Genomic DNA, 57,671 nt, shown 5'->3' with positions numbered 1-57,671 from the left:
ACAAGTACCTTGTATTGAACGTAATGCTATGGGCTCGGTAAAAGCGATTAACGCTTCACGTTTAGCCTTACGCGGTACAGGTACACAAAAAGTTTCTTTAGATAAAGTAATCAAAACCATGTGGGAAACCGGTAATGATATGAAGACTAAATACAAAGAAACTTCACGTGGCGGTTTAGCGGTAAATATCATTGAGTGTTAGCCATTCCCTGCTAAAAATTGCATTAATTTGAAACATTCATTTAACGCATCAAAAAGCCCGAGCAAGTTATACTTGCTCGGGCTTTTGCATTTAGCGCTTTTACTTTATACCATTAATGACTAAAAGTTATACTGGTAACCAACAGAAACCATCATTGGTTTACCTACCATTACTGAGCCATGCATACGGGTAGATATGTAAGTTTCATCAAGTAAGTTATCCACGCTGAAACGTACTTGTTGATTGTCAGCAACATCATAACTTGCAACAAAATCAACTACGGTATGAGCGTCAATATTCTCTGCACTTGCGCCAACACCTGCTTCACTGCGCATTTCACCGGTATAACGAACCAGTAAGTTGGTGCGCCATTTATCGCCTTCTAGGCCAACAACAAATTGCAGTTGGTTTTCGGGTACGTAAGGGAATTCATCACCGGCGTTAACATCACCCCAAAAGTCTGATTCAAAGCTATTTAGAAACTCTGTTTGGGTATGGGTATAAGTTAAATCAATTGGCATGGAAATATCGCCAAGGTCAAATTCATAACCAGCTTTAAACTCGATACCGGTGATTTTTACCGCACCAGCATTATATTGCTCACCAATATTATCATCTTCACAATTTTGACTAGCGGTACAGTTGCCATGCATATTGTCATAATCAGAGTAGAAAACTAGCGCTTCGCCATTGAAAGCACCTTTAGCGTATCTTGCGCCTAGCTCATAGTTAATACTTTCTTCATTTGTAGCGTCTTCATTGCCTGGTGATGGTGGCGCAAAGCCTTTTTGTACACCACCTAATAACACTAAGTCATCAGTTAAATGATAAGTAAGCGCTAATGATGGCAATACAACATCGACTTCATTTTTCTTATATTTTGCTATACCTGAACGCTGTGGATCATCTTTACCCCAATCTTGACGTTCGATAACCATGTCTTCATAACGAAGACCGGCATTTACAATAAACTTGCCGACAGTCCATTCATCATGAACAAATAAAGCTAAGGCGCTGGCACTGTCAATTCGGTTTGAATCGGTACCTGGCTCACCCGAATTTGTTAGTGTCATGTTATAATCAGCATCTAACGAATACTCATCAACCCATTGATATCTGTCCATTTCATCTTTATGGTAACGAATACCAAACTTGACTTGATGACTGTTAAAGTCCGCATTCAATACCGTTTGAATGCCTTGTGATAAATAATCACGGTTATTGGCTTTAACATCTACATCAATTGACCCCGCCGCCATGTTGTCATGCTCTGCGGCGATTTCAATACCACCATCTCCTAGGCTTTTACCATCAACTTTACTGGTTTTATACCAATTACGGCTAAAGTCATTGTGGTAAACAGTAGTGCCTAAGTTAAAGCGATTTGATAAATCAATGACATGGCTTAACTGTAATTGCAGATGCTCGTTAGTCATCTTATCTTTTTGTGATGCTGAATAGCGGCTATAAGGATCTGAGTTAAAGTCAGCTTCCGTTAAACCCATATAAGTATCATTAGACTCTTCATCAGAGTACTTAATTTTAAATTCAATCTCTTGATAAAAAGTGGCATTATCATCGGTGTTATAACGAACCTTTGCCAAAATATCATTTTTAACAAAACCTGTGTCTTGGTCACTGTGGTTAATGTCTTTATAGCCATCGGCTTGGTAACGAAACACTTCAAATACCGAACTCAGGTTTTCACCTTTGCCGCCAATAACGCCATGTATTTTAGCAAAGCCATCTTGCCCCGCTTGTACATTAAGCTGGCCAGCTAATTCTTCTTCAGGAATTTGACGCGATACCATATTAATTACGCCACCTGTGGTGCGTGGACCATACATAGCACTTGAAGTACCTTTAAGTACTTCTACTTTCTGCATACGGCCGGCAGTAGGAAAATAATAAGCTGCCGGAGAAGCATATGGTGCGGGTGCCGCCAATACGCCATCTTCCATAATGGTTACTTTTTCACTACGATTTTGGCCAGTACCACGCATACCAATGTTGGCGCGCAAGCCATAACCGTCTTCTTCTAAAACATATACCCCTGGAATTGAAGTCAAGGTACGCATAATGTCGGTGTAATCGAACTTTTCTAAATCAGCTTGCGATAATTGATGAGCACTGCCGGGAATATTATTCACCGCGGTACTGTTGCCAAAAATAGTAAACTGCTCATCTACTGAAGTGTCCTTAACAGCATCGTCGGCGAAAGCTGTAGTAGATAAGGCACTGGCAATAACCAAGCTTAATAGCGTTGGTTTGAAAGATTTAATTGACACTTTTTGACTCCAAATATTTGTTGAATATCGTCTTAAATATGGTGTTATGAATTTATATTGCGCGCATTTAATCACGAGGAATAATACGAATCAATACCATTTAGAAGCCTATTAACAATCTATTACAACTGATGCCAATCAATTTGATTTAGCTCAATAAAAAGCCCCAACAATTTTTATTATTGGGGCTTTTTATTAATCTAACTTAATTACTCATCGTATTACACTGCTTGGTACACTCCTTGTTACTAAGATGTAATGTTCTTCATTTCGCCGAATAATAAATAGTTATGCAGCTTTATCAAGCTCAATACTTTTCTTTTCTGAACTTGTTGGATAAGTAAATAATACTCGCAGCTTGGCTTTGAACCCTTGAGCCTTACCTGCCGTTTTAAACATATAAAGCCATTGATGGAAGCTAATGAAGAATGGATTATTTGATTGAATTTGACCAATGATACCGTAACGACAAAGGCCATTTTTTTCCGAGTTTTCTTCCACGTAAGTGCCAAAGAGCTTATCCCAAATAATCAATACGCCGGCAAAGTTTTTATCTAAATAGGCTTTGTTAATTGAGTGGTGAACTCTGTGATGTGAAGGGGTATTAAATACTTTTTCAAACCAGCCCAGTTTATCAACAATTTCAGTATGAACAAAAAACTGAAATGCCAAGTTAAGTGCCACTACGGTAAACACAGTATTGGGATCAAAACCAATAATTATCATTGGTAGCCAAAAAATCCACATCCCTGCTAATGGATACATTAAAGATTGCCGAAAGGCGGTGGAGAAATTCATTTTAGTCGAACTGTGATGCACCACGTGTGCCGCCCACAACCAATGGATATGATGTGACGCTTTATGAAACCAATAATAGAGAAAGTCTTGTAATAAAAATGCGATAAAAACCGTGGTAATACTCAGTGTAATATCAAAGACGGCAAACTGATGTAACCAATAAAAAAACGGCATCAACAATAATAAAGCGATGGCATCTGAGCCTTGATGCATAAGTGCTAGGGCGGTATTGGTCAAACTATCTTTAATGTCATAACGATTACGATGTTTAACAAACTCATAAATAATAAAGGCTACAAATATTGGACTTAATGCCAACAAAATTATTTCAATGCTCATGCAGACTCCCCTGTTGAAGATCCTACCTTTAAAGCGCCTGCCGTTGCAGAATTCTCGACGGAAAAGTGCAGGGCTAATTTTTTCATGGCATTAACAATATCGCGCTCAACAAAAAACTTTAATAAAAAGTCTGGTAACCACTTAGGACTATTAAAGCTAATAACATAATCAAGTTGGGTAGTTTCGATATCAACACCTGGTGATGTAACTTGAGGCTTAACTTGAGGGGCTATATAGGAAGTCAGGCGAATATCGCCTTGATGATCTGATACTGGCCAGTTACCGATGATGCGATAACAAATATGGTCCTTAGTTGCGCTAATAATACGCTCTTCGAATACTATTTTACCGATAGAGATTTGACGAACAGCGCCCTTCCCACCCACTAATTCACCGTTATTTTCGTCTTTGACCTGTTTTATTTTGGCATTAAAAAAACGGTCTAACTTTGAATGTTCTAATAACGCTTGGTTTACTAGCGCTACCGGGGCTAAAACTTGTTGTGTCACATTAATGGTTATCATAATTCTCATCAAATAATTCGAACAGGCGTTTAATTTATTCAACCAGAGTTACACTTAAACAACAAGTGTTTATTTTTTATGCTGGGATAGCAGAACAATTTCTCAGCGCTGTATCCCCGATCAGATACCTCGGGAATGACAGTAACAAGTACTGTAGCGCCAGTCGTCATCTTCGAAGTGTCTAGTCGAAGATCCAGTTATTAGATACTTGGATTCCCGACAATAAACTTCGGAAATGACAACAAAAAACCCCAATAAGTAAACTTATTGGGGTTTTAGTATTTTCCGCAGCTTTAAATCAATAAAGCTGCAGTTTAACCTGTGCGATAGTTAGCTATTACGCGGCTTTATCTAACACCTGCTTAGCACCATCAGTATTTGGCTTAAGCCAAACTACCTTTTTAGTCGGTTTAGCGAAGTGACTAACCAAGCCAATAAAGAAAATAGCGAGTAACCAATAAAGTGTACTGTAATCGGTTTCTACCGGCTCAGCTTTAGCCTGCTCTTCCAGCTTTTGACCAGAAACTTGTTCAGTTGGTTGGCTTGCTGCTTCTGCTGGTGGCGGAACTTGTGGCTGCGCTAATGCTTGAGCCAGCGCTTCTGATAGTGGCATCATGCCAAAACCAACCGCTGCAGTATCCATATACTCATTGAATTTTACATTGTCAGTAACAACATCAAATTGCGTGGCAAGTTCAGAATAAGTTTCTACCATTTTCTTGATAGTAGCTTCATCTGCATCCCAGTAACCTTTACGAACTGCTTCAAGCATACGTTCAATGATTTGCGCTAAGCTTTCAGCGTTGTGCTCTTCAAAGAATTCACGCATATCCATTTGGTATTTATCTTCAACATATACTTCGAAGAACTCTTGCCATTGATCATCACGTATCGCTTCAGGCGTCATCACTTCCCAGCCCCACATGTTGTTCATGCGATCTAAGATAACCGTTGCGCCGGCATAACCAGAGTCTTGCATGGCTTTAATCCAACGTGGATGGAAATAACGACTACGCATTTCTTGGTTAACAAACTCCGCTAAGGTTTGTACTTTTAACTGATCTTTTTTACGTAAGTTTGATACGTACATTTCCGGCGTTTTACCATCTAAATGGCGTACTGCTAGCCCGATACCACCAAAATATTGGAACGGGTCATCGTTAGTCATTAAGGCATAAAGGTTGGTTGAACGTGAGAAAATAACAGCCTCAGTACCTGAAAGTACTTTTGAATATAAGCCCTGACCTTCACCTAAAGCATCACCAACATTTTCACTCCAACGCTTTTCATCTGAGCCATAAGCAAAACCCATTCGGTCAAGGTAAAGGTTTGCTAATTTATCATCAGTTTCCCAAGTATCCGAAGCTAACGAGCTGCCCGCTAAGCCAGTACCATAGTTGCCGGTTTCATTAGAGAAAATACGGATAGAAGATAAGTAATCAGCATCTTCTTCTGACTTGCCTTTTTCAAGTAGTTCTGCTTTTAAAGCTGTTGCGTGGCGATAAACAAAATTATTGTCTTCTTTCATCTTAGCCACTTTATCAATGGCTTTTGCTATCCATAACATCACATTAGGAAAAGCATCACGATATAAACCTGTGGTTGAGATAACCACATCGATACGTGGACGTTTAAGTTCGCTATAAGGAATGACTTCCGTACCAACAACATGGCCCTGATGGTTCCACTTAGGTTTTAAACCAAGAGCATGGAGGATTTGTGCTTCTAAAGCTCCTTGATGACGCATAGTTTCTAATGACCACAAGGAAAAGGCTAACTTTTGCGGAAACTTACCATGCTTTTCAACATAAGCATCAATGGTTTGGTTCATTAAGATAACACCAGCATCGTAAGCTTCTTTTGAAGGTACTTTTGCTGGGTTAAAACCAATAAGGTTACGACCGGTTGGCGCAGCTTCTGGGTTACGAATTGGGTCACCACCGTAACTGGTAGGAATATAGTTAGCATCGAGGGCAAACAATAAGTTTTGTGTTTCAGCTATGGCTTGGAAGTTATGCCAATAGGTTTTCGCTATCGCTAGATCAGCAACTAATTGTTCACCTAGATCAGTTACAGTCTCAGGGTGCTCTATATAGGCTTTTAATAATTGAAAACCTTCAAGAGCCGGTAGCTTTTTAACATTACGCTTATCAAACTGCTCAGTCGCAGGCACTGTCATGTTATTGGCTTGCTCATACTTTGCAGCACGGGCAGTAAAGTCATCACCCAACATTTGCAACATGGTAGTAAATAAGTGCGCGTCTTTTGGCAAATCACCAAAAACATGCACACCTAAAGGTTGGCTCATTTGTGCCAAGGCATTTAAGTGATCTTGTAATTTAGCAATATACTTATCAAAATCAGCTGCCATGGTCTCTGGCTCAATAGCTAAATCTTTTAACATATTTAGCTCTTGTGCCATAACTATTATGCCATCTTGAGTATTCGCTTTAGTTTTACCTTCAGATAACATTAAGTAATTGTTAATTTTTTCACTTAAGGTTGCTACTTCAGTGTATAAACCTGCCTTAGCAAACCCTGGCGTTAAGTGACTTATCATAGTCGCTCGACCACGACGTTTAGCCTGCATCGCTTCACCAACGTTATCAATAATATAAGGATAAAATACCGGTAAGTTACCTAGGGCTAAACTTGGCGCATCATACACTGATAAACCACGTTCTTTACCCGTTAACCATTCTTGACTGCCATGAGTTCCCAAATGAATATACGCATCTGCGCCGAAGGTTTCACGGGCAAATAAGTAGATAGCTAGGTAGCTGTGATTAATAGGTGTTTTAGTGCTGTGGTATAAGTTTGCATGTTCTTTGGCATCTTCACCACGTACACCTTGTGGCATAATAATCATATTACCAAGGTTCATTCTTGGGATAACAAATGACGGGATTGTTTCGCCGTTAATTTTAGCTTGTCGTAACATGCCGCTTTCTTCTGGCTTGCCCCACCTTGCAACAATAGGTTTAGTGACATTTTCAGGTAACGCATTGAACCAATTAAGGTAAGTGGTTAATGGCATATATTCAGCTAAGTCGAGGGCAATTAACTGCTCAGCATCTTCACCACGGTAATATGGACGTAATAACTTACCTGCTGATTCAATGATTTCTTTATGGCCTTTAACATCAACGTTATAGCCTTTTTCTTTCATTGCTTTAGCTATATTTTCAATTGACGTTGGTACATCTAAAAAGGCAGCACCAACATTTTTCTCACCTGGAGGGTAATTCCAAATAAAGGTCGCTATTTTTTTCTCGCTGTTTTTTATGTGAGCAAGATTGGCGTGATTATAGGCACGCTCAACTAAGGCATTTAATTGGTAATCAATAACCTTTTTCTCGCCATTATTATCAGCGGCGATAATTGTTGGATCGGCACTACCGGTATCTTCTGGCATGACTAAGAAAAATGGCGTTAATGACGGAGAAATACCGGCATTATCCGCTTCAAAGCTAGCTTGGTCACCTTCGGTGTAATTAAGAGCATGTAAAACAGGTACACCGAGCTTTTCAAATTCGCCACGACGTTTAGCAACAAAATGCAATGAACGGTAGTTGATCAATAAATCAACACGGTTTTTCGTCTTTTCCCCAGTAATGGTATTTGCAACACTGCCAGAGCTTTCAACAGTCAATAAATCAATAAAGTCCATTGGCTGGTCTTCACCTTCAAAGAAATACGCTAGCGCTTTAGCGCCCTTGGCTTCAAGGCCTTTGATCAGCGCATCAACAATTTGTTGTTGTTCATAGTCAACGACACTACGGTGAATACCAATGGCAATCACCGGTTGATTATCGCTAATATTTAAATGTTCAAAAAAGGCTTCTTCATCACTCGTTACCAGACCGGGGAAATCATAATGGTATAAACCGACATTTGGCACAATAATGGGCGCTTTGGCGCTAACGGTCGATAGCTTTAAAAAGTCATTGGCAAGGTAAATCATCAAATTACCATAATTATCACGACCAGCATTATTGTAGTAACTGCCAATATTTTTGGCTTGTGCACTAGATAGCCCTTGGTTCATGGTAGCGTTTGCTAAATCACCCATAGAGATAACCGGCACTGACGAAAATTCAGCGGGATAACCTTGGTATTTACCAAACATATATTTAGACAAAGCAGGATTAATGCCATCAAGCATAATTAAGCTGGCTTTCGACCAAGCCGCTTTAATTTCTTCGTCCGATTTACCCTTGGTTGAAAAGTTAACTAACTCAAATGGCTGATCTTTGGCTAATAATTGTAATAAGTCACCTTTAGGCTTTGACGCGTGAGATGACATCATCAGTAATACTTGCGGCTTACTTTTGGTATTTGTTGGCTGTTTATCTAGCTTGGTAGCTTCTGCAGCAATACTGACATTGGCCAAGCACATCAGTGCAAAAGCCGTTAGTATCGGTAGTTGTTTTAGTATTTTTTTTATCATTATTTTTTTGAACCTATTTAGGCGTCGTTATTGTTAGGTCTAGTTTTTGTTAGGCTTAGTATCTTTTTGAGCTGTACCATTTTCTGGAACATAAACAAAACTGCCATCGGCCATGGTATAAGCAACACCAGCACGCATTCCTTCACCTGAGCCTACTTCGCCAGTTGATTTGTATTTTTTAATTTCTTTGCCTTTTTTAACAATGATTTCCATATTGGGTTTACCGGGATTTTTAATCACCGTGACATCTTCACTGGAAAAGGTGCTCAAAGGATTTTGCGCCAAAGCGATTAACAAGGCGGCAATGATCACCAAGAAAACATCAACCAAGTTAACCGCACTAAGAATAGGATTTAGCTCTTCATCTTCATCAAGAAAGCGCATTATGCGTTGCCTTTAATTTTTCGAATGTTAATTAATTCAACGGCACACCAGCGTTTTTTCACCGATGCAGGCCAAAACGTTAGCGATGAAATAACCATGCCCCAAATAACGGCAGCAAAGGCAATAATCAAACTTTCACTAATACCTTGGATATTACCATCGGCTAATGCCTGCAGTGCTGGTCCCATCGGGATCATGGTGGCAATCAAACCTAGCATGGGTGCAATTCGCGTCACTATGCGCAAATTTTCTAATTGCTTTAGCGCCACCACTTCTAATTCATCTTCACTGGCTTGGGGATTATTAATAAAGTAGTTATGGATAGGGTAACCATTATGTGTGGTCACCTTCGGCAAGTCTGCTTGGGAAATCTGGCGAACATAAGCCAACTTATTTTGCTTTCTAACTAAATACTGTGAGAAAAATCTTCCCAGGGCATAAATGGCATAAACCACTAACGAACAAATTAAAATAATAACTGGCGTCATCAAAAATTCTGATGTTTGCGCCATGGTAACTTCTAAAGATTGAATATTCACTGTGCTAAGTCTCTCCTAAAATTTAAGCTAAACAATTGTACAACTCCTGCAACCTTAATTCAAATAGTAATTATTCCCATTTAGATTTACATTTACGTTTATGATCTGTATGGTACTCGCCATAAATTAATAACAACCCCATTGATTACCAAACTGTTGTAGCAAGTAACAATTTTCTATTAGTTAACATGCACTAACACACTTGGTAAGCATACTTATTAGGAATACACCATGTTTATGCCCAAGCGCGCCCTGCTAGCCACCGCCATTTCAACAGCCATTTTTTTTGCACCATCAAGTTATGCTGAAGGTAATATCTATGACACTGTTCATAGTGACTTTGAAAGAATTGTTATTAGTGGAACTAAAACAGAAAAGCCGCTAAAGGATGTTGCTGGTAGTATCTCGGTAATTACTGAGCAAGACATTGAAAGACAACTGGTTACTGATATGAACCAGTTATTTAAATATGATCCAAGTGTGCAAGTAACTGGCAGTACAGGTGGCGCGCAAAATATTATCGTCCGTGGTATGGGCGGCGATCGTGTCTTGATGATCAAAGACGGCATGCGCATGAACGAAGGTTATGGCGCTAATGGTTTAAATGACATTGTTGGCCGTGGCTTCATTGAAACCGAGACTTTAAAGCAAGTAGAAGTCGCTAAAGGTGCATCATCTTCACTTTACGGCTCTGATGCCTTAGGTGGTATTGTGGTTTTCACCACTAAAGATGCTAGTGATTACCTTGAAGAGGGTGAAACCTTTGCTGGTAATGTTAAGGCAGGTTATACCGATGACGGTAAACAAAGCCACATTGGTACCACTTTTGCCCTAGCAACCGATGATTTCGAGCAAGTACTTAACTTGAACTATCGCAGTGGTGAAGAGACACAAAACTATGCAGGTACTAAACCTTCATTAGACATTGAATCAACGAGTATTTTCTACAAAGCAAAATACAACTTCAATGAAGACACTTACCTTAGCTTTACTGCTGATATTTGGAATCAAGACGTTGCTGGTGATGTTGCTTACGGTCTATTAGGTTACTTTAGAAACCTTGACGGTTATAACATTGTTGATGAAAACAGTGAAAGTGAAAAAGATAACCAGTCCTTTCAATTGCGCTTTCATAGTGAGTCAGCAACTGCCGTTTATGACATGCTCAATGTCTCGCTATATGTAAATAGCAGTGAGCAAGAAGATGTTGAATATGGTCAGATAGATATTGCTGCCAACCCGCACTCGCCAGCAGAACTTCGCGATATGTGGAAAACCTCGGTTTATAAACAAGAGACTGTCGGCTTCTTATCAAATGCAAGTTTAGCACTTAATGAAACTCACACTATTGGTTATGGTTTAGATGTTGAACAATCAACTTCTAGTCGTACAGAAGTGAAACTGTACTCAGTAGAAGGTACACCTAAGCCAGGTTACCCAAAAGAAACTGATAAATTCCCAGAAACTGATGTTTTTCGCGCTGGTTTTTTCTTAAATGACGAAATTTCTTTGTTAGATGGCAGCCTTTTAATTACCCCAGGAGCTCGTTTTGATATGTATGAAATGGATGCTAATGGTGCTCTAAAAGAAGATGGTACGACTTTTACTGATTTTGATGAAAACCATGTGTCATTAAGCATTGGCGGCTTGTATAAATTTACCGATACCATTGCCGGTTTTGCCCAATATGGCCAAGGTTTTAAAGTTCCCGCTTATGACTTAGCTTACATTGAACATGATAACTCAATGTATGGTTATAAAATTGTCCCTAGTGATGATTTAGCACCAGAAGAAAGTGATAACTTTGAAATTGGTTTACGTGGCCATACCGGTGATTTCTTCTTTTCAACGGCAATTTATTACAGTAAGTATGATAACTTCTTATCTACGGAGTTAATTGATATTGAAACCAGTATTAATCCATACACTGGCCAAGAAGCACAAGTACTTGTTTATCAATACCAAAATATTGACTCCGTGACGCTTAAAGGTATTGAAGCATCGGTACGTTATCACTTAAATGATAGCTTCTCAGTATTTGCCAATGCCGCTTATCAGGACGGTAAAGATGATGAAACCGGTGATTACCTAACTAGTATCTCGCCACTTTCAGGCATTACCGGAGTTAGTTATGAAGTTGATGATTTATTTGCTGAATTAATTGTTAACTGGGCGACTCGTATGGAAAAAGTGAATGAAGGTAATGCAGAAGTTGCTGGTTATGGCACGGTTGATTTCTTAACTAGCTACCAAGTAAGCGATGAATTTAGAGTTAACTTAGCGATAACTAACATTACCGATAAAGAATACGTAAGATATCTAAACGGCGCTGGCCACAAAGATATTTCGACTTTATCCGATGTTACTGAAGCGGGTCGTGGCTTCTCTGTTTCAATGCGTTACGATTTCTAGGCTTTTGAGTTAATCCAGTTGAGTTAATTCCAGCTTAGTTATGCTCCGTAAAGTTGGTTACGCTATGAATAGTGAATAATTAAGAGTGAATTTCTCAATACTGATGAATAGAAAAAGCCAGCATAAGCTGGCTTTTTTATAGCTTAACAATTGCTATATGTGATGATCAGCTTTCGATGCTTTTACTGTACTAGCTCTTCCCTAAAGGTATAGCTCTAGTGGTATAGCTGAGCATCTACTTCTTGTCCTTTTTCAGGGCGCGGTACAATTTCAAAGATTTCATCAAATTCAACCAAGGCACTGAGTAATTTGTTTAACACGTCTTGCTGACCTTCTAGGCCTGCTTTTTTACTGGAAAAAAGCGCTTTTAATGTCGTTTGTTTTAAGATGGTTTTAGTGACATCGCTACGGTTAATATACAAGGTTGCATCCGCTACTAACGTTTTATCTACCTTGATGTTACTTAAGTTACCGTTAGACATTTCAACAAAAAACACTTCTTTCGTATCAGGTAACACAACATTTAAGGTAAACGGTGTGTGTTGTGCTTTTACCGAATCGACTCGTACTGCCATAAAATCCAATAAATTTTCAATGGTCATTTCAGCTAATACATCTGCTGAGGCTGTTTTTGGATTACCCGGTAAAGTACCAACACGTAACTCTTGCGCACCGGTAAGGTAAGTATTTCTCCAGCCAGCACTTTCAGCTTGATAACCAAGTTGCTCATAAGAGTCTGCTAATAATTTACGTGCTGCAGCATTATTTGGCTCAACTTGAATAACTTTGTTTAACGCTGTTGCGACAAAACGGTATTCACCTTTAGCATAATCAGCGTGTGCTTTTTCTAGTACCAACTTGCTACCGCCCATATATTCAACAAATTTTGCTGACTCTGCTTTTATTGGTAGCGGGTTTAAATTAGCTGGATTCATATCAAAGTAACCTAGGTACATATTGTAAACTGCACGAGAGTTATGTGAATATGAGCCGTGATAACCATTGGTATGCCAGCTTTGCTGAATACTTGTCGGCATTACTTCGTAGATTTTGTCACCCAAATCTTGCATAACATAACCATTGTTGGCTAAACGTAGTGTTTGGTTATGGGTGAAACCATAAGCATCACGTTGCATTTTTAAGTAAGCGCCTATTTCTTCAGTTCCCCAAATAGGTGCTGAATGCGAGGCAAACAATACCTCTGTTTTCGCCCCCCAAGTCACTAACATTTCGTTAATTTTTTTAGACCATTTTAAAGAGTCACGTACTTTAGCGCCACGTAAGGTATAAACATTATGCATACCTTGATAGGTTAGCTCACCTGCCCACAGTGCATTAAGACTTGGAATATAGGTAACCATTTCAGACTCAGCTTCGGTACCAGATGCATCCATAAACTTCATTTCTAAACCATCAAGAACCAATGTTTCAATCTCTTCCTTATGATTTAATTCATAATCAGGTTGAACATAGGTAATTTCACCTTTCGATAAACCTTTTGAAAGCGCAGCATCAACAATACCGTGTTCATGGCGATTTAACGTTGCGCCATATTGATATGCTGCACGACGTGACATAGCGTTACCCGCTAAAACATTTTCATCAACAATCTCTTTAGTGATATTTTTTGAGCCGTATACTTTCACATTCGGGAAAGCATCTTTAATAGCGCGAGAGCCGCCAAAGTGATCTGCATGAGAATGAGAATAAATCATTGCGACAATGGGTAACTTACCTGCTTCTGGTACATTTTCTTGGAAGAACTTCAGCGATTGTGCTGCCGCCTCTTTGGTAAGTAGCACATCATAAACAATCCAACCATTATCACTACGGATAAATGAGATTGACGCTAAGTCCGCACCACGTACTTGGTAAACTTTTCCCGGTACCACTTCGTACAAACCAGTTGCGGCTTGGTTTAACACCGCTTGACGCCATAATGAAGGGTTGACTGAATCAGGGGCATTGTCTGCATTCGCTACATCGGCATTAATAAAATTAAAGCTATTGCGAATAATGTCACCTGTTGCTTGGTCAAATTCAGCAATTAAACCACGATTATTATTTTCAAAGGCACGTACATCTTTAAAGTTCAGGGTTTTAGCAAATTCATTATTGTATTCGATAGTTGCATTAGTGGCATTTTTACCACCGTTATCTCCAATCTTACTTAAATGTGCATGGTTATGATCGGCTGAAAACGCCGAAATTGAGAAGGCTGCGATAATTAATGCTAATGCTGTTTTTTTCATAATGTTAACCTTTATCGTTAAAATAGAATAAGTTGTGATGAGGGTTACAACACCTCGTTTGAATCTGTAATCAGTTTAATCAACTTGTATCTATCAACAAATAGCGGATAATAGGCTTGTACTATTTACAATGTGAATGAATAGAGTCAAATGAATGGAGTATGGCTATGGCGCACAGTAAACATTTTGATTTAAACTTATTACGTATTTTTATGGCTGTTTGTCGAACAGAGTCATTCACTAAGGCCGCTGAAGAGCTTGACCTTACTCAATCATCAGTCAGTAATGCGGTTAATCGTCTTAAGGGTAATATTGCCGAAGAGCTATTTGTAAGAGCGGGTAGAGGAATAAAGCTAACCGCCTTTAGCCAACAACTCTATCAACAATTAACGCCGCATCTTACTGCTGTAGAACAACTAGTGTCAGGCTTTGATGAATTTTCAGCACAAACAAGTCAGCGAAAATTTTACGTTTACGCCAATGACCTTTTCAACCTTACGCTACAACCAGCAATATCGACATTAACTCAAGATACTCAACCGCAAATTATATTTCGAGAACCGCCTAACAACGAAGAAACATTACTTGATGAATTTATGCTTGGTCAAGTTGATTTGGCAATCGACATTTATCCGCCAAGTAGTCAGTCCTTGAACTATCAAAAGATCTTAACAGATGAAGTGTGCTGTATCGCTAGACGTGGTCATCCAAGGGTAAATAGCAACATTACCCTTGAGCAGTATTTTAATGAGAAACACGCTTTTCTAAAAATGCGCCGCAGTAATTTATCTATGGTAGATACCTTGAGTATTGAGCGCTTAGCACAGCCGCGAAAGATGCATAGTGAATATGAATCATTAACCAGCATGATGATGGTGGTTGAACAAAGCGATGTTTTAGCTATTGCTCCGCGTAAGTTAATTCAACAATATGTTGATAAATTTAACCTGCAAGTACTTGAGCCACCTTTTGCGACCAAAGCGGTAGATTTTTACTTAGTTTGGCCCAAAAAAGCAGACCAAAACATGGCACATCGATGGTTAAAAGGCATAGTGGAACAGGCGATAGTGGATACGTTTAAGGTTTAAAACTTGAGGTTTAAAGTAGAAATTTGGCGTTACCCTTCCCCTTTTAGCATGCTCTACCTGGATTTAACTCAACATCAACCATATTAAAATTCAAACAGTCAGAGCAGTTAACCTCAATGTGTTTTTTTCTGACAAGATAAATTATCACTAGCAAAGTCATGAACGTTCGGCTAGCACGACTTAGTTAAGTCTTAGCCCAATGCACCGACAACACGATTAACTATTATCCTCGCCCTGTTCTTGTCAGTATTCTTGTAGCTGTATCCATATATTTCAACTTGGACAAGTGGAATATATGGATAAAGCTAACCTATTGTTATCTGTGTTTCGGGATATCTTAAGCGCTTAATTCTAGGACTTGCTAAAAAGTAAGCTAATGTTAACGGGCCTAACCTGCCAATAAACATAAGCGTGATAATAATAAATTCACCAGGCCCGGATAAAGAAGACGTTAAACCTCGAGAAAGGCCAACGGTACCCAGTGCAGAAATAGCTTCAAAGACAATATCAATAAATGGCGCATCCTCAGTTAATAACAGAAAAAATATAGCAATACAGGTTGCGGCAATAGAGATCATAGTTAAGGCAAGTGCCTTGGTAACCGTTTCTCGGGATACTTCTCGCTTATATATAGTTATGGTTTTATCTCTTCTTAAATAACTATACGTTGCTAAAATCAGTACAATGAAAGTTACCACTTTAATGCCACTAGCGGTACTTAAAGAGCCTCCGCCAATAAACATGAGTAGTAACATTAGCGCAGTGCTAGCATCCTCTAGCTGCTCTATTGGTAAAGTATTAAAGCCCGCCGTTCTTGTAGTTACCGCTTGAAACCAAGAGGCTAATAACTTACCTGATTCTGAAAGAGGTTGTAGCGTGTTAGGGTTATTATATTCGATACAATAAATAACGATAAAGGCAACTAAATTAATGACAATGGTAGCTAATATCATGGTCTTACTATAAGGGCTTAGTTTATCCCACGATTTTGACTTTATAGCTTCTCTCCAGACTGTGAAACCCAAGCCTCCTGAAATAAGTAGCGCACTAATGGTAAAATTCACCACGGGATCACTAACGTATTTGGACAGGCTTTGCGGTGATAAAGCAAAGCCTGCATTGTTAAATGCGCTAACGGTATAAAAAAAACCATGAAAAAGACTATCAGCCCAGCCAAGTTCATTACTCCAATAGATGGATAAAATCACAAAACCTATCATTTCTATTATCAGTGAAAACAACAGAACTGATTTAGCAACGCTCAGTATTGTTGAGGCATCGGTTTGATTAAAAGCTTCTTTGGCTACAACCTGCTGTAAAAAACCTATTTTCCCGCCAAGCGCAATAAGGGTAACAACAGCAAAGGTCATCAGCCCTATACCTCCACACTGTATAAGTATGGCAATAATAGTTTGTCCAAATAGAGTAAACGAGGTGCCCGTATCAATAATAACTAAACCGGTAACAGTAACTGCTGATGTAGCGGTAAACAGACTTTGTTCCCAAGTGATTGGCAAGTTTGTCGAAATTGGCAACATTAAAAGCAGCGTGCCAATAAAAATTAAGCATATAAAGCTTCCGGCCAGAATAAGTGGCGGAGCAGCATTAACTTTTTGATGTACCTTGTTATTTCTTACAATCAAGGTTTTTGAGGGGTGCCATTTCATCATATCGATTAAATTAACCGCGGGGCTATATTTTCTAGTGTTGAACGTTTACCACATAAAATGAGTTTATCTTTAACTTTAAGCTGAAATTCCATATCGACTTGGCTAATGACCTGCCCTTCTCGTTTTACCAGTAACGGATTAATCTTGTCTTTTTCTGCAGCTAAAAGTTTGCCCAAATAAAAATCATGCAAGTTTTCTTTAATATCTATTTCAACAATATAAAGATCATTTCCTAATGAAATATAATCATTAACCATAGGATAATTTAGCGCTTGAGCTACACGTATACCCATTTCTTCTTCAGGGTGGATAATACGAGAAACGCCGAGTTTAGAAATAATAGTATGATGAGGGATTGAGCTTGCCTTTACCCATATTTCTTTAACACCTATATTTTTTAAACACAGTGTGCAAAGTATGCTTGATTGCATATCTTTACCAATTGCTACTAACACAGTATCGCTATTGGTAAGGCCTATTTCCCTAAGCACTTTTTCATCGGTACAATCACAAATAATTATTTGAGTGAGTTTATCTACATATTTATCGGCAACCTTGGGGTTACTATCAATACCGGTAACAGTGTGTCCTAGGTGAATTAGCTCTAAGCAAGCAGATAAACCAAATACGCCTAAGCCTATTACTGTGAAATGGGCCATAACTAGTCTCCAAAATGGGATAATAAAAAATTTAACATTAACAAATAAAACGGTAACCTATGCCTGGCTCTGTTTTAATGTAGATAGGATCTTCGGCATCATCTTTAAGCTTTTTTCTTAAATGCGTAATTAAAACCCGTAAATAGTGACTATCGCCACTGTGGAATTCTCCCCAAATAGCAACCAGTATTTTCTTTTGAGAAATTAATACCCCGGGATTAATTGCCAGCAACAGCAATAATTGATGCTCTTTTTTTGTTAAGTGTATTGAAGTGTTTTTAATAAAAACCATTGGTTCAAAGGTTCTAATGATTAAGTTTTCAAAGTGCAATTCTGCCGGGATAGGCTCATATTGAATGTCTCTTAATAAAACTTTTATTCTGGCAATTAACTCTTTTATTTCAAAAGGTTTACTTAAGTAATCATTTGCCCCCGCATTGAGCAGTTTTACTTTTTCTGCTGATTGCTCTCTAGCTGTTAACACTAAAATAGGTATATTGCCTATTTTTCTTATCATTGCTAACACCGCGCTACCATCAATATCCGGTAAACCTAAGTCCAATATAATGAGGTTGGGTTTATCATTCTGAAAACATTCCAGGCCGGAACTCGCATCTCTGCAACCTAAATATTCAAACCCTTCAGCTGTTAAAGATATAGAAATAAATTGATGAATTTTCTCTTCATCATCAATAAGTAAAATTCTAGGCTTGTTCATTGCTATATTCCCATGGTAATGCAAGTTCAATGGTACAACCTTGCTGACAATCTATTACAGCGACCTTACCTTTGTGGGCATCAACAATGCCTTTAACAACGGTTAAACCAATCCCTCCCCCGCCTTTTCCTGAGTCGCCAATACGACTGGAATAAAAAAGGTCGAATATTTGGAGACGATTTTTTTTAGAGACACCTAAGCCACTATCTTTAATACGCACATAAAGCCATTGCTCATCACTCTCAACTTCAACGATCACTTGCTTTTCCTTAGGAGAATATTTAAGTGCGTTATCGACAATATTGTAAATTGCTTGCTCAATTAATGACTCTTGTATATTCAACTGTTTTAGACTGTTAATTTTCAGGATAATTAACCGTTTATCCGAAAAGCGAGCCTCAATTTTTTTAATTACCGGCCAGATTGACTGATAGACAAAAAGCCCATTACATTGTTTGCTTTTTAATCTTGTTAATTGCAATAGGTTCTCAACATAATCATGAAGCCTATGGCTCTCATCCAAGGCACTATTAATTAACTGCTGCTGATCTTGCTCTTTGATTTGTGCTTTATATTCTTTAAAGGTACTTAAAGAACCAATGATTCCTGCTAGAGGTGTTCTCAAATCATGAGAAACCGAAAGTAAAATATTTGAACGAATTTCAGCTTGTTTTAGTGCTTCACTTTTATCTCTATACCGTATTGAAAGCTCGCTCATCAATATAGCGACAATGATAAAGACAATACTATTAATAATGTCTTCAGCATTTATCATGTGAAAGGAATAAAGAGGCTTAGTAAAAAAGTAGTTAAATATCAGCGCACAACAAACACCAGCCAAGGTTGTGATGGTTTTGTTCGAAAAGAGAGAAACAACGACAACCGCTAATTGTAATAAAAGTAACACGCCACTTTTAGGAAGGATAATAAGTGACAGCAGATAGGCTAACACTGAAAATAATGCCACTGTTGCGATAGAAAAAAAATAAACATACTTTTTATTTTCCGTAACACGACTCATAAACGCCATGTTTTACTCCTCTAGTGAATTAAATTTCTATTCTAATAAAGTTTTCACGCTTTCATCGCTAAATTTACGTTAAATTTACGTTTAATTCAGTGTTAATTTCTCTTTCTATCATGCGATATAGTCGGAGGGTACAATTTATTTGGAAAGCTTAACTAGGCATTCACTAGAAAAAGATCGATAAATAATCTGACACTTAAACACCCCCCTACGGACAATTATGCGCTTTTGCTTTAGGATGACAGTTAACCTAAGCCAAAGACGTCCTGAAAGTAAGTGGTTCTAATGAGTGATAGCAATGATTAATACCAATAAGAAGGCTAATGAAGATAAGCAAGCGCACTGGGATGATATTTTTTCAGCTAAAGAAGATGCGGAGCTAGGCTGGTCTGAAGATGATTGTTCACAAACGCTGAGTTTTCTAGAGCATACCGCTATATCTGCAAATTCAACATTATTCTTAGCGGGTGCCGGCACTTCCAAGCTAGTGGATGAACTGATAAAAACTGATGCTAATTTGATAGTAAATGATATTAGCGCCAAAGCACTTGAAACACTATCCCAAAGACTTAACACTACTCAATGCCAATATTTACAGCATGATTTAGGACTGCCTTTTAATAACAATGTTAATAAGAGTATTGATGAGAACTTTGCTGTTGATGTCTGGATTGACCGTGCGGTTTTGCATTTTCTATTGACTGAAGAGCAAATCAACAACTACTTTGACAACCTGAAAAGCACCGTTAAATGTGGCAGCTATGTGCTTTTGGCTGAATTCTCCAACACGGGAGCTACACATTGCGCGGGATTAGCTGTGCATCAATACTCAGTGGATGAAATGCAAACAAGACTCGGTGATAAATTTGAGCTTATCGACAGCAAGGAATATATTTTCGTCAATCCATTCAAGCAAGAAAGGCCTTATATATACGCACTATTTCAACGAATTAGTTAAACGTATTGGCTAGACCTATTTACTAAACATAAAAGTTAAGCGCATTACTATACGTACGAACTAAATGCCCTCACTAAAAGTACACAATAAAAAAGGCCAGCTGTTATCAGCTGGCCTTTGTCGTTTTACTCTGTACTTAGTTCTGTACTTAATTCTTTATTCAGTTCTGTCTTAAGCTATTTCTTGAGTTTCGACTCACAGCTCAATGAATATTTTTTAACAGCTAAACTGCAAATGGATACTTAATCGCCTCGTGGCATTCATACCCTTCTACCTTAAAATCATCCATAGTTACCCAAGTCTCTAAATCTTCTAACGATTTGATATCAGGGTTGATAATAAGTTTTGGCAACGCCATCGGTTCACGTTTTAACTGCACATCTTGCATTAACGATAACTGGTCTTCATAAATATGAGCGTTAACAATTTTGTGATAGGCCATGCCGGCTTTTTTACCAGTAATTTGCGCCATTAACGCTAAAAAGGTAAACACTTGTACTTGGTTAAAGTTAAGGCCTAGCGGTACATCACACGAACGCTGAAAGCTGGTAAGGTGCAAGGTATCACCAAGTAAAGAGAAGTTATGGGTATGCATACAAGGTCTTAAACAACCTAAGTCAAATTCACCGGGGTTGTAAAAAGTCATGATTTCAGCACGATCATCGATACCATTTTTTAGGTTATCAACAATTTTTTTCAGTTGATCGATACTGCCGCCATCTGGCTTTGCCCAGGCACGCGCTTGAATACCATAAACTCGGCCCATATCATCTTCACCTTTACGGTGTGAGTTATTAAGCCAAGCTTCATTTAAATTGGCATTGGCATCCCAAGTTTTAGTGCCAAGTTTTCGAAAATCACTGGCATTATCATAGCCACGAATATAACCAATAAATTCCGCAATAGCCGACTTAAAAAAGCTTTTACGGGTGGTAATTAATGGGAACTGGTTATCACCAACGTTATATTCCAAATCGGCATTTATAACGGTTAAACAGCGCTTACCCGTGCGCTCATTTTCAACCCAAGTACCCTGCTCTATAATTCTTTGACATAGATCTAAATATGCGCGCATTAGCTATTTCCTTTCGCTGATTTACTGACCGATTCCTGACTAGTTTTAGTCATTTTTTTACTCGCATTAATGGCCGACTTTTGCTGCTGGTTGTAACCCCAATAGATAATAAACAGTCCAATAAGTATCATCGGAATACTCAAAATTTGCCCTTTTGATATAAAGGAGAAATATAAGCCTAGATGCGCATCAGGCTCACGGAAGAATTCGACAATACTTCTAAATATGCCATAGCCAATTAAGAAGGTGCCCGAAGCTAAACCTAAACTACGCGGCTTACGGGTAACAACATACAAAATAATAAACAGTACTACGCCTTCTAAAAAGAATTCATAAAGCTGTGAGGGATGGCGTGGAACTTGTAATGCATCGGTTGGGAAAACCATAGCCCATGGCACATCAGTTTGACGTCCCCAAAGTTCGGCATTAATAAAATTACCTAATCGCCCCATGCCTAAGCCAATAGGCACTAATGGCACAATGAAATCGCCAACCGTTAAAAAGGATTTATTGGTCTTACGGGCAAAAATTAATACCGCTAAAGTCACCCCGAGTAAACCGCCGTGAAAAGACATGCCGCCTTGCCATATTTCCAGTAAATATAATGGATCGGACAGGAAGTATTCGAACTGATAAAACAATACATAGCCAACTCGACCACCTAGAATGACCCCTAAGAAACCATAAAATAATAAGTCACTGACTTGCTCGCGTGTCCATAAGCCGTTACTTCTATCGGCGGCTTTGTTTGCCATAAACATAGCTGCAAGGAAGCCAATTAAGTACATGGTGCCATACCAGCGTAATGATACTGGGCCAATGCTAAATATGATCGGGTCTATTACCGGAAATTGTAAAAACTTATCTGTCATTGCTTGTCCGTTTTCTCAAAGTAGAAAGTTAAAAGGTAGAGGTTAAATATTCGAAAGTTAAAACTATTTATTCATTGGCCGAGATTATACCCTGTTATGACTAAAAGGTTATTTATTAAAGTACTTCACTGAAAATGACTCTAGTAAAACAATGTCAACTCAAACAAGTTAACCAAGCATCATTTTAATAGCGACGCAAATAAGAAAAACGGCAAAGAATTTCTTCAAGGTTTTCACCGGTAATTTACTGGCATATTTAACCCCTATTGGTGCAAATATCGCCGAGCTCATCACAATACCTAATAATGCCGGCAAATAAATATAACCTAAGCTCCACGTCGGAAGATTTGGCACACTAAAACCGGTAATAATATAACCAAGGGAGCCAAATAGTGCCACCATTACTCCGCAAGCCGTTGCTAAGCCTATACTATGCCGTACAGATACGCCGAAAAAACTCAACATAGGCACTAAAATAGCGCCGCCAGCTATGCCCATTAAACTAGCAATAATCCCCGTTATAAAACTAATGGCTTGCAACACGTAAGTGGCTGGCAATGACCTCTTTTTTGAGGCATTAATCGAAAGCAACATGTAAACAGCCAATAAAACCACGACAATAGAGAAAAAGCCAGTTAACGCCTCACTCGAAAGAGAGTCAGCAATAAAAGCACCTAATAATGCCCCGACAGCGACTAAGAGCATTAAGGGTTTTGCTAATGACCAAGGTATATTTTTCTTACTATGATGCGCAAATGCAGCACTGGCCGAGGTGATAACAATCGCCCCTAAAGAAGTGGCTAGTGCCATTGGCATCACTATTTCGCTACTAACGCCAACCATGGGCAGTAAATATACCAGTGCTGGCACAATAATAAGACCACCACCTATGCCTAACAAGCCCGCTAAAAAACCAACGACACTACCTAAAGCAACACAAGAAATTAATACTGTTAAAATCATTCTACTTAGCGGAAAACCCGCCCCTAAATATTATTACACTGAAAAGACTAGGGAATAGCGAACAGACCACTAGCTTGATACTCATTATTTACTGTTGGTAAACTAACCACCTGCGCGAATAAAGCCGCCTAACCCTAAAGCTTCAAGCTGCTCATTTAGATAACTATGTACTTGTTTGGCCGTTGTTAAGGTTAAAACTTTAGCTAAAATTGTTTGCGCTTGTGCAAAAGAAATATGACGAATAACCCATTTAATTCGTGGTACGTTGTGTCCATTCATACTAACTTTGTCATAGCCCATGGCCAATAATAAAATCGCCCCCGCTGGCTGTGCCGCCAACTCACCACATAAGCTGATGGGAGTTAAATACTGCGCCGATTGCTGAGCTAGACTGTTTAAAGCACTTAACACCGCAGGGTGAAAGGCATCATATAAATTAGCCACTTGACTATTATTTCGATCGACCGCTAATAAATACTGAGTTAAGTCGTTACTACCGACAGAGAAAAAATCAACACGTTTAGCTAGGGCTTCCATTTGGAATATAACCGAAGGCACCTCCAACATAATACCTATTTTAGGTCGTACTAATTGCGCAGAAACCGCTTTGGCTTTTATTTGTGCTTGCTGGAGACTTAAGTGACCATCAGCATTGCTTGCTGACATTAGTTCAGTGGTTATTTCTGTGGTCAACTCTGTTTTCAGCTCAGATTTTAACTCAAAGAAGGCCTGATTGATTAACCGAATGGCTTCATCAACTTCTTCAACACCTGAAATCATCGGCAACATGATTTCTAAATTATTTAAGCCTTGATTAGCCCGTAACATAGCACGCACTTGCACCAGGAATATTTCCGGATGATCTAGGGTAATGCGAATGCCACGCCAGCCAAGGAAAGGGTTTTCTTCATTAATGGGAAAATAAGGTAGTGACTTATCGCCACCAACATCAAGTGTTCGCATGGTGACACCATGCTTAGGAAATACCTCTAATACCTTGCGGTATAACTGAGTTTGCTCTTGCTCTGATGGAAAACAGTGTCGGTTCATAAAGGGTATTTCGGTGCGATACAAACCAATACCTAGCGCGCCTAGTTGTGCATTATGTTCAAATCCGGCCGATAAACCGGCATTAAGTAACACTTCAATGGCTCTACCATCTTGGGTAATACAAGGCAGGTGTGCCACTGCCATAACTTTATCAGTCAGGGCTTTTTCTTGGCTTAGTAAATATTGATACTCTTGTATTAAGCTTTCATCAGGGTTGATAAATAGCTCACCACTAAAACCATCAAGTATTGCCTGTTGCTGATGCAATTGACTGAGCACTATGGCATTAACGCCCATGATAGCTGGCAAACCTAATGATCGCGCTAAAATGGCCGCGTGTGAATTATTAGAGCCAGATAAAGAAATAACACCTAACAGCCCCTGATGCTGATATTGCGCCACCATGGAGGCGCTGACATCATGCGCCAGCAAAATAAATTGCTCGGGTAAAAGTAATTCTTCTTTCGCTTGTTGCTGAATATTCACTAATAAACGTGTGCCTAAGTCACGAATATCACTGGCTCGCTCACGAAAATAGCTATCTTCAATGGCTTCAAATTGACTAATATAATGTTCAATTACTAACTTTAAGGCACTGTCTGCTCGCCAGCCTAGTGATATTTTTGCTGCAACTTCTTGGCCTAAATTAGCGTGGTCGAGTAATTGTTTGTAGACATCAAAAATAGCCAAGCTGTCATCATCAATAACTTCACTCAACTTACTGCTTAAGACATTAAATTCTGTACGGGTTTTTTCAACCGCTTGTTCAAAGCGTAATAACTGCTTTTGGCTATCAGGGGATTTTTTTAATGAAACCGCAGCAAGATCCGCTTGCGGTTGGCAGACAATAATTTCACCTAAGGCTATTCCTGGCGCGCCAGCAATACCATGTAATTGTTTAACACCTTGATTCTGTTCTTCTTGCTGACTGAGTAAACTTTTAATTTCGGCATTAGCCAAAGCACTGGCTAATTGCGCCGACAGTGTCACTAAAAAGGCTTCATCATTTTCGGTAAAATGACGCGACTCTTTTTGCTGAATAGCTAAAATACCCAACACTTTACGTTGATGAATAATAGGCGTACCCAAAAAGGCATTAAAGTCGTCTTCTTCAACTTCTGGCGCGTGAATAAAGTCTTGATGCAGCTGGGCATCAGCAATATTAAGTGGCTCTTCTCGTTGACCAACAAGGCCAACTAAGCCCTCAGAAAAACCAATGCAAGTTTGTCCCTGTGACGTTTTAGCTAAGCCATCAGAAGCCATTAATAAAAAATGTTGCTGATGATAATCAGCTAAATAAATTGAGCAACAATCTGTTTTCATCGCTTTTTTTACGCGATATACCATACGTTCAAGCGCATTTTGTAGTTCAGCTTCTTGGCTAAATTCCAATACTATTCGACGTAAGGTAGTTAACATTTAATTCCTCAAAGATTGATTACAAAATGATGCACACCATTTATTACACATATCAGAGTGCAAATGAAAATGTAGAAAAAAATAGCCCACAATAAAGTGGGCTATTAGGATTCTTAACGCGAATCGAATACCAAGTCCATTAATATATTTGCCACTCAGCGAGGGTTAAAAGGTTTACTAGGCAAGGCATTGATTGCAGAGAATGGTTATTCCATTGTCAAAATCAATAACGCTGCATATAAACCTTTTGAACTCGCCCTTTGGGAGCTCGGTAGGAAAATGATAACAGCACAAATTTGTTTGATTTAGAATGACTAAACCAGCACAAATTTTATTTGTTCTAACTTCCCTAGCGTAGCTCTGAGTTAGTAATATATTTAATGGTATTGGTATAAATCATAGTAATAATTAAGCTTTTTTTATAGACACTAAGCACGACGTTTACGCCGCTCTGGTCGTCGTTCATAGGTTAGCGGTAAAGCAAAACTGGCAAACTCTTTCATGACCTTGCGATAAACATCACGTTTAAAAGACACTACCTGCCTAACTGGATACCAGTAACTTACCCAGCGCCAATCATCAAACTCAGGATGTGGGCTATGTAGTAAATCGACTGAAGATTCAGCGGCCGTTAGTTTTAATAAAAACCATTTTTGCTTTTGACCAATACAAACGGGTTTAGAGTCATGCCTAATGTAGCGCTTTGGTAATCTATATTTTAGCCAGTGCTTAGTTGAAGCAACAATTTTCACGTCTTCGGGTTTTAAGCCAACTTCTTCATGTAACTCTCGAAACATGGTTTCTTCAGCCGACTCACCTTCATCAACACCACCTTGTGGATATTGCCATGAATGTTGCCCAAACCTTCTTGCCCAAAATACTTGTCCCCTGTCGTTAATTATTACTATGCCGACGTTGGCGCGATAGCCTTCGGCATCGATCACAGGAACTCCTGACAATATATAAAATTCTTGCATCAATTCAACCATATTAACGGCAGTGGAGCAAATGATTACTTTGATTTTTTTAGCAATTAATTAATAATAGCCATCAAGTTTATTTCATGGTTAATCTGTTTCCTTTATGAACATACCTTCCTCTGAACAAGCACTGATGGCAAGTGCACAAAATTTAGCCGGCTTAACCTTAGGTGAAATAGCCGAGCAAGCAGGTATTGCCGTTCCTAAGGATTTAACCCGCAACAAGGGGTGGATAGGTTTATTATTTGAGCATGTTCTCGGTGCTAGTGCTGGCTCTCGGCCTGAGCCTGATTTCCCTCACTTAGGCATCGAATTAAAGTCATTACCCATTAATGAACAAGCTAAACCCTTGGAAACAACCTTTGTCAGTGTTGCGCCGTTAACAGGCCTGGTTGGAGTCACTTGGCATAATTGTTATGTGCGTAAAAAACTCGCGCGAGTACTCTGGGTGCCAGTAATCACCCCTAAAGATGTGCCGCTAAGTGAGCGTTTAGTGGGGATGCCTTTTATATGGTCACCCAATGCTGAAGAAGAAGCGCTATTAGCGCAAGACTGGCAAGAGCTTACTGATATGATAGTACTGGGTGAAGTAGAGAATATTCATGGCAAACACGGGCAAGTGATGCAGTTAAGACCCAAAGCAGCTAATAGCAAAGTAAAAACCCAAGCCTTTGATCGTAACGGTAAACCTTTTATGACTTTACCACGGGGTTTTTACCTGAAGATAAATTTTACTCAAGCCTTATTACACCGCTATTTAAGAATTAACTAAGTTATCAAAGAAGTTAAAGCTGAACAGGAAAGGAATGAACGTTTAATTAGAGCTTAGTAACTGTTATTTCTTGGGAAATTGTTACAGTCTCTCCTGCTCTTAATTCTTGCCAACGAGTATTTGCCGCTTCTAAACATACGTATTCTTGCTCACCATCAGGGTGAATATCCGCCATAGTATTCGCTAACTCAACACCTGGATTCCATAACACCCATTGCTGGCAATTACTGCTAACGATGTCAATTTTACGTTGCCATTTACTATCAACAATTGTCACTTTTTCAGAGCTATGATATTCACGGTCAATTTCACCGATACAACTGACGCTTTGTTGCTGAATACTTGCTCTCGCGGTTAATTTGTCATGGTAATTAAGTCCAGTTAACGCATTTATAATGACGTTGCTTGGATTACTAACGGTAAAGTAGCTATGCAAGGCTGCAGAGTATTGGGCATCTTGTGACGAGATATTGCTCATGGCTAATGTCTGTTTAAAGCTTTTACCAAAGAACAGTGTTTGTTTTAATTTATAGGCATTAGGCCAAAGTGGATGTTGATTCTCTCCCGCTAAAATTAAAACTAGAGTAACGCCACTTTCATCGGCGGCAATGCTGTCAACTTGCCATGGCAGTTGCCGAGCAAAACCATGATTAACTGATTTTAGTTGCTTTGATTGAGCGCTAGTTTGTTTATCATTAGCGCCAAACCAAGGCCAACACAGCGGAATACCACCGCGAATGGCTTTACCCGTTTGATAATAAGCTTTTTTACTTAACCATAAAACATCTTTATGACCTGTGGGTTTAAAGCTTAATACTTGCCCGCCATACAAACTTACCAGAGCCTGACAGTGTGGATGGCTAATACTCAAACCTTCAAGAGCGTCGCCGTCAAGAAGCTCTGTGTTCCCATCGTTAGCAACATTATCCTGACTTAGGCTAATAGGAGTAACTTGAGCAAAATCATTATCTAGTGGTATTTTTGTCATGGGGTAAACTAATCTGCTTAGGTTATGAATTAAAAAGCTCGATGTTCCCGCTTTAAACTCAAAAAGAATAAACTTTCTTACGCAGGAAAATCTTATAGTAGCCAAATTCTATAAGAAGCAAAGACTGTTTGATAGCATAAAAGTTTACCTAGCAGGCTTTGCCTAACTTTATTTGTACTAGCAGATTTGTATTACCAGTTTTTACCTATGGATAGAAACAATGAATATTCACCACCGGTAGCAAAACCTACGCCGAATACTGCCGGACCAAAACTGGTATCGGTACCTAAATAAATACTGCCTGAATGAATTAAATCACTGTATTTAACGGTTTCATTTACTCCCCAGACATTACCAGCCTCAATACTGGTACCTAGATAAATAGGTAAGCCTGAGCCACCGGGTACATCACGGCCTAAATCATATTGATAAACAACCGCTGCAAAGGCTTTATGTACACCTATGAGTGCATCCTCTTGGTAACCCGACAGGTTTAAAAATCCACCTAGCTCGGTAACATGCACACTAAAGTCGGTGTCATTATCTATGCTAGCAAAAGAGGTAATACCAACAAAAGTATGACCACCAAGACCAATAGCACCGCGCCAATCTAAGGTAAAGGTAAGTGCTTTATCGTCTTCACTGGCATTGAGATGTGGCGAGTATTTATCATTTAACCACTGCATCTCAATGACTAACTTATTACCTTGGGTAGGAAAATTAATACTGTTTAAAGTATCATAACCAAACTTAATAAAACTGCCATAACTCTCATAATCAAACTCATCACTCGCCGGAGCATCCTTAGAAAGATCTCCCGTTTCAGCCATAAAACCAACTTCAATAATACCGTCAAATGAATAGTTATATCCTAAGGCTATGGTGGCTAAATAATGGTCTTTGCTCAACTCCTCACGAGCACTGGTTTTTTCCCACTTATCTTGTGCATAAGCAACTCTAGCCCTACTGTAGAAATCGTGCGATTTAGTCAAGGGTTGATAAAATTCACTGGCTAGCAAGGTTTCCCAACCTATCCTGACTTCATTTAACCAGCGACCGCCTTTATCATTAATGTCAGTCATTAAATAAGACATATTGATGGAGGTAATGGAGCGATTAGAAAAGTCTGTTTTTAAATTAAAGCCAAAATCAAAATAGTTAGGTCCCCAAGATTTAGCTCTGGTATGTAAAATTAAAACTCGGCCTTGTTCCGTATCGTTAAATTCAACCGTCACTTGTTCGAATTTATCTAAGGCGTATACCCTATTAATAGCTGAATCTAATTCATCTTTACTAAGGTCTTTATTTAACTCAACAGCAAAATGTAGCGCAATAATGTCGTTTTCTACTTTTGAATTATTTTGAAATTGAATTTCAATAATGTTGTTAGCTAGCTCGGTAAACCATTGTTTAGCTTTAGCGCGCTTTTTTTGTTTATAGGCTTGGTAATCAACATCATTAATAGCTAGTTTTGTCAAAACATCTAAATTGTCCAACACTACTTGCTCACCTAATACTAATGCTTCGGGCATAACAGACCAATCGGTGGTACTTAAGTCATCAATGGCTGGTCGCAATAATATATCGTTATCACTAAGTAATGATTTTTGCGCCAAACTGGTATTATTAGTCAGTATGGTAGATAGCTGATTGAGTACAGAAACGGTACTGGTTAATTGACTTTGATCCGCTAATGGCGAACCTATATCAACGGCAATAACAATATCAGCGCCCATTTTTTTCACCACATCAATGGGCATATTATTGGTGATACCGCCATCCACTAACATAACGCCATCAATTTCCACTGCCGCGACAATACCAGGCACTGACGCGGAAGCCTTCATTGCCTGATTAATACTGCCCGAATCGAGCACTACCATTTTTGCTGTGGCGATATTTGAAGCTACCGCTCTATAGGGAATAGCTAAGTCATCAAAGCTCGCAAAAGAGCTAACGGTATCAGTTGAACGTTGTAATATTTGGTAAGCACTTTGGCCGAGTAACAAACCATGCGGCACTTTAAATTCGCCATCGCTGTAACCTAACCTGATGGATAAATTGTACCTGTCTCTGTGTTGCTTATTGGCATATGGCAGTGCCTCTCTGGGAATAAAGTCAGAAAAACCATTATCCCAATGCAGCCCAAGCATAATGCGTTCAATGTCATCAACTTCATAACCTAAGGCGTACATGCCGCCAACATACGCACCTATACTGGTACCAACGACATAGTCTACTGGAATATTATGCTGCTCTAATACTTTAAGTACGCCAATATGCGCTGATCCTTTAGCGCCACCGCCACTTAACACCAAACCAATTTTGTCTCGGGCGTGGGCAGAAGAAGCTAAAGTAGTTAGCTTAAAGAGTAAAAGAGAAAGTAAAACAAAGCGCATAATAGTTGCTTAAAAATTAGTGAGTTAAGGTAAAGATGTATCACAATGATAAAGAAGGGTAATTAAAATACAAGCTTATTCTCTTACTTACACTTACCAGACAATTACCAAACGCCTACAGAGCCGATATCGATTGCGCTTAAGATAATACTGAGCAAGACAACTTACTTTAAAAGCAGCAAGGATAAAAATAAAAAACCCGTATGTTAAGTTTCCTTAAAATACGGGTTTTTATTAAAATTCAAAGAGCTGTGCAGATAGTACTACGCAGAAAAACTAAAGTTAATGACTCGATCAATCCCTGAGGGCTTTAGCTTAGTGCTTTGCATTAGCGCTTCAACTTAGCTGTTAGCTCAGTGCTTCACCGAACTAGTGCAAACTATTTAGTATAAGCGCGTGGCATGTCAGTATCGGCAGTATAACGCTCACGTAATGCATCTTGACGAGATCTTAACGACATAGCATTACCGTTAATCCACATAGCATCAACCTTAGTACTTATTTCAAACGGGTCACTGCTCCATAAAACTAAATCAGCATTTTTACCAACAACAATACGGCCGCTATTTAACTTAAAAGTATCGGCAACATTAGCGGTAATTGCAGCTAAAGCGGTAGTTTCAGCTAGACCATTGGCAATAGCCACACCCGCATCAAAACGTAATTGATTAATGTTATGACTCTCACCGCTATTACTGATGATTACCTTCACGCCAGCTTTTGTCAGTTTAGCGACATTAGCCAATGAGTTATGTAATGAATCAAAACTGCTCGGTAAGTTATCAATAGCACTCATCATCACAGTCACATTAGCTTTAGCAATTTCATCGCTAACTAATACCGCATCACTCGCGCCTACTAACACCAAATCTAGGTTGTATTGCTGCTTTAATTTTAACAAAGCTAAAATATCAGTGGCTCTATCTGCATAAGCCAATAATGGTTTTTCACCAGCTAATAAAGCGTACATAACTTTTTGCGAGCGAGAAGGCTCTTTCGCTTCTTTCTTATCTTTGCCTTTAGCCTTTTTATTCTTAGCTGCAGCTTTTTCTGCTTTAGCTAAGGATTTTTGAGCATCTTCAAGGTCATTAGCTAATGTCTGTAGCTTTAACGCTCGAGAGCCTTTACGACTACTACCCAATGACACCATTACCGCGTTTTTCTGGGCAATAACACTGTCAAATTCACCGGATAGATTAACGACAAAGCTTTGGCCAGTGAAGACCTTATCGCCGCCATGTGGCATAACCAAGTTACTGGTAACGCCGCCCTTACGTGCATAAGCAATTAAGCTCGATTTAGGGTTAAAGGCTAAACTAGCATCAAAAGTTAAATCAGCTTTTTTATCCGAGCCATCACGTGTTGCAGAAACTGCGCCCACTTCAACTAGGCCTAGTAAATTTTGAGAGGCAATAAAACCCGGCGTTAAAATACGCCCTTTAGCATCAATCAAGGTATCTGTGCTAAGTGACTCTGGCACTTCATCTTTACTATAAACCGCGATGATTTTTCCGTCATCAATAACAACGGTTGCTTGCGATAAAATGCCTTGTTCCGCAACGGTATAAACAGTGGCATTGGTGATGGCAATAGATTCAGCTTGTACTTGGCTGGTAGTCACAGCAAATGCACCAAATAAGGCACAGCGCAATGACGTTAGTAAATAAGTATTTTTCATTGTCGTTCCTTTACTTGGTAGATGATGTGGTAGATGGTTTGTTAACTGGCTTGCTTACAGGTGCAGTAACGGCTTCAGTAGCTTGGTTTTTTACATGATTACTTAAGTTTTGGCCAAGTAAAAAATCACTTTTCGCTTGGTATTTATCATCAAATCGATCATAAACCTTAGCGCCATCAATAAATACTTGCTCTGCTTGGGCATAAACACTAAATGGGTTCATGTTCCAAACGACAACATCCGCATTTTTACCGGCAACTAGGCTGCCTACTTCATCATTAATACCTAATGATTTAGCCGCATTTGCGGTAATCCACTTAATCGCATCTTCTTCTTTTAAAGCGAAACCATTTTCATTGGCGCGATACATTACTTTCGCCGCTTCTTGATTTAAACGTTGGATAGTTGTGCTTGAGTCAGAATGAACCACAGCACAAGAATTTTTCACCGCATCAACAATGGCTGCATTTTCTTCAACCATGTCAAAAGCTTCCATTTTAAAGCCCCACCAATCTGGCCACATAGCGGCACAATTACCATTAGCAGCTAATAAATCAGCAATTTTATAAGCTTCAATTGCATGATGGAAAGTACCTGAGTGATAATTAAATTCATTGGAAAGATCGATCATCACTGCCATTTCTTCAGCTTTGTAACAATGGTTATGAATTAATATTTCGCCGTCTAACACGCCCATCAAAGTATCAAGCTCTAGATCTCGTGTTGGTGCTTGTGGATTTTTACCGGCACTGTAATCGCTGTCGTATTTATCCCACTCACGTTTATATTCAGTGGCGGCAAGCCAAGCGGTTCGATAACCGGCAACATTGCCCATGCGAGTTGAAGGTAAAACCTTGCGACTACCATAAACACGTTTAGGGTTTTCACCACAGGCCATTTTCAAACCGTATGGTGCATCGGCAAACTTCATGCCTTGCATGGTATGACTAGGTACATTGCGTAAAGTTACGCCGCGGCCACCAAATAAGTTAGCTGAGCCAGGTAAAATCTGTAGGGTAGTTACACCACCCGCGCGGGCAGCTTCAAAGGCTGGATCTTGTGGCCAAACACTGTGCTCAGCCCAAACTTCTGAGGTATTTGGAGAAGTCATCTCGTTACCATCAGAATGTGATTCTACTTGTGGATTAGGATAAACACCTAAATGTGAATGAACATCGATAATACCAGGGGTAATCCATTTACCTGCCATATCAATAACCTTCGCCTGCTCTGCAGATAAGTTATTACCTACTTGCATAACTTTGCCATTTACTAACAATATGTCAGCGTCATCTAAGCGCTCACCGGTACCGGTTAATATCGTGGCATTGGTCAATAAAGTACTTTGTGCTGGTAGTGCTTGATAGGTACTTGGGTAAGGGTTTTTGTTGATGACAATTTTAGTATCTTGTTTTTCATTAGGTAAACAAGCCGTTAAGCCAAGTGACAACATACTGGTAGCAAACAAGGTAAACGCACTTTTCTTATTAATAAACTTATGAGTAAGTTTACTCATAACTAAATTTCGCGGTAATGTTTTTTTAGACATCTTAATTCCGGTTGAGACATACAGTGCCCGATACCATAAATTTATTTTGGCAAAACAACAAGGTTATGGCGATAAACAGTCATAAAATTACGTTTAATAACATAAGCTAAGTTTAAGTTTTAAACCACTATTTAATAAAGTGGCATTAGTTTAATTTTTTACTAAATAGTGAGCCAAGCAATGCTTTGATTTTTTTATAGCGAAAGCCCAGCAAAACCATAGTTAACAGAAAATAAAATAGTGGTGAAATAAGCTCAGACTTAACGGACCAATAAAAGTGTGTCGCCACTAATACAACAATAAGATAACTAAAGTTATGTAGGTTTTGCCATGACTTACCCATCTTTCGTTTGAGGCTGTTTAAAGACGTAATCGCAAGTGCCGCGACTAAAACAAAAGCCAGCATACCAATAGTAATATAGGGGCGTTTAACAATTTCGTTAAAAAATAACCACCAGGCAAACTGTAAATCAAAGGCTAAAAAATTTAATACATGCATAAAGGCATAACTAAAAGCATATAAGCCGAGTAAGCGCCTTACTTGCAGTAAATATCCCTGTTTAAATTTTTTGGCAATGGGTGAAATAGTAAGAGTCACCAACAACAAGTTAAAGGCACCAATGCCAGTAAAGTGAATCACTCGTTCAACTGGATCAGCACCGAGCAAGTCATTAAAGGCAAGATAGTATAAATTAAATAAAGGTAAAAAAGCCACCAGATGAATAACGACTTTCAACATCAATACTTTTTTCGCTGTGGATATTTTTTTATTCATATGGAAGAGGACCTAATAATATTTCCTTAAATCCATACCTTTATACAAATGAGCCACCTGCTCGCCATAACCATTAAAAGGCAAAGTTTTAATACGGTTACGAGCAAATAAACCACCGGAAGTTATATGCCTTTCACTGGATTGACTCCACCTAGGATGATCATGCTTGGGGTTAACATTGGCGTAAAAACCATATTCATTAGCTGCCAGCTTATGCCAAGTGGTTTGTGGTTGCTCACTTACTAGCTTAATAGACACGATTGACTTAATGCTTTTAAAGCCGTACTTCCATGGCACCACTAAACGAATAGGCGCACCATTTTGTGGTGGTAAAGTTTTACCATATAAACCGACACTCAATAACGTCAATGGATTCATCGCTTCATCAATCCGCAGTCCTTCAACATAAGGGTAAGCAATACCTCCACCTAAGCGCCTATTAGCTTGCCCAGGCATTTGTATCGGATCATGCAGAGTCTCAAAAAACACATATTTGGCCGACGAGTTTGGCACAACTTTCTTTAATAAGTCAGCTAAAGAGAAACCAATCCAAGGGATATTCATTGACCATGCTTCTACACAACGTAAACGATAAATACGTTCTTCTAGGGCAAACATGGTGGTTAGGTCATCGTAATCTAAAGTGATGGGATTATCACATTCACCCGAAATAGTTAGTTGCCAAGGATTGACCTTAAAGCTTTGTGATAATTCTGCTGGCTGCTGTTTTTGCGCGCCAAACTCATAAAAATTGTTGTGGGTAGTGACTTTATTTTCAGGGGTAAGGATTAAATTATTGCTGTTTGCATCCGCTTGGTACTTTAACGGCGTTGTTTTAAATTTAACTTTTTCTTCTTTTGAAAACCAATCTATAGCGTTGGCACTGGCAGAATTAGCCAGTAAAGCACCCGCACCTAAAAAACCTAAACCTTTTAATAAGTCACGTCTATTTAAATAAACATTTTCTGGGGTGACTTCACTCTCTTTTAAATCTGAACTTTTCGGTGTTTTTATCAACACAGCTAATACCTTATTAAATTTTACAACTAGTAATAAGAAAGGTATTAGCTTAATTAAATTTCAAAGAATAAAGATAAAGATTGCAGCGATTATGCTAATAAAAGCCCTCTTGCTCAATTCGACATAAAAAAGCCAGCAATAAGCTGGCTCATTAATAGCAATTGGCATTATCGTTATTCTGAGATTTCGATAAATATTACTAGTCTACTCAATCAGGAATTTAACTGCTCTGCTTTACACATCCTTGATAAACTGACGGGTGCACTGCTAAGTAATTGGGCTGTTCTCACTTTCATTACTCGCTTTCTCAGCTTGAATGCGTTGATAAATCTCTTCACGATGTACGGAAACATCACTAGGTGCATTAATACCTATGCGCACTTGACTACCTTTAACACCTAATACCGTTACGGTAATATTGTCATTGATCATTAATGTTTCGCCGACTCTTCTCGTTAAAATTAGCATTATTTGTTCCTTAATATTTATAATCTGTTGATATAATTGTGAATGTGTATTGACAGTTAACATACATAATGGCGGTTATTAAGTCTCTGCCATGGTCAATGTAGCCATCAGCCTGCATTGTTTGCCAAGTAATAGGAGTAACAGACTTAGCTAAACCTTTTGCATAAGTCTTTGCTGCATTATTCATTAATTTTGTACAACCTTTGAAGCCTGATTCACTGTTACGTACAAATTGATATTCATAATATGCACCAACAACATGAACTGACTCTGTAGTCTTTTCACTTAAGCTGTATTCATCGCCTGAATTTGTGACCACTACAGTGCCAATATGAGATGGTTTTGTTGAACAAGCAGATAAAGCTAATGATACAACTAATACTAGACTTAATAATGCCTTATTCATTACTACTTATTATTCCTAACTGGTAATTTAAATATAAGCTTGCTGAGAAAGCAATACTCTGAGTATTTTTCTGCATAGTTGCCTTGATAAAATCCCCTCACATTTTAATTAATGTGCCGAACTTCAGCATAAAGAGATTTTAAAGGGTTTTATTAAGGACTGCTTTGCAACACACGCCAAAAAATGTGCCAATGTGGACAATGTCTAAAGCTTCTAAAATAAAAATTGATATTATAAAGCTAGTTTAGGAGGATATATTTATATTGCCATTTACAACGGCTGCTTTACCGCTTAAAAAACAAAAAAGTGCGCCAACAGTGGCACACTTTCTTAATATACAATTTAATTTAACTTAGGCCGCTTAAATTTAATTAGGCAGCTTTAGTTAAGGTCTGTAAATGTGCAACCACATCACTTGACTCATATAACCATTGCACTTGACCATCGGATTTTTCAATACGTAAACAGGGTACTTTGCGTTTACCGCCTTCACGAGTAAGCTCTTCACTAAAATCATTTTTACCACTGATGTTACGTAGCTCTATCTTTAAACCTTCTCGTTTCATGGTACGGCGTACTTTTACACAAAAAGGACAAGAGGGTAGTTGATACAAGCTTAAGCTTTGCGTCTTATCATCAATTTTAGCTTGCTCGTCTATGGCACGCTTTGGCGAACGCGGTGAAAAAATAAAGTTTAGTATTAAAATTAATTGCCCTATTGGCCAACGGATAGCTTTCATCAACATAATATTTAGTAACTCTTATAAATAAAATAATTTCTATAGTCTTAATTAACACTTTGTTTAGGTTAACTATTAATATAGGTATTAGTACTTTAGGTGTTCAACACACCAAATTTGAAGGTCATTCTAACATAAATAGCAGGTTAATATTTTCCTGCTATTTATCTCGCTAAGTTCAATCACACAAAACACTTAGCGAAATAATCAACTACCACATTAAATCATCAGGTATTTGATAATCAGCGTAGGGATCATTTTCATCGCTTTCTTCAGTCTCGACCTTATCGTTTTGCACTAACACAATAGTAGTGTCGAGGTCGGCTATTTTAGCCGCCGTTTCACTGGTAACAAGATAAGTAGTTTCATTTAAGCCACATAGTGCCAAACGACCATTAACCAGTGCTTTATGGGTGATGGTATTAAGCGCTAATTTTTTAACTTTATTATTGAAAGTGTAGTTATAGTCACTATCTCCACTAACACCTGTTAATTGGTGATGCTCAAGAATTTGTTTGATACGTAATTTTTGCTCTTTACTGGCAAGCTCTTGTTTTTTAACTTCATTAAGGGCGCTATCTTTAGCCAATTTATCGGCTTTTGATAGTGCTAAGTCTTGCTTTACTTGCTCTTGCAAACTAGCGCCATGTTCAACACCGCTACGCTTTTGTTTGTTTTTTTTACGTTTATCTGAGTTTGCTTGACGAGTTTTTTGCTTAGTGGTTAAACCGGCTTTAAGCAACTGCTCTTGAAGAGAAGCCATAATGAATTCCTTACTGCATTGGACAATATTTGAGGCGAAAATTTTTGCTATTCTACCCATATTTAAGCTTAAGTGCTAATTAAGACGAACAAAGACTCTAACGTATAGCTTCAAATAGGCTTTGACTAAATATCAGATTTCCCATATTGATGTTTTAAACTGCCAAACTATATTTAGGCCCGTTACTTATAGCTTACCTACTCATTTTAAACGACTGTATAATATTCGCTAATTATCTAAGTTGTTCAAACAGATAACAGCCAGTTTCATTTCTGTTACTTTCATTTGCCAGCAAGATACGTTACTGTACATGCGATCAATTATATGATTTTTTAAAAAATATAATTATTTAAAAAATATAATTTCAAACTTAAAGTAACAGGAAAGTAGTATGTCTCAAGCAAGTGCACGCCACCTTTTAGTGGATACAGAAGAACAATGTTTAGCATTAAAAGCTGAAATTGAAGCAGGTAAAGACTTTGCTGAAGTAGCTAAAGAGCATTCAAACTGCCCTTCTAATGCACAAGGTGGTGATTTAGGTAGCTTTGCTCCTGGCCAAATGGTTCCTGAGTTTGATAAAGTTGTTTTTTCAGCACCTTTAAATACCGTACAAGGTCCAGTAAAAACGCAGTTTGGTTACCACTTATTAGAAGTAACTGAACGTAGCTAAATAGCGGGTTAAGTGAGGTATGTTAAAAGACCAAGCTTAAATAACGCCAATAAAAAAGCCGCAATTCATTGCGGCTTTTTTGATGCTATTTTCTGTAATACTCTGTTAGGTAACGACTTAGCTAAAAGTTGCCTGCATAATCCAGAAGAACAGAATTGATAGACCAGCACCTATAGGCAAGGTGATAACCCAAGAAACAACAATGTTTCGTACCACACCTAAGTTAATGGCCGCAATACCACGTGCCATACCTACACCTAACACAGCACCAACAAGTGTTTGTGTTGTTGAGATAGGTAAACCTGCACCCGAGGCAATAACCACAGTACTGGCAGCAGCTAATTCAGCAGCAAAACCACGGCTTGGCGTTAAGTGCGTAATGCCTTGGCCGATAGTAGCAATAACTTTGTGACCAAATAAGGCTAGACCGGCAACAATACCAAAACCACCTAGTGGTAATATCCACCAAGCAATAGCTGACTTAGCGGCAATTTCGCCATTATTTTCAACAATACTAACAACGGCAGCTAATGGGCCAATAGCGTTCGCAACATCATTTGAACCGTGAGCAAAAGCCATAGCACAAGCGGTAATTATCATTAATACTGCAAATACTTTTTCAACATTGACGTAGTGCGCTTCTTTGGCAAGCGTTTCGTCAAACTTCAAACGACTGATAAATACCTTACCAATAATAGCTACAATAACCGCGACAATAATTGCTAGGTAATAACCACCCGCGCCTTTAATTTCAAGTGTGACAATACCAAGGTCAACACTCTCTAAACCTATGTGCTTGAGACCTTTTTTGATGGTAACCAGTGATAATACAAAACCGGCCAAGAACATATACGCAGGAACCCAGCGCTTAGCTTGTTGCAAGGGTTTATCCGTATCAAAAATTAATTTTTGTGCACTGTTAAAGATAATAAAAGCGATAATACCTGAAATAAGTGGCGTGATTACCCAACTACCAACAATACCAAGTACCTTACCCCACTCAACAGCATCAGTGCTTACGCCTACCGCAGCGAAACCGACAATAGCACCAACAATTGAATGAGTAGTAGATACTGGCCAGCCAAGAGCTGAAGCAATAAGTAACCAGGTAGCAGCAGCAAATAGAGCTGAAATCATGCCATAAACAAGTAGCTCTGGCGTATCAATAAAGTAACTGGCATCAATGATACCTTTACGTATGGTTGATGTTACTTCACCGCCGGCAAGGTAAGCACCAGCAAATTCAAAGACCATTGCTATAATAATGGCTTGTTTAATTGTTAAAGCTTTAGAACCAACAGAGGTTCCCATAGCATTGGCAACATCGTTGGCACCGATGCCCCATGCCATAAAAAAGCCAACAACAGCGGCGATAAGTACAAATGTGCCGCCTGAGTTAAGTATAATTTCCATCAGTTAAGCCTTATTTTCTAGCAAGAAGTATTTCTAAACGTGCACCTACACGTTCAGCAAGGTCGGCTAAGTCACCAACCCAATCAATAATTTGATATAAGAACATTACATCAACTGGATTCAAATCCTTTTCAATCGCTAATAAATTTTTACGCAAAGTAATTTGCAAGCCATCAGTATCATCTTCGATAGCGTCTAACTGGTTGATCATTTTTTCAACCAATACAACTTCACGACCACGAAAGCCGGTTTCTAATAAGTCATCTAATTCGTTAATGGCTTCTGCTGCTTTTTCGGTAGCATCAAGACAACGCTCTAGGTAAACAGAAAACTCAGCTTGTAAACTTTCAGGTACTTCAAGCTTACGCCCTAATACGCGACCAGCGATATCCTTTGCTTTGTTAGCTATTTTGTCTTGTTGGGTAAGAAGTTCAAGTAAGTCAGCCCTATCAACTGGCATAAATAAACCACCTGGTAACTCTAAACGTAATTGACGCTTTAAGGCATCTGCATCTTGCTCTAACTTAGACAGTTTACGACGAACTTTTGCCGCTTCACTCCAGTCTTTTGCAACACATGCATCAAAAAAGGGGATAAGTTGTTTACTACATTTTACAACTATTCGAATATGTTTTTCTAAGGGTTTTATTGGTGATTTTGCAAATACACCTAAGATTGTATTTCTGGCCATAAGTATGTTTCCAGTAAGTATAACTCTCGTCATTGCTATTCGCCGCGGATAGTAACCCATTTAACTTCTAATGTTAAATGCTAATATCAGCTTAAATGGTTGCCTTTCTTAGCTAACAACGACAGTGTAAATTTTTATTTGCTAAGCACTGATATAGTACTTAGCTAATCTATTGAATTTAAAGTTTTTAATTATTCACCTTGATTTAAATTGCTTGGTGATTTATTAATGATTGTTTAGAGTTTTTTCATGTCTTCTGCTGTCGTATGGCGAACAACTTTGCCTTTAACAAAGTAAATAATGTATTCACAAATATTTTGACAACGATCACCGATACGCTCTAACGCTCTAGCTGACCAAATAACCGTCATAATTTGCGGAATTGAACGTGGGTCTTCCATCATATAGGTCATTAATTGACGGATCAGTGCTTCATATTCACGGTTAATTTTGTCATCCATTTGATGGATTTTAATAGCTGCATCACAATCCATACGGGTAAAAGCATCAAGACTAGCTTGTAAAAACTCTAATACTAGTCGACCTAAATTATCTAAATTCACCAATAAATCTTGCTGCGAGGAAGAAAAATTTTCCAGGGCAACTCGGGCTATTTTCTCAGCTTCATCACCAATACGCTCTAGATCTGTAATAGTTTTAACGATCGCCATAATTAAACGTAAATCACCAGCTGCAGGTTGGCGTTTAGCAATGATACGAGTGCACTCATCATCAATACTCACCTCATAGGCATTCACTTGATAATCATTGCTTAAGACTTCCTTGGCCAAGGTGACATCAGTAGTGTCCACTGCAGCTAGTGCATCAGTTAACTGTTTCTCAACCAAGCCGCCCATATGCATAACATTATTAATAACGCGTTCTAAATCTTCATTGAATTGGCCAGAAATATGACGACCTATTTGTAAATTATCCATTGGATGTCCTTTTATGAGTATGTTCTTGCATACTTTATCTAGTGATTACTAGTGAGTTTAGAATAAATCACTAGTAGGCTACTACCAGAGGTTTAGCCATAACGGCCGGTAATATAATCTTCAGTTTTCTTTTTCAGCGGCGTGGTAAATAAAGTATTGGTGTCACTGTACTCTATTAAATCACCCATATACATAAATGCCGTTTGATCAGACACTCGTGCAGCTTGCTGCATATTATGCGTAACAATAACGACAGTAAATTGCTTTTTAAGATCATTGATTAATTCTTCAATGACCAAGGTCGAAATAGGGTCAAGTGCTGAAGTCGGCTCATCAAGTAGTAGCACCTCAGGCTGAATAGCAATAGCACGGGCAATCACTAAACGCTGCTGCTGACCGCCAGAAAGACCTAAAGCGCTTTCATGTAATCTGTCTTTTACTTCATTCCAAAGCGCGGCACTGCGTAATGATTGCTCCGCAGCCTCATCCAGTCTTCTACGATTATTTTCGCCCATAATGCGTAAACCATAGACAACATTTTCATAAATAGTTTTAGGAAACGGATTAGGACGCTGGAATACCATACCTACTTTGCGTCTTAACTCAGCAACATCAACATGTTTGTTATAGATGTTATTGCCATGTAAGTTAATTTCTCCACTGATATGACAATCATCAACTAAGTCGTTCATGCGGTTAATACAACGTAACAAGGTGGACTTACCACAGCCACTTGGGCCGATAAACGCAGTGACCTGCCCTTTTGGAATCGACATAGTTATATTATTTAGCGCCTGCTTTTTACCATAAAATAAATTTAATTTATTAATATCTAGGGCAACTTGCTCAGGGGCTAAATTATTTAAGTCCAACTTTTTTGAAAAGGCTGGATCTGAGCCAGTAGCTAATGCTTTTGGGCTAATAGAAATCATAATAGGTTTTTCTCTAATTACTTTTCATTGTTCATTGTTTAGTAAAACAATGAGTCATTAAAATTACTCATTTCAAATGACGCATTGTGAATTTTTATTTAATAAAATTTATTTGATAAAGTTAGTGCTCTAACATCTTATATTTTTCACGTAATCTATTACGTATTGAAACGGCGGTCATATTCAAGGCAACGATAATAGTCACCAACAATAACGCTGTTGCAAATACTAGCGGTCGAGCCGCTTCTACATTGGGGCTTTGGAAACCAACATCATAAATATGAAAACCTAAATGCATGAACTTGCGATCTAAATGTAAGAAGGGAAAGTTACCATCTAAGGGCAAATTAGGCGCCATTTTCACAACGCCGACCAACATTAGCGGTGCTACTTCCCCTGCGGCTCGGGCAATAGCTAAAATAATTCCGGTCATAATAGCAGGACTGGCGATAGGTAAAATAATACGCCATAAGGTTTCAGCCTTCGTTGCGCCCAGTGCCAATGAGCCGTAACGCATCTCCAATGGAATACGTGACAAACCTTCTTCGGTGGAAACTATTACCACAGGTAAGGTCAATATTGCCAGTGTTAGTGAAGACCATAATACGCCTGGTGTACCAAAAGTTGGGCTAGGTAGGTTTTCTGAGTAAAACAATTGATCCAGTGAACCACCCACCATATAGACAAAGAAGCCTAAACCAAATACGCCATAAACGATAGACGGCACACCGGCCAAGTTAATAACCGATATGCGTAACAGCTTAGTAAAAGCATTTTTACCCGCATATTCATGTAGGTATATCGCCGCGATAACGCCCAAAGGTGAAACGATGACTGTCATCAACAACACCATAAGCACAGTACCAAATATAGCAGGAAACACCCCGCCTTCGGTATTCGCTTCGCGCGGGTCTTCAATGATGAATCCCCCAATCTGGCTAAAGAAAGTACTCAGTTTTTCAAGAAGGTTAAGTTGATTATTAAAGGTCACCTTAAGAATGTATTCAAAGTTAATGGTAACAAGTTGACCATCCATAGCACGCATCACTATATGGTCACGGGATATTTCTTCTCGGTAACCCATCAACTCTTGCTCTAGCTTGGCATAACGTTGATTTAAATTAACTACTTCACTATCAATTTTTGCTTGTCGCTCAGGCGTTAACTTATCTTGTAACTGATATTTACGTGTTTTTAATCGTAAACGTTCTAATTGATAGTTTATTGCGCCAATATCTGATTTTTGTAATTCATCAATTTGCTGTTGAAAACCTTCAACCCTGGTTAATAATTCATCTAACTGGTTTGAGTCAACTTCATTGCCATCAACAACCATACTGTCAATATAACCGTAAAAGTTACCATGGGTACGGCGTTCAACAACGACTAAATCTTTGGGTTTCTGTGTATTGGTAATGTTATGACTTAGCAACCAGCGAAAATCTAAACTAACCAACTCTCGGTTACCCGTTTTGATCAATAAGCGCTCTAACACTTCTTGCTCTGGATCAAGGTCTAAATTTAAATGCGCTAATTGACCAACAGGTATTTCTTCTCTATCGTAGATTTCGCCAATAACAACACTCTTTACACCATTTTCATCCAGAAGATCAAATTGATAAAGCTCGCTCGGCCAAAAGTAGGATAAGCCGCGTGAGGCAATAAGCCATAATAAGCCCAACACTGAGATTAAACTGATACTTACACCACCTGCAGATAACCAGATCCAAGGGGCGCCTGATTTAAACCATTTATTCATAAAGTAACTCATCATTGGTGAGTGACTTTTCATCTTGTTGCTGTAAAGCCCAACTTATGTGTCAAGTGTACTCATTGATACTTATCAACTCCGTACATTTTCCTTTAAATTGAACTCTACAGCTTAAAGTTGAATAGTCACTGACCTCTATAAAAATTATTGTGTATATTCTAAATTCGATACTAACGACTACATTGAGCTGTACTTTTCTCGTAAACGTTGGCGAACAAACTCTGCGGCGGTATTGAATATAAAAGTAAATATAAAGAGTACAAACGCTGCTAAGAACAAAATACGGTAATGGGAGCTGCCCACTTCGGCCTCCGGCATTTCTACGGCTATATTGGCTGCTAAAGTTCTCATTCCTTGGAAAATACTCCAATCTAAAATTGGCGTATTACCCGTTGCCATCAAAACAATCATAGTTTCCCCAACAGCGCGACCAAGCCCCATCATAACAGCGGAAAAGATACCTGGACTTGCGGTTAACAACACTACCCCTACTAAGGTTTGCCATTGAGTTGCACCAAGCGCTAATGAGCCATTAGTTAAATGTCCTGGTACACTAAAAATTGCATCTTCAGCCATAGTGAATATGGTAGGAATAACAGCAAAGCCCATGGCAATACCGACCACTAAAGCATTCCTTTGGTCAAAATTAATACCTAGGTCGTTAGTAAGGAATTGACGCATATCGCCATTAAAGAGAATAGCCTCTAGCTGTGGTGATAAAGCAAAGGCCACATAGGTTGTCAACATGATCACTGGGATTAATAAAATTGGCGCCAGGCTTTCAGGTAATTTATCTTTGATCTTATTGGGAAGTTTATGCCAAGAAAAAGCTGTTAACACTGTCGCCAAAGGTAATAAAATAAACAGTAGGAATATTGCCGGTAAATACTCTTCCATCAACGGCGCTAACCATAAACCCGCCAGAAAACCTAGGATAACGGTAGGTAATGCTTCCATCATTTCGATAGTCGGTTTGACTTTTTTACGTAAGCTTGGCGTCATAAAATAAGCGGTATATATTGCTGCGCTTAAGGCAACCGGTACCGCAAATAGCATGGCGTATAAAGCCGCTTTAATGGTGCCAAAAGAAATAGGCACTAAAGAAAATTTAGCTTCAAAATCATCAGAGCCAGAGCTAGATTGCCAAATATAATCAGGCTCAGGATAACCTTCATACCAAACTTCTTGCCATAACGCTTGCCAAGTAACTTCTGGGTGCTCGTTATGAACACTGAAAGTTTGTAAATTTCTTTTATTAGCATCGAGTGGATCATTACCAATAATTATTAGGCCATTTGCTCGCGGCGCTATGGCAAAGGCAGCAGGCTGGCTCGAGGTTAACTGTCCTTGCCATAAGTGTGCCGAGCTAGTGGTATAAAAGACATTGACCATGCCACTTGTCGTCATAGTATAAAAGCTTTTGCGGAACTGCTCAGTATAAATAGCAGTTATCGCGCTTGATGTTTGGCTGGTATTTTCATTATCAGCATCAAAAGTTCTTATTTGTTTAAATTGGCGACCTGAATCTGTTGCGACTTCAAACCATTGACTGATCTGACCACTACTGTCACCTAGTAATACGGAGCTGCTGCCCGAAAGTAGTGCCATGGCAGTAAGATAAGTATTATCGTTTAGTGTCGGGGTAATCGTTGCTTTAAGGCTAACCTCTTCCTCATCTGTTAACGAATAAACACGCACTGTTGAGCCACTACGAACAAAAGCTAAACTTAAATCTGGGGTTACCTTTATTTCGTCAACAACATCAACTGGATAATCAATGAGTTGATAATTCGTTTCATATTCAACGTCATCGCCATTACTAGAAGAACCAAATTCATCATCAGCAATAAAATTTGTTTTTATTAAGCGCTTATCTTTGGTAAAAGCAACAAATACAATTTGTTCTTCATCCATGGCAAAGGCTAATTGCGACAGCGGTATTTGCTGTTCATCAATAACCAATGAACCTTGGCCTAATGGGTAGTTTACTTGCGGGATTATTTTACGAATGTCATTACTATATTCAGCATAAAAACTAGGCTGAACTAATAATGTTTTACCACTGGCTGTATGGAGTAATTTATTGGCGGTAAAGGAGTTAGCTATACTGACAACACGCTCTTGCTTAAAGTCATCATCGGCAAACAAATGCGCAGAAAAAGAATGTTCACCAACAGCAAACTGTTTTTTTGCTAGCGGGTCGCTGGCTTTTAAATGATAGAAATCAATATTACCTGTATCGGTAATTTCATAAACCAATTCTTGTAACTCATCTACGCCTGTCGCTAATACTTTTTCATTAGCTTTTAACTGAAGACTGATATTAACTTTCGATTCAATTTTAGCCGACTCAAAAATAGGCTTGACCACGTATAACAAATATAAAAAAATCAACACTAGGGTAAACAAAACACTAATACCACCAAAGGTTATTAGCCATTTTGCCAATGAATTTTTGATGCTACGGCTTCGGGTTGAACTAATAAGAACTGCCACTTAAATTAACCTTATTATCAATAAACTAACAACTAGCTTATCTAATATAGAGAAGATGATAAATTTACTGGGCAAAGTATAAGTCAGTTATGTGACAGTTATATTACAACGCTAATTTTCTAGCAGGAATAAAAAAAGCAGCACCTCGAATAGGTGCTGCTTATTAAATTCATTCTTAACTTAGCTTCTTGTTAATTTATTAACTCAAGAAATTAATGTACCAAGGCATGGCTTTATCTATACCTTGTTGAATTTTAAATTCTGGCTCAAAGCCCAGCAACGATTTTGCTTTAGAAATATCAGCTTGTGAATGTCTAACATCTCCGGCTCTAAAATCTTGATAAGTTGGTGATTGTTGATAGTTGATGCCATTCGCTTGTATAGCGATTTTTAAACTAGCAAATAAAGTGTTGAGGCTTGTTTTATCACCTAAGGCAACATTGTACACTTGGTTTTTACCGGCATCATTTGCTGTGGCGGCTAAAATATTAGCTTGCACGACATTTTCAATAAAACAGAAATCACGGCTGGTTTCACCATCGCCATTAATCAATACTTCTTCATTCGCTATCATAGCCGCTGTCCATTTAGGGATTACCGCAGCGTAAGCGCCATCAGGGTCTTGCCTTTTTCCAAAAACATTAAAATAACGTAAACCGGTACAATTTAAGCCATAAGTTTTATAGAAAACATCAGCATAAAGCTCATTAACATATTTAGTTACCGCATAAGGAGATAGCGGTTTACCAATAACATCTTCTACTTTGGGTAACGCCGGGTGGTCACCATAAGTAGAGCTGGAAGCAGCATAAACAAAGCTTTTAACTTGGCTTTCTTTAGCGGCGGTTAACATAGTTAGAAAACCAGTAATATTGGCTGAATTTGTTAGTAAAGGATCGGCAATAGATCTTGGCACTGAGCCAAGTGCCGCTTGATGGAGGATATAATCAACACCGTTTTCATAATGATTTAAGGCTTTATTACAATCACTAAGCTCTCTAATATCACCTTTAACAAAATGAAAGTTTTGCCATTGTTCAGCAGATACTTGTGTTTTCACTTCATCTAAATTGTGTTGGTGACCGGTTGCAAAGTTATCTAAGCCCACTATCTTTTGGTTTAATAACAGTAGTGTTTCTAAAAGGTTTGAACCTATAAATCCGGCACAACCGGTGATAAGCCAAATTTTAGGTGCATTGATAAGCTCTTGCTTAATGGTTTGAAACTTATTCATTTATTAAATAGTCCTTTTTAAAAAGCCCTCCTTCGCTGAAGGATCTGCTAAGGAAGGCTTATGTCATATATAAGTTTAATGCCAGTTAAAAAATATTATAAGCGAATGTCCGCTAACTCTTTATCTAGCATATATTTTAGATCGTAAATCACATGCTCTTTTTTCATCATAGCTTTTATTTCATCAGCCGATAAAGCTTTAAATTGATGGTGAGCAACTGCAAAAATCACCGCATCATAGTGAGCTTGTTTAGGCGCTGAAATTAAATCAATATCATATTGGTTTTTTGCTTCTTCAGGATTTACCCAAGGGTCATAAACATCGACATTGACATCAAATTCTCCAAGTTCAGTTACGATATCAACAATTTTTGTATTGCGAACATCAGGGCAATTTTCTTTAAAGGTTAAGCCCATCACTAAGACATTAGCGCCATTAACGGGTAACTTCCTTTTAAGCATGGTTTTTACTAATTGTGAAACCACGTATTCGCCCATAGAGTCATTAATACGACGACCCGCTAAAATCACTTCCGGATTATAGCCAATGGATTGGGCTTTATGGGTTAAGTAATAGGGATCAACACCAATACAGTGACCGCCGACAAGACCGGGTCTAAAGGGTAAAAAATTCCATTTGGTACCCGCCGCTTTTAATACTTCTTCGGTATCAATATTTAGTTTATTAAAAATAACCGCCAACTCATTAATCAAAGCAATATTGAGATCTCGTTGAGTATTTTCAATCACTTTTGCCGCCTCAGCGACTTGGATACTTGATGCTTTATAAGTACCTGCGGTAATAATTGATTTATAAAGGTCATCAATAAAATCAGCAATTTCAGGGGTAGAACCAGAGGTCACTTTTAAGATATTGGTAACCCTATGTTCTTTATCACCAGGGTTAATACGCTCAGGACTATAACCAGCGAAAAAATCTCGGTTAAAAACCAACTGACAGTTGCGTTCAATTTCAGGTAAACACACTTCTTCGGTAGCACCTGGATATACAGTTGATTCATAAATGACGATATCGCCTTTATTCATCACCTTCGCCAGCATAGCACTCGCTTTGACTAGTGGCGTTAAATCTGGTTGCTTATGATTATCAATAGGTGTTGGCACAGTGACAATATAAACATTGCAGTTCTTTAAGTCGTCGACATTAGCTGAATATGAAATAAGTGCTGAGTCGGCTAATTCTTCAGTTGAGACTTCTAAAGTAAAATCATGGCCTTGCTTTAATTCTTCAATCCGTTTGTTATTAATATCAAAACCCAAAGTGGGGTATTTTTTACCAAACTCTACTGCTAAGGGTAAACCGACATAACCTAGGCCAATTATACCTAAATTTACGTTTTTTAATGAGTGCAACATACTAGGTCCATTTATTTTTATTAACGCTATTAGTAAAGCTTAGAAAGCGTTTTGCTAATGATTTATTTGACAGTCTAACTTGCTAGGCATTTAAGCCTAGCAGTATTTTAAATTATACAGTTTCAGCTAGATGCCACTGATAGCGGCGATTGCCACGGCAGAGTTATAGATTATGGTAGTGACACTAGACCATAAGGCTAAGTTATTCATGTATTCAGCATCAAGCGGTACCACTATGGTATCGCCAGGCTTTAAGTTATCGCCGGCATCGCTGGTAAACCAATTGCCACTGTCCATCATTTTAATACTGCCGTTAGCTGAAATAATATAGATGCGGTCTTCATCAGCACGTTTTTTACTGCCGCCACTTTGTGCGAGGTAATCTTGTGCCGATAAATTAACATCATACATATGTGATGAGGTTACCTGTATTTGACCAACGACGTTGATAGAATTTTTCTTAGTAGGTACATAAAGCACATCGCCACCTTCTAATAAAACATCATAATACTTATCGTTAATTACTTTCGGTAAATCAAGTACTAAGCGACCTACCGGCTGAACATTGGCCATATCCGCTAACATTTGCTGTACATCAGCATAGTCTTGTGAATAGTTTTTATCTGACATGGATTTAGATGCCATCTCAACACGTAAATCGGCAGTCAATTTCAATAAATTTTGTTGCTCAATTTCACGTAACTGTACACGAGTAAACACAGAGCCTTCTTGATGAGCAAACTGAGTAAAACCACCAGCCTTAGCAATTAAGTCTGCTAAACTTTCGCCGCGACGTACAGTATATTTACCGGGGAAGACAAATTCACCTCTCAGCTCAACCACATTATTTTCACTCCAGGCAGGAATTTGATGAATATTGAGTCGATCTTTTGAGCTTAATAAAACATTATCTTTTTCTTCACCGGCAAGCGCTGCACCAAGGTTCACACTAATAGAGCTTTGCTGAGCCATATGATTAACGATTTGATTACGAGTCACTTCCGCACGCACCACATAAGCAGACTCAGTTAAACCACCCGCAGCCGCAACTAAGTCAGCAACACGAGCATTGGTAGCCAACGGATAAAATCCGGGGAATTTCACTTCACCATCAACTTCAACAAGAAGTATCGGCTGCCCTGACTTACCTTGACGCTTTAACTGTTCAATAATCGGCCACAACAAACGTTGACGTGAGAAAATAGTTAACTCTTTAATATCAACCTCTTCCTCTAGCTCTCCACCACTAAATTGCGCAATAGATTGCTCAATTAATTTAGCTTCAGCAGCAGCTTCATTATCAAGCAGAGCGGCTTTTTCTGCATCACCGTATTTTAACCAAAACTGCTTTCTTTTATACTTAACTTTCGCCCACTCTTGTTCTTTTTTTGCCAGATTTTCTTGGGTAAAAGCTAAATCATCTAAACTAACCTTGCTTTGCACCAACTTGACAATATTAGTAAAAACTAAAATCTTATCATTACCTTCAAGTATAAGGTTATCTTTAGAGTTAGGTGCTGAAATAGCCTTAGCTAAATCAAATTGTAGTATTTCAATGTTACGGGCGATATCAACTTCACGTACCACAAGAGAATAATTAAGGTCGGCCGAGTGTAATAAATGCGAATCGATACTTGGAAAAATGTCGGTAATACGCTGACCAGTTTGCCATTGATATTTACCTGGACGAGTGACTGCGCCAATAACAGTAATAGATTGCTCAAACATTTCAGCGGCTTTCATCACATAGACCGCATCCCCTGCTTGGACTTTTTTTGCTAAATCACCGGCCTTGGTTAAGTCGATATTAACTACCGTACGTAAGGCATCTTGGTTATAACGTTCAACTCGGGTTGTTTTAGCAAACGCTGTTGGCAATAAACCACCAGACATGGTCAAGACATCATTAAAGTTGGAATCTTGGCTTAGTTCATAAATAGCAGGGCGTCGTACTTCACCTTCAACACGAATGGTATGGCCTTTAGGAGCAACAAAAACCACATCGCCAGATTGCAATAAAACATCAGAGCTTGAGTCACCCTTTATTAATAGGTCATACAAATCTAACGTCGTCACTAATTTACCAGCGCGTTTAAGCTGAATATTACGTAAACTACCGATATCGCTGATACCACCGGCAGCAAAAATCGCATGAGTAATGCTTGATAAGGAACTTAAAGTATAAGGACCAGGTTTAAAGGCATCCCCTAAAACAAAAACACGCATTGAGCGCAGAGAGGCAATACCGACAACTACATCAATTCCAATCACTTTTTCTTTAATGCGCGCGGTTAACAAACGCTTCATTTCATCAAAAGATAAACCAGACACGGTAAAGGGTCCGTGTGATGGAAAAACTATTTGCCCTTCACGGTTTACCGTTAATTCTAACTCGTCTTTTTCTTTGCCAAATATTTGTACTGAAACTTTATCACCTGGCCCCATGATATAGTCGGCAGGGATGGCAATATCCATCATTGGGGCGAAGGTTTGCGGTGCATTAGCAAAAACTTCATAACCAAATGGTTTTAACTCATCACTTTTTTCGAACTCGGCTAAGTCATCATTTTCAACAATAGGGTTGCCATCAGCATCAAACTGAGTACCGCGCGGGTAAGTTTCGGTATTCTTTACCTGTTCACTTGAACCACCTGACGTTTGCCCCTTAAGGCTATTTATGTCAACGCCCATTTGCTTAGCCAGTGCTTCTTGTTGCGCTGGTGGCAGATTTTTAAATTGTTCGATTTGCGCTGGAGTAGGTTGAGCGTAAGCAAACGCTTTAAATGGGGAAGTTGCTAGAGAAAAAGTCAATACTAGCGATGCCACTACCAATAGATTATAGCTATTGGTATGGTGATTTTTAACAAACTGTTTGATGGCGGTTATCATTTTAGCAAAAATTCCTATTATATAGCCTGTGCGGTAATACATTTAAGCTGAGCTGTAATCTATCCTTGAATGAAAAGAGCCCGAGCTTAACCACTTAAATTAGTGACGCCGAAGTTTAGCAGTATACGGCTATGCAAACAATATGTTAACCAAGTAAGTCGTCAAGCTAAATTAGCTTTTGCTAATTATTTAGCGGACGAAGTACTAGGAAACATTTCTCTACGGCTACAATAGCTTTGTATACAATCTTTTATAACAAAACTTGCCTTTATTAGTTCACAAAGGTATAACTCTCCCTTTACTGAAAAAAGCAATTGAAAATTGTTACAGTAAAAAGCACAGTTAAAACTAACGCACATAATTATAAAGATAAAATCTAGGATCATGATATGACTACACCTAATGCGGGGACGCTGTTTGGCCACCCGAAAGGACTTTTCCTTTTATTTGGTACTGAAATGTGGGAGCGTTTCGGTTATTACGGTATGCGTGCCTTATTGGTATTGTATCTTATTGCCTCAACACAAGACGGTGGTTTTGGCTGGACTAACCAAGAAGCATTAAGGTTATATGGCTTTTTTACCATGGCAGTTTATTTAACGCCGGTAATAGGTGGTTGGTTAGCCGATAACTATATTGGTCAACGTAAAGCTATTATTTGGGGCGGACTAATTTTCTCCTTAGGTTACTTTACCTTAGGCATTCCAAAGTCGATGATTGTCGGCATGGAAGAAACGGTATTTTATCTCGGTTTAGCACTTATAATTATTGGTAACGGCTTATTTAAAGCCAATGTATCAAGTTTAGTCGGTGAGCTTTATGAAGAAGGCGATCACAGACGTGACGGCGCTTTCACTATTTTCTATATGGGTATTAACTTAGGTGCTTTCTTAGCACCTATTACTGTTGGTGTTCTTGGAGAAACCGTTAACTGGCATTACGGCTTTATCTTAGCCGGTTGTGGTATGTTAATTGGTTTAACCTTACAGCTGACCCTAGCGAATAAATATTTAGGTGATATTGGTGTTGAGCCATCAGCTAAACGCACTAAAGGTGAGCAGAAAGCAGATGCACCGTTAACCCCTCAAGATATCGATCGCATGAAAGTTATTTTAATTATGAGCATGTTCTCGGTGATTTTCTGGGCTGGCTTTGAACAAGCCGGTGGTTTATTTACCATTTATGCGTCTGACTTCACCGACCGTACTATCTTTGGTTTTGAAATTGCCGCTTCATCATTTCAATCATTGAATGCGATGTTCATTATTATGTTAGCGCCTTTTGTTGCCTCTACTTGGGTTAAAATGGGCTCAAACGAGCCAACTTCACCGAAGAAATTCGCCCTGGCGATGTTATTTTTAGCACTAGGTTTCTTCGTGATGTTATGGGCTACCATGGTTCAAGGCGGCGATGTCGCAGTGAAAGTAAGCATGTTATTCTTAGTATTCGCTTACCTTTTCCATACATTAGGTGAGTTATGTTTATCACCGATTGGTTTGTCTATGGTAACTAAATTAGCCCCACTTAAATTCACCTCATTATTAATGGGTATTTGGTTCTTCTTTACCGCCTTATCAAACTGGTTAGCTGCATTTATTGGCTCATTTGTTGGTGAAGGTGAAGAGATGGTCAATAATGCCGCGAATATCTTTATGGGTGTTGGTATTGGTGCTTTAATTACCGGTCTTATCATCTACCTTTCAGCAGGTAAATTAGTTGAATGGATGCATGGCGCTGAAGGTGAGAGCAGCCATGATTTAGAAAGTAAGATTGAAGAAGAAATTTCAGTGACAGGTACTCACGAAGGTATTTCTGAAACACACAGATAATTCGTAAGAGTTACAAGTTACAAGAATAGTATTAAGCTGGGTGAGCAATCGCCCAGCTTTTTTTATTCCTAAAAATTATTAATAATACCAGTTTCATTAAGTTTGTGATCTTGTTGTGCATAGGGAAAATAAATCAGGGCAAGGCGCTCGATTGAGCAATAGCTGGCTATTGGGATTGAGAGCAACGCTGGCATGGAGTATTTTAACCAGCACAGTGAGCAATAATTTAATGAAATTGGTATAACCAAGAACTGATAAAGATAATTCCCTTATGAATGCACGTTCACAATTACGAAAAGCAATTAGACAACGCCGTAATACCTTATCGGTAACACAGCAGCATAATGCCTCCATTGCACTGGCAACAAGCTTATCTAATCATAGTAAAATTCAAGCGGCTGATCGAATTGCAGTTTATTTAACTAATGATGGCGAGCTAGGTACGGCAGCTTTTATTGATTGGTGTTGGCAACAACAAAAAGAGCTTTACCTACCGGTTGTACACCCTTTTAGCCCTGGGAATTTACTTTTTTTGCGTTACCAACAAGATAGTAAGTTAGTTAGCAATGCCTTTGGCATTTTAGAGCCTAAATTAGATGTTACTAAGGTTTGTCCATTAACCGAGCTTGATATTATATGCACTCCGCTAGTAGCTTTTGATGAAACTGGCGCCAGGCTAGGTATGGGCGGAGGTTTTTATGACCGAAGCCTTGCCCACTGGCAACAAAGTAAGCTTTACCCACTAGGGCTGGCCCATGATTGTCAGCTTGTTGAAAGTATCCCGGTAGAGAGTTGGGATATCCCTTTACCGGAAATAATCACGCCAAGTAAAAACTATTACTTTACCTAGTATTAACTAGTTCTGTTTAGCTTCGCTTTTTTAGCAAGCCAAAAATAACAAATCCTTTAACTGAATAGCTAGCTGCTTATCGAGAAATCACCTTACTAATGATGAATCCCATTAACAAATTACGTTAATTTTGTGGCCAATTTAATTCAGTAAATACCTGCTGCCACTGGTGATCGAACGGCGCGGATATTTTAATTTTTATATCGCTAATCGGGTGATTAAACTCTAATGACATAGCGTGCAGCATTAAGCGCTTAAAACCAAAGTGATCAATAAAAAATGGATTTTGTTTATTATCGCCATAGTTAATATCCCCTAAAATAGGATGACGTAAATGGGCTAGATGACGACGAATTTGATGACGTCTGCCTGTAACCGGTTTTACTGCAACTAAAGAATAACGCACGCTATCAAATTTACCGACTTTGAATGGCAAACTCGCTTGCTGCTGCACTTGATAATAACTTTTCGCAGATTGTGCCGGCTTATCACGGCTAACGTTTTTGTCACCCAGCTTATCCAGTTTTTCTTTTAAGGGGTGATCAATAAAACCAGCTGGCACTGCTAGGTGACCACGTACCAAGGCATAATAAGTTTTTACCATGGCTAAGCTAGTGTTATCGACATTATGAATAACCGTAGGCTCGTTGAGGTCATCTTGCTGTTCTGACTCGGCATTAGTGTTAGCGGTAGCCGTTAACTTAATCTCAGCTTGACTAGACTTATTAGCAAAGGCTTCACTGAGTTTCCTAGCAACTTCTTTAGTTAAAGCAAAAAGAAGTACTCCTGATGTTGGTCTATCTAAACGGTGCACTGGATAAACATATTGCCCTATTTGATCACGTACTAATTGCAAAGCAAAATAGATTTCATCTCTATCCATAAAGCTGCGATGAACAAATAAGCCCGCTGGCTTATCAACCGCCACCATATATTCATCTTGGTATAATATATTAAGTACTGGTTTTTCCTCATCATCACTAAGGCTAGAACTTACATCAGCGGCATTAATATCATTCACTGTAATCACCTTGGGCTGTTAATGTTTGGTCTATATTTTGGATAATATCAAGCAGAGGTTTAGCTTTAGCAGATAAATGCTTAAAGGATTCTTCTGCCATGGGCCTTAACGCTATTTTCGCCGGTAATGCTTGTTGCTGATTTATCAACTGAGTTATTCGAGGAATAAATATAAACTGTAACCATTGCTCAAAGGCTAAGGTATCACAGCAAAAAGGCGCACTACTAGCAAGCTCAGCTGCACTTGGTTGCTGTATTTGCCAAAGCTTAAGAGATTTAAGCTCAGTGGTTAACGCTGCAAGCAATTCTTCGGTGTGTTCAAAGTGTTTTTTCATCATCTGTCGTTTATTTTAGCTAGATTAGTTAAGGTAGATTATTTAAGGTTAATAACTTAGGTCGATAATTAGGTCAATAGTTTTACTATGTTAATGGCGTCATTATCCTTATAATAAGGCGCTATAACAAGCGGCAATACTATTGAATTTATGACTGACACAGCTCCAGCAGAGAACATAGCTACCCTATCAGAATTACTTAAAATTTCTGGCTCACAATATCGTCTTTATGATATTGGGCGACTAGTCACTAAATTACCCAAAGAACAATTTGAAAAGGTTGAGTTAAACCAATTACCTTACCCTACCCCGACTCAGGGACATGCTTGCATTGCTATTGCTTTTTGGCAAAAACAAGCATCACAGCCTTATTTATGGCTATTGAAGTTACCTCTTGATGAACGTGGTTTATTAAACCAAGGGGCAAGAAATCACTTTATCTCGATTATTGTCGATGCCCTAGGCGCTGATTTAACGCAAGAAACGTCTAAAAAACAAGAAGAGTTACTTAAGTCTAACCCTTACCTATTTACCCCTGCGCAATATAAATTAGCCAGTTTAAACAGTAAAATCAAAGTAGATTTGAAGCAGCCGCCCAGTGAATATTTTTCACCTTTTAAGCATTACCTTAGCCAAGAAAATCACGCAGATAACTGGCAAGGGGTTGGTGTACAAGGTATTACTGATCTTATTGCCAGAATAAAGCAAGATAATCATAGCGAACTGCTAGTCAAAGCGCTGCCACATTTACCTGAGGAAGTATTATCGCCAGTGTGTAGTGCCTTAGAGAATGAACAATACCCCGTAGCTTTAATCGATGCGCTGGTTAGTTCATTAACAAACGCATTGGCAAGTGCCTCAATAAAGCCAGAAGCAACAGTAAGAGCTGCACCATTATTACGTGCACTAGCAGCCAATAGTCAGCATATTCATGTTAAAGCGGTTGTTGCAAAAATTTTGACTCAGCAGCAAGTCAGTAGTGAGTTATTAATTACTTTATCA

At 38.7% G+C, this 57,671-nt stretch carries 46 protein-coding genes (2 of these 46 cut by a window edge); 9 read left to right on the top strand and 37 right to left on the bottom strand.

Going from position 1 to position 57,671, the window contains the following annotated elements; genetic code table 11:
* On the top strand, positions 1-202 hold the 3' end of the coding sequence (locus HRT55_RS01200) for an L-serine ammonia-lyase (protein ID WP_291618225.1). 1,175 nt of this gene lie to the left of the window's left edge; 202 of the gene's 1,377 nt are visible here — the last part of the coding sequence; its start codon lies beyond the left edge, outside the window; it ends in the stop codon at positions 200-202.
* 119 nt (positions 203-321) lie between these two features.
* Here the strand turns inward: HRT55_RS01200 and HRT55_RS01195 are convergent, their stop codons facing one another.
* The 6 genes from HRT55_RS01195 to HRT55_RS01170 form a co-directional block, all read right to left on the bottom strand.
* Complete coding sequence (locus HRT55_RS01195; RefSeq protein ID WP_291618224.1) at positions 322-2,490, bottom strand: TonB-dependent receptor; 2,169 nt, start codon at positions 2,488-2,490, stop codon at positions 322-324.
* 288 nt (positions 2,491-2,778) lie between these two features.
* Positions 2,779-3,627, bottom strand: coding sequence for a sterol desaturase family protein (locus HRT55_RS01190; RefSeq protein ID WP_291618223.1), 849 nt, complete (start codon positions 3,625-3,627; stop codon positions 2,779-2,781).
* A complete protein-coding gene (locus HRT55_RS01185; RefSeq protein ID WP_291618222.1) occupies positions 3,624-4,151 on the bottom strand; it encodes an SRPBCC family protein in 528 nt (175 codons plus the stop codon). The genes HRT55_RS01190 and HRT55_RS01185 overlap by 4 nt, the downstream gene beginning before the upstream one ends.
* Positions 4,152-4,488: 337 nt before the next feature.
* The gene (cobN, locus tag HRT55_RS01180) at positions 4,489-8,601 is read right to left on the bottom strand and encodes a cobaltochelatase subunit CobN (RefSeq protein WP_291618221.1); all 4,113 of its coding nucleotides are present in this window, start codon (positions 8,599-8,601) and stop codon (positions 4,489-4,491) included.
* Between the two features lie 39 nt (positions 8,602-8,640).
* A complete protein-coding gene (locus tag HRT55_RS01175) occupies positions 8,641-8,985 on the bottom strand; it encodes a DUF2149 domain-containing protein (protein WP_291618220.1) in 345 nt (114 codons plus the stop codon).
* A complete protein-coding gene (locus HRT55_RS01170) occupies positions 8,985-9,524 on the bottom strand; it encodes a MotA/TolQ/ExbB proton channel family protein (RefSeq protein WP_291618219.1) in 540 nt (179 codons plus the stop codon). Before HRT55_RS01170 ends, HRT55_RS01175 begins: the two co-directional genes overlap by 1 nt.
* 231 nt (positions 9,525-9,755) lie before the next feature.
* Here HRT55_RS01170 and HRT55_RS01165 point away from each other — a divergent pair, with 231 nt between their 5' ends.
* Entirely contained in the window at positions 9,756-11,936 is a 2,181-nt protein-coding gene (locus HRT55_RS01165) for a TonB-dependent hemoglobin/transferrin/lactoferrin family receptor (RefSeq protein ID WP_291618218.1), read from the top strand.
* Between the two features lie 215 nt (positions 11,937-12,151).
* Here the strand turns inward: HRT55_RS01165 and HRT55_RS01160 are convergent, their stop codons facing one another.
* Positions 12,152-14,188 carry an alkyl sulfatase dimerization domain-containing protein gene (locus HRT55_RS01160; RefSeq protein ID WP_291618217.1) on the bottom strand — a complete coding sequence of 679 codons (2,037 nt, stop codon included), beginning with the start codon at positions 14,186-14,188 and terminating at the stop codon, positions 12,152-12,154.
* A 167-nt stretch (positions 14,189-14,355) separates the two neighbouring features.
* Between HRT55_RS01160 and HRT55_RS01155 the strand changes: the two genes are divergently transcribed.
* Complete coding sequence (locus tag HRT55_RS01155; RefSeq protein WP_291618215.1) at positions 14,356-15,276, top strand: LysR family transcriptional regulator; 921 nt, start codon at positions 14,356-14,358, stop codon at positions 15,274-15,276.
* A 305-nt stretch (positions 15,277-15,581) separates the two neighbouring features.
* On the opposite strand, the gene HRT55_RS01150 is transcribed toward HRT55_RS01155, so the two are convergent.
* From HRT55_RS01150 to HRT55_RS01135, 4 genes are read right to left on the bottom strand one after another with little or no spacing between them, the layout of a single operon-like run.
* Positions 15,582-16,946 carry a TrkH family potassium uptake protein gene (locus HRT55_RS01150; protein ID WP_291618213.1) on the bottom strand — a complete coding sequence of 455 codons (1,365 nt, stop codon included), beginning with the start codon at positions 16,944-16,946 and terminating at the stop codon, positions 15,582-15,584.
* A gap of 5 nt (positions 16,947-16,951) precedes the next feature.
* Positions 16,952-17,605 carry a TrkA family potassium uptake protein gene (locus HRT55_RS01145; RefSeq protein ID WP_291618211.1) on the bottom strand — a complete coding sequence of 218 codons (654 nt, stop codon included), beginning with the start codon at positions 17,603-17,605 and terminating at the stop codon, positions 16,952-16,954.
* Positions 17,606-17,642: 37 nt separating this feature from the next.
* Positions 17,643-18,323: a response regulator transcription factor gene (locus HRT55_RS01140; RefSeq protein ID WP_291618209.1), complete on the bottom strand. Its 681-nt coding sequence runs from the start codon at positions 18,321-18,323 to the stop codon at positions 17,643-17,645.
* Positions 18,310-19,353, bottom strand: coding sequence for an ATP-binding protein (locus tag HRT55_RS01135; protein WP_291618208.1), 1,044 nt, complete (start codon positions 19,351-19,353; stop codon positions 18,310-18,312). The genes HRT55_RS01140 and HRT55_RS01135 overlap by 14 nt, the downstream gene beginning before the upstream one ends.
* 295 nt (positions 19,354-19,648) lie before the next feature.
* Here HRT55_RS01135 and HRT55_RS01130 point away from each other — a divergent pair, with 295 nt between their 5' ends.
* Positions 19,649-20,308, top strand: a complete 660-nt coding sequence (locus HRT55_RS01130; RefSeq protein ID WP_291618206.1) for a hypothetical protein — start codon at positions 19,649-19,651, stop codon at positions 20,306-20,308.
* A 223-nt stretch (positions 20,309-20,531) separates the two neighbouring features.
* Here the strand turns inward: HRT55_RS01130 and HRT55_RS01125 are convergent, their stop codons facing one another.
* From HRT55_RS01125 to rppH, 5 genes are all read right to left on the bottom strand, one after another.
* On the bottom strand, positions 20,532-21,383 hold the full coding sequence (locus HRT55_RS01125; RefSeq protein ID WP_291618204.1) for a thymidylate synthase: 852 nt from the start codon (positions 21,381-21,383) through the stop codon (positions 20,532-20,534).
* Positions 21,383-22,255, bottom strand: a complete 873-nt coding sequence (gene lgt / locus HRT55_RS01120) for a prolipoprotein diacylglyceryl transferase (RefSeq protein ID WP_291618203.1) — start codon at positions 22,253-22,255, stop codon at positions 21,383-21,385. Before lgt ends, HRT55_RS01125 begins: the two co-directional genes overlap by 1 nt.
* 168 nt (positions 22,256-22,423) lie before the next feature.
* Positions 22,424-23,218 carry a sulfite exporter TauE/SafE family protein gene (locus HRT55_RS01115; RefSeq protein WP_291618202.1) on the bottom strand — a complete coding sequence of 265 codons (795 nt, stop codon included), beginning with the start codon at positions 23,216-23,218 and terminating at the stop codon, positions 22,424-22,426.
* Between the two features lie 102 nt (positions 23,219-23,320).
* Positions 23,321-25,687: a phosphoenolpyruvate--protein phosphotransferase gene (gene ptsP / locus HRT55_RS01110; protein ID WP_291618201.1), complete on the bottom strand. Its 2,367-nt coding sequence runs from the start codon at positions 25,685-25,687 to the stop codon at positions 23,321-23,323.
* A gap of 428 nt (positions 25,688-26,115) precedes the next feature.
* Positions 26,116-26,631 (bottom strand): RNA pyrophosphohydrolase, encoded by a 516-nt coding sequence (gene rppH, locus HRT55_RS01105; protein ID WP_291618795.1) that lies wholly within the window; start codon positions 26,629-26,631, stop codon positions 26,116-26,118.
* Positions 26,632-26,770: 139 nt separating this feature from the next.
* On the opposite strand from rppH, the gene mutH reads away from it, so the two are divergent.
* Positions 26,771-27,439 carry a DNA mismatch repair endonuclease MutH gene (mutH, locus tag HRT55_RS01100; RefSeq protein ID WP_291618199.1) on the top strand — a complete coding sequence of 223 codons (669 nt, stop codon included), beginning with the start codon at positions 26,771-26,773 and terminating at the stop codon, positions 27,437-27,439.
* A 46-nt stretch (positions 27,440-27,485) separates the two neighbouring features.
* Here mutH and HRT55_RS01095 read toward each other — a convergent pair whose 3' ends face one another.
* The 10 genes from HRT55_RS01095 to HRT55_RS01050 form a co-directional block, all read right to left on the bottom strand.
* The gene (locus HRT55_RS01095; RefSeq protein WP_291618197.1) at positions 27,486-28,427 is read right to left on the bottom strand and encodes a D-hexose-6-phosphate mutarotase; all 942 of its coding nucleotides are present in this window, start codon (positions 28,425-28,427) and stop codon (positions 27,486-27,488) included.
* Positions 28,428-28,618: 191 nt separating this feature from the next.
* Positions 28,619-30,826 carry a patatin-like phospholipase family protein gene (locus HRT55_RS01090; protein ID WP_291618195.1) on the bottom strand — a complete coding sequence of 736 codons (2,208 nt, stop codon included), beginning with the start codon at positions 30,824-30,826 and terminating at the stop codon, positions 28,619-28,621.
* Between the two features lie 379 nt (positions 30,827-31,205).
* Complete coding sequence (locus HRT55_RS01085; protein ID WP_291618193.1) at positions 31,206-32,504, bottom strand: amidohydrolase family protein; 1,299 nt, start codon at positions 32,502-32,504, stop codon at positions 31,206-31,208.
* 10 nt (positions 32,505-32,514) lie between these two features.
* The gene (locus HRT55_RS01080; RefSeq protein WP_291618792.1) at positions 32,515-34,020 is read right to left on the bottom strand and encodes an amidohydrolase; all 1,506 of its coding nucleotides are present in this window, start codon (positions 34,018-34,020) and stop codon (positions 32,515-32,517) included.
* Between the two features lie 178 nt (positions 34,021-34,198).
* A complete protein-coding gene (msrQ, locus tag HRT55_RS01075) occupies positions 34,199-34,828 on the bottom strand; it encodes a protein-methionine-sulfoxide reductase heme-binding subunit MsrQ (protein WP_291618191.1) in 630 nt (209 codons plus the stop codon).
* Between the two features lie 12 nt (positions 34,829-34,840).
* Positions 34,841-35,848: a protein-methionine-sulfoxide reductase catalytic subunit MsrP gene (gene msrP / locus HRT55_RS01070; protein WP_291618189.1), complete on the bottom strand. Its 1,008-nt coding sequence runs from the start codon at positions 35,846-35,848 to the stop codon at positions 34,841-34,843.
* A gap of 267 nt (positions 35,849-36,115) precedes the next feature.
* A complete protein-coding gene (gene csrA, locus HRT55_RS01065; protein ID WP_291618187.1) occupies positions 36,116-36,316 on the bottom strand; it encodes a carbon storage regulator CsrA in 201 nt (66 codons plus the stop codon).
* A gap of 10 nt (positions 36,317-36,326) precedes the next feature.
* Positions 36,327-36,722, bottom strand: coding sequence for a hypothetical protein (locus HRT55_RS01060; protein ID WP_291618185.1), 396 nt, complete (start codon positions 36,720-36,722; stop codon positions 36,327-36,329).
* A 371-nt stretch (positions 36,723-37,093) separates the two neighbouring features.
* Positions 37,094-37,462 (bottom strand): glutaredoxin, encoded by a 369-nt coding sequence (locus HRT55_RS01055; RefSeq protein WP_291615200.1) that lies wholly within the window; start codon positions 37,460-37,462, stop codon positions 37,094-37,096.
* A gap of 211 nt (positions 37,463-37,673) precedes the next feature.
* A complete protein-coding gene (locus HRT55_RS01050) occupies positions 37,674-38,225 on the bottom strand; it encodes a DUF2058 domain-containing protein (RefSeq protein WP_291618183.1) in 552 nt (183 codons plus the stop codon).
* A gap of 391 nt (positions 38,226-38,616) precedes the next feature.
* Here HRT55_RS01050 and HRT55_RS01045 point away from each other — a divergent pair, with 391 nt between their 5' ends.
* Complete coding sequence (locus HRT55_RS01045; RefSeq protein WP_291618182.1) at positions 38,617-38,895, top strand: peptidylprolyl isomerase; 279 nt, start codon at positions 38,617-38,619, stop codon at positions 38,893-38,895.
* A 117-nt stretch (positions 38,896-39,012) separates the two neighbouring features.
* On the opposite strand, the gene HRT55_RS01040 is transcribed toward HRT55_RS01045, so the two are convergent.
* The 9 genes from HRT55_RS01040 to HRT55_RS01000 form a co-directional block, all read right to left on the bottom strand.
* Entirely contained in the window at positions 39,013-40,308 is a 1,296-nt protein-coding gene (locus HRT55_RS01040; protein ID WP_291618180.1) for an inorganic phosphate transporter, read from the bottom strand.
* Positions 40,309-40,318: 10 nt separating this feature from the next.
* Positions 40,319-40,999, bottom strand: a complete 681-nt coding sequence (locus HRT55_RS01035; protein WP_291614884.1) for a TIGR00153 family protein — start codon at positions 40,997-40,999, stop codon at positions 40,319-40,321.
* 236 nt (positions 41,000-41,235) lie between these two features.
* Positions 41,236-41,937, bottom strand: a complete 702-nt coding sequence (gene phoU, locus HRT55_RS01030; protein WP_291618178.1) for a phosphate signaling complex protein PhoU — start codon at positions 41,935-41,937, stop codon at positions 41,236-41,238.
* A 92-nt stretch (positions 41,938-42,029) separates the two neighbouring features.
* Positions 42,030-42,869, bottom strand: a complete 840-nt coding sequence (gene pstB / locus HRT55_RS01025) for a phosphate ABC transporter ATP-binding protein PstB (RefSeq protein ID WP_291618176.1) — start codon at positions 42,867-42,869, stop codon at positions 42,030-42,032.
* A gap of 121 nt (positions 42,870-42,990) precedes the next feature.
* Positions 42,991-44,628, bottom strand: a complete 1,638-nt coding sequence (pstA, locus tag HRT55_RS01020; protein ID WP_291618173.1) for a phosphate ABC transporter permease PstA — start codon at positions 44,626-44,628, stop codon at positions 42,991-42,993.
* Positions 44,629-44,817: 189 nt separating this feature from the next.
* Positions 44,818-47,136, bottom strand: coding sequence for an ABC transporter permease subunit (locus HRT55_RS01015; RefSeq protein ID WP_291618171.1), 2,319 nt, complete (start codon positions 47,134-47,136; stop codon positions 44,818-44,820).
* 199 nt (positions 47,137-47,335) lie between these two features.
* Positions 47,336-48,370 (bottom strand): NAD-dependent epimerase/dehydratase family protein, encoded by a 1,035-nt coding sequence (locus tag HRT55_RS01010; protein ID WP_291618170.1) that lies wholly within the window; start codon positions 48,368-48,370, stop codon positions 47,336-47,338.
* A 95-nt stretch (positions 48,371-48,465) separates the two neighbouring features.
* Entirely contained in the window at positions 48,466-49,746 is a 1,281-nt protein-coding gene (gene tviB / locus HRT55_RS01005) for a Vi polysaccharide biosynthesis UDP-N-acetylglucosamine C-6 dehydrogenase TviB (RefSeq protein WP_291618168.1), read from the bottom strand.
* 126 nt (positions 49,747-49,872) lie between these two features.
* Complete coding sequence (locus tag HRT55_RS01000) at positions 49,873-52,635, bottom strand: SLBB domain-containing protein (protein ID WP_291618166.1); 2,763 nt, start codon at positions 52,633-52,635, stop codon at positions 49,873-49,875.
* 389 nt (positions 52,636-53,024) lie between these two features.
* Here HRT55_RS01000 and HRT55_RS00995 point away from each other — a divergent pair, with 389 nt between their 5' ends.
* Positions 53,025-54,464: a peptide MFS transporter gene (locus tag HRT55_RS00995; protein WP_291618164.1), complete on the top strand. Its 1,440-nt coding sequence runs from the start codon at positions 53,025-53,027 to the stop codon at positions 54,462-54,464.
* 271 nt (positions 54,465-54,735) lie between these two features.
* Positions 54,736-55,314: a 5-formyltetrahydrofolate cyclo-ligase gene (locus HRT55_RS00990; protein WP_291618162.1), complete on the top strand. Its 579-nt coding sequence runs from the start codon at positions 54,736-54,738 to the stop codon at positions 55,312-55,314.
* A gap of 124 nt (positions 55,315-55,438) precedes the next feature.
* Here the strand turns inward: HRT55_RS00990 and HRT55_RS00985 are convergent, their stop codons facing one another.
* Together HRT55_RS00985 and HRT55_RS00980 are read right to left on the bottom strand one after the other, a co-directional pair.
* On the bottom strand, positions 55,439-56,245 hold the full coding sequence (locus HRT55_RS00985; protein ID WP_291618791.1) for a pseudouridine synthase: 807 nt from the start codon (positions 56,243-56,245) through the stop codon (positions 55,439-55,441).
* Positions 56,246-56,327: 82 nt separating this feature from the next.
* Positions 56,328-56,672, bottom strand: a complete 345-nt coding sequence (locus tag HRT55_RS00980) for a YqcC family protein (protein WP_291618160.1) — start codon at positions 56,670-56,672, stop codon at positions 56,328-56,330.
* Between the two features lie 147 nt (positions 56,673-56,819).
* Here HRT55_RS00980 and HRT55_RS00975 point away from each other — a divergent pair, with 147 nt between their 5' ends.
* Positions 56,820-57,671, top strand: partial view of a DUF3549 family protein gene (locus HRT55_RS00975; protein ID WP_291618158.1) — the 5' portion only. It continues 213 nt past the right edge of the window; the window shows 852 of its 1,065 coding nt (coding positions 1-852); its start codon is at positions 56,820-56,822; its stop codon lies beyond the right edge, outside the window.

The organism is Colwellia sp., from assembly GCF_013214175.1.
Lineage (GTDB): Bacteria > Pseudomonadota > Gammaproteobacteria > Enterobacterales > Alteromonadaceae > Colwellia.
Note: the sequence above shows the minus strand (reverse complement) of the source record. Positions and strands in the feature narration are given on the sequence as shown.

Coding starts and splice junctions, on each gene's coding strand:
- HRT55_RS01190 (WP_291618223.1), bottom strand. CDS start 3,627: ATGAGCATTGAAATAATTTTGTTGGCATTAAGTCCAATATTTGTAGCC.
- HRT55_RS01185 (WP_291618222.1), bottom strand. CDS start 4,151: ATGATAACCATTAATGTGACACAACAAGTTTTAGCCCCGGTAGCGCTA.
- cobN (WP_291618221.1), bottom strand. CDS start 8,601: ATGATAAAAAAAATACTAAAACAACTACCGATACTAACGGCTTTTGCA.
- HRT55_RS01175 (WP_291618220.1), bottom strand. CDS start 8,985: ATGCGCTTTCTTGATGAAGATGAAGAGCTAAATCCTATTCTTAGTGCG.
- HRT55_RS01165 (WP_291618218.1), top strand. CDS start 9,756: ATGTTTATGCCCAAGCGCGCCCTGCTAGCCACCGCCATTTCAACAGCC.
- HRT55_RS01160 (WP_291618217.1), bottom strand. CDS start 14,188: ATGAAAAAAACAGCATTAGCATTAATTATCGCAGCCTTCTCAATTTCG.
- HRT55_RS01155 (WP_291618215.1), top strand. CDS start 14,356: ATGGCGCACAGTAAACATTTTGATTTAAACTTATTACGTATTTTTATG.
- HRT55_RS01150 (WP_291618213.1), bottom strand. CDS start 16,946: ATGATGAAATGGCACCCCTCAAAAACCTTGATTGTAAGAAATAACAAG.
- HRT55_RS01145 (WP_291618211.1), bottom strand. CDS start 17,605: ATGGCCCATTTCACAGTAATAGGCTTAGGCGTATTTGGTTTATCTGCT.
- HRT55_RS01140 (WP_291618209.1), bottom strand. CDS start 18,323: ATGAACAAGCCTAGAATTTTACTTATTGATGATGAAGAGAAAATTCAT.
- HRT55_RS01135 (WP_291618208.1), bottom strand. CDS start 19,353: ATGGCGTTTATGAGTCGTGTTACGGAAAATAAAAAGTATGTTTATTTT.
- HRT55_RS01130 (WP_291618206.1), top strand. CDS start 19,649: ATGATTAATACCAATAAGAAGGCTAATGAAGATAAGCAAGCGCACTGG.
- HRT55_RS01125 (WP_291618204.1), bottom strand. CDS start 21,383: ATGCGCGCATATTTAGATCTATGTCAAAGAATTATAGAGCAGGGTACT.
- lgt (WP_291618203.1), bottom strand. CDS start 22,255: ATGACAGATAAGTTTTTACAATTTCCGGTAATAGACCCGATCATATTT.
- HRT55_RS01115 (WP_291618202.1), bottom strand. CDS start 23,218: ATGATTTTAACAGTATTAATTTCTTGTGTTGCTTTAGGTAGTGTCGTT.
- ptsP (WP_291618201.1), bottom strand. CDS start 25,687: ATGTTAACTACCTTACGTCGAATAGTATTGGAATTTAGCCAAGAAGCT.
- mutH (WP_291618199.1), top strand. CDS start 26,771: ATGAACATACCTTCCTCTGAACAAGCACTGATGGCAAGTGCACAAAAT.
- HRT55_RS01095 (WP_291618197.1), bottom strand. CDS start 28,427: ATGACAAAAATACCACTAGATAATGATTTTGCTCAAGTTACTCCTATT.
- HRT55_RS01090 (WP_291618195.1), bottom strand. CDS start 30,826: ATGCGCTTTGTTTTACTTTCTCTTTTACTCTTTAAGCTAACTACTTTA.
- HRT55_RS01085 (WP_291618193.1), bottom strand. CDS start 32,504: ATGAAAAATACTTATTTACTAACGTCATTGCGCTGTGCCTTATTTGGT.
- HRT55_RS01080 (WP_291618792.1), bottom strand. CDS start 34,020: ATGAGTAAACTTACTCATAAGTTTATTAATAAGAAAAGTGCGTTTACC.
- msrQ (WP_291618191.1), bottom strand. CDS start 34,828: ATGAATAAAAAAATATCCACAGCGAAAAAAGTATTGATGTTGAAAGTC.
- csrA (WP_291618187.1), bottom strand. CDS start 36,316: ATGCTAATTTTAACGAGAAGAGTCGGCGAAACATTAATGATCAATGAC.
- HRT55_RS01060 (WP_291618185.1), bottom strand. CDS start 36,722: ATGAATAAGGCATTATTAAGTCTAGTATTAGTTGTATCATTAGCTTTA.
- HRT55_RS01055 (WP_291615200.1), bottom strand. CDS start 37,462: ATGAAAGCTATCCGTTGGCCAATAGGGCAATTAATTTTAATACTAAAC.
- HRT55_RS01050 (WP_291618183.1), bottom strand. CDS start 38,225: ATGGCTTCTCTTCAAGAGCAGTTGCTTAAAGCCGGTTTAACCACTAAG.
- HRT55_RS01045 (WP_291618182.1), top strand. CDS start 38,617: ATGTCTCAAGCAAGTGCACGCCACCTTTTAGTGGATACAGAAGAACAA.
- HRT55_RS01040 (WP_291618180.1), bottom strand. CDS start 40,308: ATGGAAATTATACTTAACTCAGGCGGCACATTTGTACTTATCGCCGCT.
- HRT55_RS01035 (WP_291614884.1), bottom strand. CDS start 40,999: ATGGCCAGAAATACAATCTTAGGTGTATTTGCAAAATCACCAATAAAA.
- phoU (WP_291618178.1), bottom strand. CDS start 41,937: ATGGATAATTTACAAATAGGTCGTCATATTTCTGGCCAATTCAATGAA.
- pstB (WP_291618176.1), bottom strand. CDS start 42,869: ATGATTTCTATTAGCCCAAAAGCATTAGCTACTGGCTCAGATCCAGCC.
- pstA (WP_291618173.1), bottom strand. CDS start 44,628: ATGAATAAATGGTTTAAATCAGGCGCCCCTTGGATCTGGTTATCTGCA.
- HRT55_RS01010 (WP_291618170.1), bottom strand. CDS start 48,370: ATGAATAAGTTTCAAACCATTAAGCAAGAGCTTATCAATGCACCTAAA.
- tviB (WP_291618168.1), bottom strand. CDS start 49,746: ATGTTGCACTCATTAAAAAACGTAAATTTAGGTATAATTGGCCTAGGT.
- HRT55_RS01000 (WP_291618166.1), bottom strand. CDS start 52,635: ATGATAACCGCCATCAAACAGTTTGTTAAAAATCACCATACCAATAGC.
- HRT55_RS00995 (WP_291618164.1), top strand. CDS start 53,025: ATGACTACACCTAATGCGGGGACGCTGTTTGGCCACCCGAAAGGACTT.
- HRT55_RS00990 (WP_291618162.1), top strand. CDS start 54,736: ATGAATGCACGTTCACAATTACGAAAAGCAATTAGACAACGCCGTAAT.
- HRT55_RS00985 (WP_291618791.1), bottom strand. CDS start 56,245: ATGGTGGCGGTTGATAAGCCAGCGGGCTTATTTGTTCATCGCAGCTTT.
- HRT55_RS00980 (WP_291618160.1), bottom strand. CDS start 56,672: ATGATGAAAAAACACTTTGAACACACCGAAGAATTGCTTGCAGCGTTA.